31 protein-coding genes and 1 pseudogene are annotated in these 57,671 nt (G+C 40.9%); 17 read left to right on the top strand and 15 right to left on the bottom strand.

What is annotated here, in order from left to right:
* Positions 1-296: 296 nt before the first annotated feature.
* From HG267_RS22705 to HG267_RS22695, 3 genes are all read left to right on the top strand, one after another.
* Positions 297-1,634, top strand: coding sequence for a glycosyltransferase family 4 protein (locus HG267_RS22705; protein ID WP_071989341.1), 1,338 nt, complete (start codon positions 297-299; stop codon positions 1,632-1,634).
* A gap of 162 nt (positions 1,635-1,796) precedes the next feature.
* Complete coding sequence (locus HG267_RS22700; protein WP_045868098.1) at positions 1,797-3,533, top strand: NFACT family protein; 1,737 nt, start codon at positions 1,797-1,799, stop codon at positions 3,531-3,533.
* An 884-nt stretch (positions 3,534-4,417) separates the two neighbouring features.
* Positions 4,418-5,212: a PEP-CTERM sorting domain-containing protein gene (locus HG267_RS22695; RefSeq protein ID WP_045868097.1), complete on the top strand. Its 795-nt coding sequence runs from the start codon at positions 4,418-4,420 to the stop codon at positions 5,210-5,212.
* 323 nt (positions 5,213-5,535) lie between these two features.
* Here HG267_RS22695 and HG267_RS22690 read toward each other — a convergent pair whose 3' ends face one another.
* Both HG267_RS22690 and HG267_RS22685 read right to left on the bottom strand, forming a co-directional pair.
* Entirely contained in the window at positions 5,536-7,698 is a 2,163-nt protein-coding gene (locus HG267_RS22690) for a PhoX family protein (RefSeq protein WP_045868096.1), read from the bottom strand.
* Positions 7,699-8,322: 624 nt separating this feature from the next.
* Entirely contained in the window at positions 8,323-8,934 is a 612-nt protein-coding gene (locus tag HG267_RS22685; protein ID WP_081583889.1) for a class I SAM-dependent methyltransferase, read from the bottom strand.
* Between the two features lie 273 nt (positions 8,935-9,207).
* Between HG267_RS22685 and HG267_RS22680 the strand changes: the two genes are divergently transcribed.
* The 6 genes and pseudogenes from HG267_RS22680 to HG267_RS22655 all read left to right on the top strand — a co-directional run bounded on the left by HG267_RS22680 (position 9,208) and on the right by HG267_RS22655 (position 14,311).
* Positions 9,208-10,062, top strand: coding sequence for an ATP-binding cassette domain-containing protein (locus HG267_RS22680; RefSeq protein WP_045868095.1), 855 nt, complete (start codon positions 9,208-9,210; stop codon positions 10,060-10,062).
* Positions 10,019-10,873 carry an ABC transporter permease gene (locus tag HG267_RS22675; protein ID WP_235623006.1) on the top strand — a complete coding sequence of 285 codons (855 nt, stop codon included), beginning with the start codon at positions 10,019-10,021 and terminating at the stop codon, positions 10,871-10,873. The genes HG267_RS22680 and HG267_RS22675 overlap by 44 nt, the downstream gene beginning before the upstream one ends.
* A 13-nt stretch (positions 10,874-10,886) precedes the next feature.
* Entirely contained in the window at positions 10,887-11,351 is a 465-nt protein-coding gene (locus HG267_RS22670; protein WP_045868093.1) for a MarR family winged helix-turn-helix transcriptional regulator, read from the top strand.
* A pseudogene (locus HG267_RS22665) lies at positions 11,314-12,581 on the top strand (MFS transporter). Before HG267_RS22670 ends, HG267_RS22665 begins: the two are co-directional and overlap by 38 nt.
* Before the next feature lie 85 nt (positions 12,582-12,666).
* A complete protein-coding gene (locus HG267_RS22660; RefSeq protein ID WP_045868092.1) occupies positions 12,667-13,605 on the top strand; it encodes a Dam family site-specific DNA-(adenine-N6)-methyltransferase in 939 nt (312 codons plus the stop codon).
* Complete coding sequence (locus HG267_RS22655) at positions 13,577-14,311, top strand: hypothetical protein (protein ID WP_045868091.1); 735 nt, start codon at positions 13,577-13,579, stop codon at positions 14,309-14,311. The genes HG267_RS22660 and HG267_RS22655 overlap by 29 nt, the downstream gene beginning before the upstream one ends.
* Positions 14,312-14,444: 133 nt before the next feature.
* On the opposite strand, the gene HG267_RS22650 is transcribed toward HG267_RS22655, so the two are convergent.
* Positions 14,445-15,155 carry a helix-turn-helix transcriptional regulator gene (locus HG267_RS22650; RefSeq protein ID WP_045868090.1) on the bottom strand — a complete coding sequence of 237 codons (711 nt, stop codon included), beginning with the start codon at positions 15,153-15,155 and terminating at the stop codon, positions 14,445-14,447.
* Between the two features lie 96 nt (positions 15,156-15,251).
* Here HG267_RS22650 and HG267_RS22645 point away from each other — a divergent pair, with 96 nt between their 5' ends.
* Positions 15,252-16,100: a sulfurtransferase gene (locus HG267_RS22645; RefSeq protein ID WP_045868089.1), complete on the top strand. Its 849-nt coding sequence runs from the start codon at positions 15,252-15,254 to the stop codon at positions 16,098-16,100.
* A 35-nt stretch (positions 16,101-16,135) separates the two neighbouring features.
* Positions 16,136-16,348 carry a hypothetical protein gene (locus HG267_RS22640; protein WP_155538970.1) on the top strand — a complete coding sequence of 71 codons (213 nt, stop codon included), beginning with the start codon at positions 16,136-16,138 and terminating at the stop codon, positions 16,346-16,348.
* A gap of 4 nt (positions 16,349-16,352) precedes the next feature.
* On the opposite strand, the gene HG267_RS22635 is transcribed toward HG267_RS22640, so the two are convergent.
* A complete protein-coding gene (locus HG267_RS22635; RefSeq protein WP_045868087.1) occupies positions 16,353-17,705 on the bottom strand; it encodes a hypothetical protein in 1,353 nt (450 codons plus the stop codon).
* Positions 17,706-18,137: 432 nt separating this feature from the next.
* Here HG267_RS22635 and HG267_RS22630 point away from each other — a divergent pair, with 432 nt between their 5' ends.
* Entirely contained in the window at positions 18,138-20,348 is a 2,211-nt protein-coding gene (locus tag HG267_RS22630) for a glycoside hydrolase family 10 protein (RefSeq protein WP_045868086.1), read from the top strand.
* Between the two features lie 161 nt (positions 20,349-20,509).
* On the opposite strand, the gene HG267_RS22625 is transcribed toward HG267_RS22630, so the two are convergent.
* The 3 genes from HG267_RS22625 to HG267_RS22615 all read right to left on the bottom strand — a co-directional run bounded on the left by HG267_RS22625 (position 20,510) and on the right by HG267_RS22615 (position 32,996).
* Positions 20,510-26,503 (bottom strand): AAA family ATPase, encoded by a 5,994-nt coding sequence (locus tag HG267_RS22625; protein WP_045868085.1) that lies wholly within the window; start codon positions 26,501-26,503, stop codon positions 20,510-20,512.
* A 683-nt stretch (positions 26,504-27,186) separates the two neighbouring features.
* Positions 27,187-27,324 carry a hypothetical protein gene (locus HG267_RS22620; protein WP_155538968.1) on the bottom strand — a complete coding sequence of 46 codons (138 nt, stop codon included), beginning with the start codon at positions 27,322-27,324 and terminating at the stop codon, positions 27,187-27,189.
* 215 nt (positions 27,325-27,539) lie between these two features.
* On the bottom strand, positions 27,540-32,996 hold the full coding sequence (locus tag HG267_RS22615) for an ATP-binding sensor histidine kinase (RefSeq protein ID WP_045868084.1): 5,457 nt from the start codon (positions 32,994-32,996) through the stop codon (positions 27,540-27,542).
* 196 nt (positions 32,997-33,192) lie between these two features.
* On the opposite strand from HG267_RS22615, the gene fghA reads away from it, so the two are divergent.
* Positions 33,193-34,035 carry an S-formylglutathione hydrolase gene (fghA, locus tag HG267_RS22610; protein ID WP_045868083.1) on the top strand — a complete coding sequence of 281 codons (843 nt, stop codon included), beginning with the start codon at positions 33,193-33,195 and terminating at the stop codon, positions 34,033-34,035.
* 266 nt (positions 34,036-34,301) lie between these two features.
* On the opposite strand, the gene HG267_RS22605 is transcribed toward fghA, so the two are convergent.
* Positions 34,302-34,811 carry a pentapeptide repeat-containing protein gene (locus tag HG267_RS22605; RefSeq protein ID WP_045868082.1) on the bottom strand — a complete coding sequence of 170 codons (510 nt, stop codon included), beginning with the start codon at positions 34,809-34,811 and terminating at the stop codon, positions 34,302-34,304.
* Between the two features lie 14 nt (positions 34,812-34,825).
* On the opposite strand from HG267_RS22605, the gene HG267_RS22600 reads away from it, so the two are divergent.
* Entirely contained in the window at positions 34,826-35,308 is a 483-nt protein-coding gene (locus HG267_RS22600) for a YraN family protein (protein ID WP_045868081.1), read from the top strand.
* A gap of 85 nt (positions 35,309-35,393) precedes the next feature.
* On the opposite strand, the gene HG267_RS22595 is transcribed toward HG267_RS22600, so the two are convergent.
* Positions 35,394-35,783: a hypothetical protein gene (locus HG267_RS22595; protein ID WP_045868874.1), complete on the bottom strand. Its 390-nt coding sequence runs from the start codon at positions 35,781-35,783 to the stop codon at positions 35,394-35,396.
* A gap of 241 nt (positions 35,784-36,024) precedes the next feature.
* Between HG267_RS22595 and queA the strand changes: the two genes are divergently transcribed.
* From queA to HG267_RS22580, 3 genes are all read left to right on the top strand, one after another.
* Positions 36,025-37,179, top strand: a complete 1,155-nt coding sequence (queA, locus tag HG267_RS22590; protein WP_045868080.1) for a tRNA preQ1(34) S-adenosylmethionine ribosyltransferase-isomerase QueA — start codon at positions 36,025-36,027, stop codon at positions 37,177-37,179.
* Positions 37,180-37,235: 56 nt separating this feature from the next.
* Positions 37,236-37,409 (top strand): hypothetical protein, encoded by a 174-nt coding sequence (locus tag HG267_RS22585; RefSeq protein ID WP_168160916.1) that lies wholly within the window; start codon positions 37,236-37,238, stop codon positions 37,407-37,409.
* Positions 37,410-37,475: 66 nt separating this feature from the next.
* Positions 37,476-38,642 (top strand): tetratricopeptide repeat protein, encoded by a 1,167-nt coding sequence (locus tag HG267_RS22580; RefSeq protein WP_071989340.1) that lies wholly within the window; start codon positions 37,476-37,478, stop codon positions 38,640-38,642.
* 670 nt (positions 38,643-39,312) lie between these two features.
* Here the strand turns inward: HG267_RS22580 and HG267_RS22575 are convergent.
* The 6 genes from HG267_RS22575 to HG267_RS22550 all read right to left on the bottom strand — a co-directional run bounded on the left by HG267_RS22575 (position 39,313) and on the right by HG267_RS22550 (position 56,579).
* Positions 39,313-43,395, bottom strand: coding sequence for a beta strand repeat-containing protein (locus HG267_RS22575; protein WP_045868079.1), 4,083 nt, complete (start codon positions 43,393-43,395; stop codon positions 39,313-39,315).
* Positions 43,396-43,600: 205 nt separating this feature from the next.
* Positions 43,601-47,041, bottom strand: coding sequence for a beta strand repeat-containing protein (locus tag HG267_RS22570; protein WP_052335061.1), 3,441 nt, complete (start codon positions 47,039-47,041; stop codon positions 43,601-43,603).
* Positions 47,042-47,194: 153 nt separating this feature from the next.
* Positions 47,195-51,496 carry a TonB-dependent receptor gene (locus HG267_RS22565; protein WP_235623005.1) on the bottom strand — a complete coding sequence of 1,434 codons (4,302 nt, stop codon included), beginning with the start codon at positions 51,494-51,496 and terminating at the stop codon, positions 47,195-47,197.
* Entirely contained in the window at positions 51,493-53,031 is a 1,539-nt protein-coding gene (locus tag HG267_RS22560; protein WP_263419965.1) for an isopeptide-forming domain-containing fimbrial protein, read from the bottom strand. The genes HG267_RS22565 and HG267_RS22560 overlap by 4 nt, the downstream gene beginning before the upstream one ends.
* 191 nt (positions 53,032-53,222) lie before the next feature.
* Positions 53,223-53,792, bottom strand: coding sequence for a DUF11 domain-containing protein (locus HG267_RS22555; protein ID WP_045868078.1), 570 nt, complete (start codon positions 53,790-53,792; stop codon positions 53,223-53,225).
* Positions 53,793-53,951: 159 nt separating this feature from the next.
* Complete coding sequence (locus HG267_RS22550; protein ID WP_045868077.1) at positions 53,952-56,579, bottom strand: beta strand repeat-containing protein; 2,628 nt, start codon at positions 56,577-56,579, stop codon at positions 53,952-53,954.
* Between the last annotated feature and the right edge of the window lie 1,092 nt (positions 56,580-57,671).

The raw sequence follows: 57,671 nt of genomic DNA, 5'->3' as shown, positions 1-57,671 counted from the left end.
GCAGTCAAAAACGTTTAATAACGTATATACATCCTACTGTATGCTCTTGTAGCAAAAATTTTTTAGAAACTCCTCTATCCCCAGGATTAGATATAAATATACCAATGCACAGATAAAAAGATTAAATATAAATACGGTGCCGAAAAGCATATTTCCCGTAGTAGATGCATAAAAAGAATTGACCTATTAAATTAAAATCAAGTTTAATCAAAAGTTATCAAATCTTTTCAGTAAAAGTGCTAGGCGCAATCTTGGAGCTGCCTGCAACTTTTTAACAATCAGCACAACAACAAACTATGAACGCTACCACGGAACAACGCATCGCTTTGATTTCAGTCCACGGAGACCCGGCGATTGAAATAGGAAAGGAAGAAGCCGGCGGTCAGAATGTTTACGTCCGCAACGTAGGTGAAGCACTAGCGCGGCTAGGATGGCAGGTTGATATGTTTACCCGCCAAGTGAGTGCGGAGCAAGAAACAATTGTGCAGCACAGTCCCTTCTGCCGCACCATTCGCTTTCAAGCTGGGCCTTTAGAGTTTGTGCCAAGAGATAATCTTTTTGTTTATTTACCAGAATTTATTGAAAAGTTCCGCCAATTCCAGCAAGAAAACGGTATTACCTATCACTTAGTTCATACCAACTACTGGCTTTCTAGCTGGGTGGGGATGCAATTAAAGAAAATCCAAGGAAGTAAGCAGGTTCATACATACCACTCTTTAGGAGCAGTTAAGTACAACACCATAGACAATATTCCAGCAATTGCTAGTAAACGTTTAGCAGTAGAAAAAGAAGTATTAGAGACAGCAGAAACAATTGTGGCGACGAGTCCCCAAGAAAAGCAGCATATGCGATCGCTCGTTTCCACCAAAGGCAATATTGATATCATTCCCTGTGGTACAGATATTCGGCAATTTGGCTCTATAGATAGAGAAGCAGCGCGAGCTAAGTTAGGAATTGCATCTGATGCAAAAGTAGTATTGTACGTTGGCAGGTTTGACCCTCGTAAAGGTATAGAAACCGTAGTACGTGCCGTTGGAGCCTCAAAATTACGTGGTTCGGAAAATCTACAATTGATTATTGGTGGTGGTAGCACCCCAGGTAACAGCGACGGTATAGAACGCGATCGCATTGAAGGTATTATCGATGAGCTGGGTATGAAAGAGATGACCTCCCTACCCGGTCGCCTCTGTCAAACTGTCCTACCTACTTACTACGCTGCGGCTGATGTTTGCGTTGTTCCTAGCCACTACGAACCTTTTGGACTCGTAGCGATTGAAGCTATGGCTAGCGGTACACCAGTCATCGCCAGTGATGTGGGTGGTCTGCAATTTACTGTAGTTTCCGAAAAAACTGGGATATTAGCGCCACCTCGAGACGTACCAGCCTTTACAGATGCCATTGACCGCATTCTGATGAATCCCGAATGGCGAGAACAGTTAGGGAAAGCTGCGAGGGAACGTGTGATCAGTAAGTTTAGTTGGGATGGTGTGGCATCTCAGTTGAGTGAACTTTACACCCAACTGTTAGAACAGCCTGTAGTTCCAGATTTAGTACCAGCTTTGGTGTCTAGTTTGGAAAAATCTGTCGCGCAACCTGCGGCGCAAGTTAGTAAAGAACCAGCTTTGCAAAGATAAACAGCAACAGCAGAGACGCGATGAATCGCGTCTGTACAAGGGTCAAGGGTAATTGGTTTTGAGATATTCTATTAGATATCTTGGACTATTGACTCTTGACTCTTGGCATTTAGGACTATACTTAGCATCGATAGTATGAACGCCAATGGCTAACTAATTGTTGTGCAACCAGTTGATTTTACTACCCTCACCGCTGCTTGTAGCGAACTTCGCACTTACTGGTTACCATCCAGAACAGAGCAGGTTTTCCAGCGCGATCGCTATACTATTTCTATCGCCTTACGTACCCTCAAACAGCGGGGTTGGCTAGAGATTTCTTGGCATCCCCAAGCTGCACGCATCTGCATTGGTAATCCGCCGCCACGGGTACCAGATACTTTTACTTTTAGTCAACAACTTATACACCAATTGGGTGGTTTGGCATTAGTAGGTATTGAAGCGATCGCACCTTGGGAGCGTGTTATCGATTTCCAATTTGCTCGTCGTCCCCAAGAAAGCGCATTATATCACGTTTACGTGGAAATTATGGGGAAATACAGCAATGTCATCCTCACCGATGCTAACAATCTAATTATCACTGCCGCCCATCAAGTTAGTCAGCAACAATCTAGCGTCCGTCCCATCCAAACCGGACAAACTTATGAAACTCCACCGAAACTCACTGGCCCAGTTCCTAGTGTGAGTGAATCTGTACAACGCTGGCAAGAACGAGTGAGTTTAGTACCAGGAGCGATTAAGCGTCAGTTGCTCAAAAGTTATAGTGGTTTAAGTGCATCGCTGGTAGAATCAATGGTGCGATCAGCAAATATACCACCAGAAACAACCACCGATAGCCTGACACCGGAAGATTGGCAAAGATTGTTTCAACAATGGCAAGTATGGCTAGAAGCATTACAAGTAGAAAAGTTTTACCCTGCTTGGATGGATGATGGATACACCGTCATGGGTTGGGGTGGAGTAACACCAGCAAAGGATACACAAGAACTACTCAACCGCTACTATACCGACCAACTCAACGAACAAGTATTTGCTCAACTCCGCCATCAGCTGAACCAAAAACTAAATAATATCTTGGCAAAATTACGGCTAAAGGCAAACACCTTTGCAGAACGCTTGCAACAATCAGATAGAGCCGATGAATATCGCCACAAAGCCGATTTATTGATGGCTAACTTGCATAACTGGGAAGCAGGGATGAAAGAAATTACCCTTCCTGATTTTGAAACTAACTTACCAGTAGCGATCGCTCTGCAACCAGATAAAAATGCGGTGCAAAATGCTCAAAGCCTTTATAAACAGCACCAAAAGCTGAAACGCGCACGTGCTGCGGTCGAACCACTACTTGCAGAAGTGAACACAGAAATAGAATACTTAGAGCAAGTAGAAGCTGCGATCGCTCAGATAGAAAAATATCAAACACCTGAAGATTTACAAGCGCTCGAAGAAATCCGCGATGAGCTAATTGGACAACGGTATCTAGAAGACCCAGAATACCGCAACCGTACTACTAACGAAGATAGTAGCAGCAACTTTCATCGTTATCGTACTCCCAGCGGCTTTGAAGTATTAATTGGTCGCAACAATCGCCAGAATGACCAATTAACTTTTCGGGTAGCTGGAGATTATGACTTGTGGTTCCACGCACAAGAAATTCCTGGTAGTCATGTCTTACTGCGGTTAGAACCAGGCGCAGTCCCTGAAGAAGCCGATTTGCAATTTACTGCCAACCTTACTTCCTACTATAGTCGCGCTCGTCAAAGTGACCAAGTGCCAGTAGTATACACTCAGCCAAAGTACGTCTACAAACCTAAAGGTGCGAAACCTGGAATTGCCATTTACAAGCAAGAGCGTATCCTGTGGGGACAACCACAATCAATAGTAAAAGGTCAAACTTTGTAACTTTTGATTATTAAGTCATCTGTCTTTTGATAGACATATCGAATTATTCTCAAAGATAGAGGTCATCAAACCTTAACAGTATCTTTTTTTGGTAAATTTTTCTGAAAAAACTGTGTTGACTGCTACAATATTGTTAAGAAACGTTGCCCGTTGCATTTTGGGAACGCGCAACAGGGTTTTAACTCTAATGAGAAGACAACGCGGAAAATATTTTTTAGACCAGCTGTGGGAGGCTGGTCATTTTTTTTGAGATTTATCTTAAGAACCTTAATGCTGACTATTTTATCTTTCTCTGCAATTGCCAAATAGGAACAAGTTTATATCTATAAACTAAATTTACGTATTAACACGGTTGGAGTTTGTCAATTTAAACTCGAATTTATTATATGTGTATAAAAGCTTTTCCTCAAACTATTTCATTACAAGCCATCAGCTAAACTATAAAAATTGCTAGTACAACAAGGCAAACGTAAAAAGTAAAAAGAAAGAATACTTATACCACAAGCCTTTTAGCAATTACAGATAGTCTGTTTATTTACGCCAACTTGTACTAGCAGGGTAAGCGCATGATACTTTGCAGTATTTTCCACATATTTTATATTTTCATCTAAGTTAAATCCACTAAAGATTGGATGATTATTGTTGCTGACATATTTTAGATATAGTAGATATCACATAAATATTATCTATTCAGCATTATTTTAATATTAAACATTAGATTTATTTAAGTAAATACTATTAAATAGCAAAAATAAAAAATACTATAACAATATTTTAATAAGAGATATTTTATAAGCTTTAATTTGTAGAAAAAACATTATTTTTATCTAGACAATTAACTATTTTGTATGCCAAGGTATTGGTAACAAAAGCACTAAAAAACCATGTCGAAACTCTTAAAAAGCTTTTTAACAGGAACAGTCCTGACTTTTGGTTTAGCAATTGCTGGTGCAGGACAAGCTTCTGCGGTTGATATGAAAACAACTATTACCGCAGACAATCACTATGGATTGTTCTATGGAAATGCAAGTGGCAACTCTTTAAGTTTTGTAGGTCGTAACGAGCTGGGAAGCCAGGGGAGTTCAGGAGCGTATAACTGGTCTAATGCAGAAACTTGGAATACTAATGTCAATGCATCTGATTATTTATATTTAGTTGTTTGGGACGATCAAAGTGTTGACGAATCTTGGATTGGTCAATTTGAATTTTCTACGGGTCAGACTCTATTGAGTAAAGCAACTGATTGGGAATACATGATCAGCAAAGGAGCTAACCCATACACCCTCAGAAATTCCGTGACTCAACAAGATCAGGGTTTCTTAGGAACAGGTGATACTTTTGAAGGAAATGTTCCTCTGGTAACAGACTTAGTCGGAGAAATTCAAGGAGGAAATTGGCGTAGTGCGGAAAGACGAGGCGCTAATGGCACTACACCTTGGGGTACAATTGCAGGAATTTCCCAAAATGCAGATTTTCTGAATGTGACTACTGCCGATAAGCAACAACGAGGAACCTCTGCAAATACTAATTACACAATATTCCGCACTAAGGGTTCTATTGGACAGTTAGCTGGATTACCTTCTCAGTCTGTTCCCGAACCTAGTTCCATGTTAGGCTTGCTTGCTTTTGGTGCTTTAAGTGCTGGATCTTTAGTTAAACGCAAATCAAAGATAGCTTAAAAGCCTTTGTACAAATAGTTCTCAAGGCTTCAAATTAATATCGAGATATTATTTTCCTGCATTGAGTGCAATCAGTAAAAAAAGACGTTTGGTGAGACGATTCGCTCGGGTAGAAGACAAACAACGGTGTAGATAAACGCTCCAATCCGGCAGAAATGCTGGATTTTTTACTTTATCTGGGTGTCCTCACATCCCCGTGTTATTGATGTGTCGCAGACATTATTTGAGTATTATGCACATAGAGGAGCGTTATGCGATCGCGTAACGCTCCTCTTGTAACTATCTATTTCTACAGCTACGATGAGGAATTTGGTTGATTTTTGTTATTCACCGATAATGCCACCATCATCGCGGGTAATCACGACAGTTGAAGAACGTGGACGACCAGATGGGCCATAACCTTGACTGTGAGGCCAGTTGCTAGTTTGGGTGGGATTTGAAGCAGGTGCGCCTTCACCTGGATGCTGAATATTGATGAACAGGGCTTTACCATCTGGGGTTGTAGTTACGCCTGTTACCTCACAATTCATAGGACTAGTCAAGAAGCGTCTAACTTCTTTGGTGTTGGGGTCAGCACACAACATATTATTACTACCAATATTTGCCAAGTCACCGCTACCATTTCCTGCATGGTCAGTCTGAATCCAGAGACGACCGAAGTCATCGAACCACAGGCCATCTGGTGAACTGAAATCATCACCATTGATATTACCTTGCAGGTTTGATTCTGCTCTAGTTTTGTCACCAGCCAGAACAAAAATATCCCATTTGAAGGTTGTAGCGGTCACACTGCGCCCATCTTCACGCCAACGGATGATGTGACCGTAACGGTTGTCAGGACGTGGGTTAGAGGCATCAACAGGAGGACGCGCAGTGGCTGCTCCTGTCGAGCCATCTTGATTATTTACGGAGGGTGGAGTTGTACCACGAAGGCTATTGTTAGTTAGCGTGCAATAGACTTCAATATCTTTAAAACCACGAATCTGAGGACGTACTGCTGTCCACTCTGGCCTATCCATCATCGTTGCACCAACTCGATCCGCCGCCTGACGTGTTTTGATCAGTACTTCAGCTTGACTTCTGAAACCATTTTCAGGTGTGAGACCACGTTGACCATAAACCAACGGAATCCACTCACCAGTACCGTTATCATTAAACTTGGCAACGTATAAAACGCCATCGTCAAGTAAATTGCGGTTAGCACTACGTTGTCTAGAATTGAAGCGCCGAGCGCACACGAACTTGTAGATATACTCGTTGCGTTCGTCATCACCCATATAGAAAGCAACACGGTTATTGTCATCGACAACAACCTGAGCGCTCTCGTGTTTGAATCTACCAAGAGCTGTACGTTTAACTGGTTTGCTATAGGGATCGAAAGGGTCAATCTCGACTACCCAACCGAATAAGTGAGGTTCGAGTGGGTTTGTACGACTGTTGAAGCGTGGATCGACCTCGTACCAACGATAGCCGGCTCCTGTACGTGACAGACCGTAGCGATTTTGTCCTGCGAGAATCTCGGAGTCTACTATACCTGGAGTTGAAACTAGAGTCTCACCAAGATTGCCAAAGTAGCCATTCCAGTTCTCTTCACAAGTTAGGTATGTACCCCAAGGTGTATAGCCGTTAGAGCAGTTGTTGATTGTACCGTATGCGGTGTAGCCATCGTTGAGCCTACCTGTGTCAATAGAGCCATTTGGTGTGATCTCAAACTTCTTAGACTTCAATAGAGCATCACCAGCCGCAGGCCCAGAAATTTGCATCTCGGTGTTAGCAGTAATGCGGCGACCATAGTGGGAATTGGGATTATATTTCCAGTTATTGCCCTTGTTGAAAATTTCCACAACAGACACACCATGAGCAGCCTGAGACTTTCGCACCTTGGCAATGGTGACTTGATCTAGACCATCAGTATGCAAAAGAGATTCTTGAGTATACTCATGGTTGACGCACAACAAACCATTATTTGTTGACTTGTTGAAAAAGCTCTTAAAGAATTCAATTTGTGAACTTACTCTTCTACCAAAAGAATTTCCTGGTGAAAAAGGGAAGTAATGCATACCATCGGCGTGCATCCCAAATTGCTTTTCCTGTGCGCTTGCATCTTGGGAAGCATTTACCAACCAAGTAGGGCCACCAGAGACAACCGGATCTCCCCAAGCAACCAGTACTTTGGCTGTATAACCTTGAGGAACACTCACAAGATCCTTTTCTAGAAGTCCTGTAGTTTTATTGAGTAGATTTGGCGGTACACTCTTAAAGCCAATACCACCAAAACCTTTACTTTTGGGTGCTGGTGTAGCTTCAACAGTTTGGAGCAAACCACTTACAGAGACATCTCCTAGAACAGTTAGCGCTGACGCACCTACCGCCGTCATAATAAAGCGCCGACGCTTCATACTGACGCGATTGATTACGTCATAAATTGACTCGTTACTAGATGGGTTGAGAGTAATATTATTTTTAGGATGCAATGAACCTTTCATTCTTGAAATTCTCCATTTAAAGTCAACAAATCTACTATTCAATTCATCTTTTAATGACACGATGCATTGAATAAATTGAAATTATTCTGTAGTTGCAAAAAATGCAGAATTACCTATTTATTTTTGTATTTAACATAAATATTTACCAATCAATAAGAATTGTTTTGAGACTTTTTTGTATCTGTCATAGCGAGAAATATGACATTTCTATTACTTTTATGTAACAATGATTAAGAAAAGATTATTAAATGTTTAATTTAAGGTCTGAATTAGAATCTCAGAAATTTATCACAAAGATTCCATACAAATAACGAACCTAACCCCGAGTAACGAATCTTCGATAACACAAAACAAGGAATAATCCAAATTGATGCCCTTGGTGTTCAAGTAATATTTCATTCTTTCTAGGAAGAATTATTTTGATTGATTCTTGAAATTATCTTGATGATTTCAACAGTAAAAACTAAGATATCTAAATAAATAAGAGGTCACTTATAAGATATATAGAAATCCTATTTTATTTCTGAAAAATCTCAGCACTGATGCGTTACGCGATCGCTAACGCATCCTACGTGAACGGTCAACGGTTAACAGTCAACAAACCTATATGTAAGATTTCACAAATCATTTAAGATTGCTATAGTGGATTTCGTCATCACGTCTGTAGTGTTCTCCCACTGTGCGAAAGGTGATAATCCGGCGGGTTAAAATGTTTTGCTGTTGATTTTCTTGCTTCTCAACCAGTACTATCCAATCTTCACCTTCACTAAATCCCTTAGTGATTCCTTGGGTAATTTGTCCTGGTTCTGCAATGTCGAAAATGAAGACACCCCCAGGATTTAAGGCGTGATATATGCGATAGAAAAGATGAGAGAGGGTTTGGCGATCGCTTTTTGCGTCAAACTGGTAGTTAAGGCATTCACCTATTGATGTCACAGCATTGCAAGGCGGAATCTCAGCCTCAAACAATGAACCAATCCTAAACTCAGCATTTGGGACTCTGGCGCGTGCGAGTGCAATCATCGACTTAGAAATATCAATTCCCAAAACATCATACCCAGCTTTGGTAAACTCTTGCGTCGATAAACCGCTACCACAACCTAAGTCTACGAGCAGCCCTTCTCGGATATTGTGTTGTGCCAGAATTTCCAATATCCCAGGAGCAGACTTGAGAGCATAATCATTAAAACCGACATCATGAATAAATGCGAGGTCTTCTTTGTAATACTCTTCCATAGCTAATATTACTGCCAACTAAATTAACTTCAAAACTCCTCCGCGCCACTCCGCGCTACCGTTGCAATACTTTGCGTTTAAAAACTCTCTTGCCGATCATAACGAAACATCGGTAATTCAATTCCTTTACCCTTTCCCCCGTGTTTCTTCAAAGACTTACCTAGTCAATTATTGATAACTTTTTCTACAACCAGACTCTTGACTTCCAGTAAATATATGAGAAGCTAATAGTTAGGTTGTCTAAATTAATTCTCAAGGAAGTGCATCTGACTTGTGACAAAACTGACAGGAAGAGCAGACCGAATGGAAACTGCTACTAACTTTCCACAATCGGTCATATTGCAAACTCACGAACTCACACGCCGTTTTGACAGCTTTACTGCTGTTGATGGCTTGAATTTATCTGTAGCAGCAGGTGAAGTATTCGGCTTGCTTGGCCCCAATGGAGCAGGGAAAAGCACAGTAATTAAGATGTTGACAACGCTACTACCGCCCAGTGCTGGTAGAGGAACCATAGCTGGTTATGATGTCACTCATCAATCTCAGGCTGTAAGAAAAGCTATTGGTTATGTACCACAAGCGCTTTCTGCTGATGGGAGTCTTACAGGCTATGAAAATCTCTTAATCTTTGCCAAGCTGTATGACATTCCATCTCAGCGTCGCCAACAGCGCATCCGTGATGTGCTGGAATTCATGGGTTTAGAGGAAGTCGCCCATCGCTTAGTGAGAAATTATTCTGGGGGGATGATTCGCAAACTGGAAATTGCCCAATCCATCTTGCATCGGCCGCAAATTATGTTCCTCGATGAGCCAACTGTGGGACTCGATCCGGTGGCGCGCAACCAAGTCTGGAATTTGGTTAAGGAACTCCATACAAATTACGGCACAACTATCTTTTTAACTACTCACTTTTTGGAAGAAGCGGACAGCTTGTGTAATCGAGTAGCGATTATGAATCGGGGTAAGGTGATTACAACTGGCTCACCCACAGATTTAAAAGCTGCTTTAGATACACCAAACGCCACTTTGGATGATGTGTTTATTCACTATACAGGGGCCGAATTAGCATCAGGAGTTAGTTATCGTGACACAGCAAGAACCAGACGTAATGCTCAACGGTTGGGTTGATCCTCAGCCTCGAAATAGAGGTAATTTTATTTCTGCGATCGCAGAATTATTTAGCAAAACTCTTGTCATCGCTGAACTAGAAATACGTAAACTGCGCCACGATCCCTATGATTTATTAATTCGGGGCGTACAACCTGCATTGTGGCTGTTAGTTTTTGGGCAAGTTTTCACCCGCACTCGCGCTATCCCTACAGGAGACTTATCTTATTTAGAATTTATGGCTCCGGGGATTCTCGCTCAAAGCGTACTTTTTGTAGCCATTTTCACTGGTGGGATGACGCTGATTTGGGAGCGAGATTTAGGAATTGTACATAAATTTCTCGCTAGTCCTGTACCCCGCGCTGCAATGGTGTTGGGTAAAGCTGTAGCCTGTGGAATCAGGAGCTTATCACAAATAGTAATTATCTATGGATTAGCCCTGCTGTTAGGTGTCAAGCTCAATTTGCATCCTTGGGCTATTCTCGAAGTCGTGATAATTGTGCTGTTAGGTGCAGCCTGTTTTTGTGTTTTTTCATTAATTATTGGCTGTTTGGTAAGAAGTAGAGAAAGGTTTACAGGTATAGGGCAATTAATTACCATGCCCTTATTTTTTGCGAGTAATGCCATCTATCCCTTATCACTCATGCCAGGTTGGTTGCATCTAATTTCTAGTATCAATCCCTTAACTTATGAAGTTGACGCCTTACGCGGTGCAATGATCGCTCATGGCTCCAGTATCTATGGGTTTGGTCTGGACTGTACAATTCTCTTGCTAACATTAATAGGCTTGACTATCATCTGTGGACGATTGTACCCACGGGTGGCTATGTAATTAGGAGAAAAAGATGCCCAAGCTCGGAAAACCCACGGAAGAATGTGCTGCGAGAGTAATGGAAACAGTTCCCTTGCTGATGCGGTTTATCCGAGCAGATATGCGTAGTCACAATGCTGAATCTCTATCCATACCTCAGTTGCGATCGCTAGCTTTTCTCAATCGCAATCCTGGTGCATCATTATCTGAGGTAGCAGAGCATTTAGGAGTTACCTGCGCTACAGCATCAACAACAATTGAACGCTTAGTACAACGCGATTTAGTACAGCGTACAGATCATCCTCAAGAACGGCGGCGAATAGTTTTGAATTTAACAGAATCAGGAAAATTTCTGTTGCTGCAATCCCAAGCAACTACTCGCGCTCATATTGCCGATATTCTTGATGGTCTGACACCAGAACAAATATCACAAATTGAAGCAGGGTTGACTCTACTAAAAAATGTCTTTGAGCAAACAGAAGTTAAAAAAGCTCCTTAATCTAGAGGGAAAACAACACGACTCCTTTGCAGCTTTAAGGTTTCGCGATTATCGATTATTTACTATTGGGCGAGTAGTACTGTTTACCGGCTCACAAATGCAAACAGTAGCTATCGGTTGGGAACTCTATGAACGCACCAACTCAGCGATGGTATTAGGTGGGGTAGGACTGGCGCAAGTGCTACCAATGATCGCCTTGACATTAATTGCTGGACATGTAGCAGATAGACGCGATCGCAAACTTACAACCCTACTATCTATTCTGCTACTAGCTCTTTCCTCATTAGCTTTGGCAGTAGTTTCCTATACTCAAGGTACAATTAGTCTTTTTTATACCTGCTTAGTCTTCTCAGGTGTAGCTAGAGCGTTCTTAAAGCCTGCCAGCGATGCCATGATGTGGCAATTAATACCAACAAGCGCCTTTACCAATGCCGCTACTTGGAATAGTACCAGCTTTCAGCTAGCAACAGTCATCGGCCCAGCTTTGGGAGGATTTGCGATCGCAGCTTTCGGAAATGCTACAAGCGTATATATATTAGCGGCTGTGGCAGCATTTTTATGTTTCGCCTTAACATTGCCAATTAAACAGCAAAACACCACTCTTTCTAAAGAACCAATCTCACTCAAAGCCTTAGCTGGGGGTGCTGAGTTTGTCTGGAAAAATCAGATAATCTTAGCAGCAATTACCCTAGGTTTGCAGTCTTACTAGGGGGTGCAGTAGCCTTATTACCCATCTTTGCTAAGGATATTTTGCACGTTGGCCCTGTAGAGTTGGGGTATTTGCAAGCTGCTCCTTCCATAGGTGCGCTGATTATGGCGGTAACTTTAGCCCATCTGCCACCTATGCGTAAAGCTGGGCCAGCCTTACTCTGGTCTGTGGTAGGTTTTGGTGTAGTCACAATTATATTTGGCTTGTCGCGCTGGTTTTGGCTGTCGTTGCTGATGCTGGCGCTCAGTGGCGCATTAGATAGTATCAGCGTTGTGATTCGCCATACCTTAGTTCAAATTCGCACACCCAACCATTTACGCGGTCGAGTTGCAGCAATTAACAGCGTGTTTATTAGTGCTTCTAATGAATTAGGGGGCTTTGAGTCAGGTTTAGCGGCGGCTTTGTTCGGCCCCATAGTTTCCGTAGTTGGCGGTGGAATTGGCACAATTCTGGTGGTGGTTGCAACCGCGATGATTTGGCCAGAGATGCGAAAGCTAGGGGCGTTGCATGAGTATGAGTAAAAAGGAATTCAGTTGAGGGACTCTCATCTATTAGCTGTCTTAACACCTATGATAAGCTGAATTAGATCATTTGTTCTTGGCTAAGATGGCAAGTCTTCCGCATTTGGTTCAATACCAAGGCAGTAAAAGAAACCTAGCTTCAGATATTCTCAAATTTCTCCCTATAAATGTGGAGAGATTGGTAGAACCATTTGCGGGAACTGCTGCAATTAGTATTGCTGCATCTGCTCAAAAAATATCCCAAAATTTTTGGCTCAATGATTTAAACAAGCCATTAATTGATTTATTAGAATTAATCGTAGAGCAACCTGAAATAATAGCAAACGCTTATGCAAATATCTGGAATGAGCAGCATAGTAATTCCTTAAAACATTACTATCAAGCTAGAGATCAGTTTAATAGAAATAATGACCCTGAAATTTTTCTCTATTTATTGGCTAGATGTGTTAAAGGCTCTGTTAGATATAACTCTGAAGGTCTTTTCAATCAAAGCCCTGATAAAAGGCGCAAGGGAACTCAGCCTAACAAAATGAGAAAAAATATAGAAGGGATTTCTCATCTGTTGAAAAATAAGTGTAAGTTCACCTGCTTAGATTATAGAGAAGTTTTATCTACAGTTAGACCAAGCGATTTTTTATATCTAGATCCGCCTTATCAAGGTGTATGTGGTAATAGAGATAAAAGATATTTTTCGGGAATAAATTTTGATGATTTTGTTCTAGCTCTTGAGGATTTAAATCGCAAGGAAGTTGCGTTTGCAGTTAGTTATGATGGCAAAAGAGGAAATAAAACTTTCGGCCAGTCCTTACCAGAAGCATTAGGGCTGAAAAAAATAGAAATCGAAGTTGGGCGCTCATCCCAAGCAACACTCTTGGGTAAAGATGAAGTAACAATAGAGTTTTTGTACTTATCACCATCTTTACTTCGTCATCAAACTTCAGAGATAGAGCGCTATATTAGCCAATCACAAAAACAGCTTATTCTGTTGGAGAAGCATGGACAGTTCTCAGCAACTCCCCGATGATTTCATCAAACTTTGTCAGTCCGTTACTGCCAAAAGACCAAAAGCTGTTATCGATCACATTTTGCAACATGGTTTCGTAACGACAGAAGAACTCAAGAACACATATGGCTATAATCATCCTCCCAGAGCAGCCAGAGATGTTAGAGAACATGGAATTCCTTTAGAAACTTTCCGTGTTACAGGTAGCGATAGTAGAAGGATAGCTGCTTATAGATTTGGTGATATTAGTAAGGCTAGATTTTCTAAATTCTCTGGTAGAACTGGTTTATCAAAACAATTGAAGCATGAGTTAATTAAAAGATATGGCTGTAAATGCTTCATTTATTTGGAGGAATTAGATGAACGTGAATTGCAGATAGATCACCGTATTCCTTTTGAAGTTGATGGGGAACCTGAACTTTTAGCTGATAACTTTATGCTGCTTTGTGGCTCTGCCAACCGAGCAAAATCTTGGTCTTGTGAGCATTGCCAAAACTGGAATCATCTCAAGGATAAGTCTATCTGTTTATCCTGTTACTGGGCTTATCCAGAAAACTATACACATATTGCTATGCGACAAATCAGAAGAATAGATTTAATGTGGCAGGGAGAAGATATTGGTATATATGAAAGATTACAACAACAGGCTATTGCACAGAATAAAGGTATTCCCGAATTCATCAAGGAAATTATAGAAAGAGAAATTGGTTGGCATGATGAGGGCTAACATAGCACTACTACTCGGTTAAGCGTTTTGAACTCAAAATTAGTTAAGGGGGAAAGGTGAAAGGTTAAGGGTTAAAGGTTTTTTCTTTCCCTTTTCCCATTCCCCTTTTTTCCCTTAACCGATAAGTATTGCCTCATGTACCTGCAATCTGCTGTATTTTATTTGTTATTGGTGAAGAATGCTGTGCAACTGCCGCAAGTTGAGCAACCATCTCAGCGCGAGAGGAAACCTCAAGCTTACGAAACATTCTCTTCAGTGCTTGTTTCACAGAATTTTCAGTAATCCAAAGTTGCTGACCAATTTCGGCGTTGGTGTAACCTAAAGCCACTAATTCAGCAATTTGCAATTCCCGAGGTGTTAGGCGATCGCACTTGAAATTATGAGATTGCGATCGCATTGTCGCATTCCAAATCGAGAGGTGCAGGCACAGCGCACTTAAATCGGCTAAATTTTGGGCATCAAATGCAGCCATTTTCTGTTCGCGGGTAAAGCCAATTGCACCTACTAATTTTCCCTCACTGACAATCGGCCCTGCCATGACGTGCCAATGATCGCTTCGGGGACAAATCATTCTCCAGACATGGGGTGATGTTACTAAGGCTTCATGAACTGGAGTATGACGTTCCACCAAGTAACGTGCAACTGGATTATGTTCGATTGATAGTGCAATTTCTAGTATTTTCTGCAGTTTGCGATCTAAAAGGCGTAGTTGATCAAAGAAAAAAACGCCACATTTTTTAGTCGTAAAATACTCACCGAGTTTCGGCACAACTTGCGATCGCAATTCCTGTTCATTCTGGGCCTGGTTGATGGCTTCAAAGAGCATCTGCAAGGAATTTCTCATAATTATTGTGTCGAAAACTGTACACGATCGAGGACTGGGCGAGCTAAGTCTCTTCTCCTAATCTTAGTTTTAGTGTAAATCACAGGAGAACCGCCGATGTCTCAGTATGCTCATCCTGAAGTTCTGATCGATACGCAATGGCTGATGGATCGTCTCAACGATTCTAGTGTGCGGGTGGTTGAGGTGGATATGAGTCCAGAACCATACAAAAATGCTCACATCCCTGGTGCAGTCTTTTGGAATATCTTCACGGATATCTTAACTCCCGATTTGCGGATCAATTTAGATCCCACATCTATAGAAAAGCTGCTTTCGCGATCGGGTATTTCCCCTGACACAACAGTCGTCGCCTATGGTAGCTATCCTGGAACCGGAGGTTGGATTTTCTGGCTGTTGCAACTCTTTGGGCATAACCGCGTATATATTCTCAATGGCGGTTATCAGAAATGGGTCGCAGAAGGTCGGCCACTAGCAACAGAGTTGTCTACTTTTACACCCACACACTACCAAGCCAAAGCACCCGATGCTAACTTGCGGGTTTTGCTGGCGGAAGTTCAAGCCTCTTTGCAGCAAACAGAGCGTGTATTATTAGATGTGCGTACTCCTCAAGAGTACAATGGCGAACTATTCATGATGCAGCCGCCACAAGGAACAGAACGCGCCGGACATATTCCGGGTGCAGTCCATATTGAACATACCTTGACTTTGAATGCAGATGGAACATTCAAGTCAGCCGAACAGTTGCATCAGATCTACAGTAGTAAAGGGATTACGCCTGATAAGGAAGTATTTCCTTACTGTGCCATTGGTGGGCGATCGGCATATACTTGGTTTGTTTTGAAATATTTGTTGGGTTATCCCAAAGTCAGAAATTATGATGGTTCGTGGAATGAATGGGGACGCTTACCTGATGCACTGATTGAGCAATCATCAATCATTGTATGAAAAACTCCACCCACAAGGGGATGGAGTTTTTGGGCATGGGGAATGGGGCATCGGGGAGGCAGTGCGTTGCGGGGGTTCCCCCCGTTGTAGCAACTGCCGTCATGGGGAAGAAATTACCAATGCCCAATGCCCAATGCCCAATGCCCCAAGCGGCGGGGCAGCTGTCCCTCTCCACCCACAAGGGGATGGAGTTTCCCGCCGCTTTCAATCAATCATTCCTCGTTCTCCTCATCTTGCCTAACGCCTGATTTTTCATTTCTTCACTAATATATATGCATTAGCATAGTCAGGCATTTGTGCAATCTTCTTTCCAAATTCTTGGTGATTATTAAAAATACCTGCTAAAAAATCAAGCTGATGCAGGTTAGGTAAAAAAGCTCCGCCTGTGTCAGCAATCACGCCCATTTGCAGTTGCTTGCGTCCACTTATAGTATGCTCAAGTACAATGATTTTCCCTAAGCCAATATTGAGCACATCACCAGCAAAGGTGACTCCTGGTTTAATGGAAATTTTGGCATCAATTTTATAGCCATAACCTTTAATAGCATTGACTTTTCTAAAGTACCAGTAACGCTTTTGGGCAGTAGCTTTTAATCCCCGGATATAGGGCATTCCGTTGTTTCTATCAACATTGAAATATTCTTCTGTGCCATCGGTAAATTTAATTAATATTGTTCCCTCCATCAGGGCTTCTTCTAAACCTTGGCGGGTTAAATATGCAATGGGTTCAACTTTGCCATATTCTTTACCACCAGGTTCATAAATTCCTGAGAGCACATCTTGTTTGGTATATCTGGTATAGAATTTGTCAGCAGCTAAATTATCTTTTAGGCTATAAATTGGAATATTATATGTAGCTGTTTTTTTATGGGAGCCTGGGTGATTAAAAACAGCATATTTTGTAATTCGTAATTTTGGTTGATTGGTCTGCTTGGGGTTATAAGGAGTCCATTTGATGACTTTAAAATTGCTGTTAATAAAATTAGCATTTTGTAACCGCGTAGTGCGATTGTTAGCAATGTCCTCTTGTAAGACAGCAACCATGAAATCTAAGGTTTTGAGAACATCATCTATAGTTACTCCCTGAGTACCTAGCAGCCCTGTACGTAAAACATCAGGGTCTGCATTAGCATGGTCTTGATAATATTTTCTGGTATTGGTAAGAACAGTTAACAAATCTTTTTGGTTGAAGCTTATCTTTGTCGCTGGCAATTTACCAGCCGAGAAAACTTGACTATTATTAACACTAAATTTAAATTTCTTAAATTCATCAATTACATTATATTTTGTAGAGACTGATACTACACTCTGAGCCAATGTATTATTATCTGTATTGCTAGGTGTCCCAGCAGTTATTTGTTGAAGGGGCGCAAAATTTTGCCCACTTGCGGCAAGTATTTGAGCAGATTTAATTAAAGGAAGAAGGAAAGAGGATAAAGTTAGGGGTTTTTCCGACTCAGTAACAATATTCTGTGTAGTCTGATGTGCTGAAGCGATTTGTTTATCTTGTGACTGAGCCAAGAGATGACTATTGGCAAAACCAAAAAGTAATAAAGTAACAAAACCAACTGTAAAGCGATTTTTTTTGCTGAATATCATAAACATACTATTGAAAAAATTTCTATTGCTAGATAATAATTACACTTAGTTGATATCTGAACTAGTCAGCCTCAAAAAGGTTCCCTTTAACTGCAATCAGAAACTTTGTGGTTACAAATTTTGGCAAATATACCACAATTTAAACAATTTTAAAATAAATCAATACAAATTGTAAGGTAGGCATAATCATATTAGAAGTAAAGCAGATGAAAGGAATGAGGAGAAGTAAGCTAATGCGCGCCTAAATTGCATAACTACTCAAGAAGGCTGTTAACTGTTAACGGTTGACTGTCAACGGTCAACGGTCAACAGCCCTCATGAGGGATTGTGCAACTTAAAAGCAGAATAGCTTAACAAGAAAAATGTAGAAATGCAGCTATGGGGCTGATGTTGCTAAATTAACAAGAGATAATCACAATACGCTAGCTGCAATCAACAATGGTATCTACTTCTACAGCGTTCTCAGATATTAAAGGCCATTGGGCAAGGTCATTTATTGAAGCTTTATCAGGGCGGCGCTTGATCAATGGGTATCCTAACGGTACTTTTCGCCCAGATAACTCAGTAACTCGTGCTGAATTTGCTGCCCTTATTGCAAAAGTCTTTACAGTTACTTCTAAGCGGAAATATTCCCCGTTTACTGATGTACCAACTAATCATTGGGCAGCCACTGTTATTAAAAATGCTTATGAAGCAGGGTTTATTTCTGGATACCCTGATAAAACTTTCCGCCCCAATAATAGAATTTCTCGGGGTGATGTTTTAGTGGCAATAGTTAATGGCTTGGAAATTGCTACTAAGATAAAACCTGACTTAGTTAATAAATTGTCACAATATTATACAGATGCGACTGCGATCGCCAGCTATGCCAAAAATCAAGTAGCTATTGCTACGAGTGCAGGGTTAGTAGTTAACTACCCAAATCTCAAATTACTCAACCCTAATCTAGCCGCAACCCGTGCTGATTTAGCGGTCATAGCCTATCAAGCTTTGGTATATCTGGGGCAAGCAGAAAAAATTACCTCTACGTACTTAGTGCCATCGCCAAACCCACCTGTGGTAGTGGTACCTCCAAAGCCACCTGTAGTAGTAGATCCTCAGCCACCTGTGGTAGTAGTAGATCCTCAGCCACCTGTAGTAGTAGTAGATCCTCAGCCACCTGTAGTAGTAGATCCTCAGCCACCTGTAGTAGTAGTAGATCCTCAGCCACCTGTGGTAGTAGTACCTCCAGTTGAGCCGCCTAAGGTAGAAGTACCACAGAATACTGTGAGGCTAAGTCATCAAAGGGAGTTTCGTGGAGCATGGGTAGCAACTGTTTGGAATGGTGATTGGCCTTCTAAACCTGGACTACCTGTTGCACAACAGAAATCGGAACTAGTTGCGATTATTACTCGATTACAACAACTCAACTTTAATGCCTTAATTTTACAGGTGCGTCCAGAAGGGGATGCTGTGTATGCTTCGACTTTAGAACCTTGGAGTGCTTGGATTACCGGAACTCAGGGAAAAGCACCAGATCCATATTATGATCCCTTAGAATTTGCGATCGCAGAATGCCACAAGCGCAACATTGAAGTTCATGCTTGGTTTAACCCTTACCGCGCTAAGACTAGTATCAATAGCGGAATTAATGTTAGTCCCCATATAGCTGTCACGAATCCAGACGTGGTTTATAAATGGGGCAATCAATTGTGGATGGATCCAGGGATTAAAATTGTTCAGGACAGGGCTTATAACGTTATTCTTGATGTTGTGCGTCGGTATGATATCGATGGCGTTCACTTAGACGACTATTTTTATCCTTATCCCATATCTGGGCAAACTTTCCCCGACAACAAAACCTATGACACTTACAAAAACGCTGGCGGTGGACTTAGCTTAGGCGATTGGCGACGAGAAAATGTCAATCTGATGGTGCTGCGGTTATCGGAAGGAATCAAAGCCACAAAGCCGCACGTTAAATTTGGCATTAGTCCCTTTGGAATTTATCGCCCTGGACAACCAGCAGGTATTACGGGCTTAGATGCCTATAATGTCCTGTATGCTGACTCCAAGAAATGGTTAGAACTGGGCTGGGTTGATTATATTGCGCCTCAACTTTATTGGCGTACCGACCAAACACAACAAAGTTATCCTGCTTTACTCAATTGGTGGACACAGGTAAACACCAAGCAAAAACACGTTTACGCTGGTAACAATTTGACCGAACCCAGCAACAAGAGTCGGGAAAGTGAAGAGATTGAAAAGCAGGTAATATTTAGTCGTAGCCAAGCTGGAAGGTATTCCCTGGGTAATATCTTCTTTAATTTGGGTGTTTTGATGGAAAATAGCCAAGGTATTGCTGATAAATTCCAAACTCAAATTTATAGCAAACCTGCCATTTCTCCTACTTGGTCTTCCCAAATTACCACAGCACCAGCAGCACCCACGGGGCTAGTTTATGTGAACGGTAAACTCAATTGGAAACCTGGAGACGATCAGCAAGTTCGTTCTTGGACACTTTATCGCCAAACTACTGATGGCTGGGTAATTCAGCGCATTTTATCTGCTGGTACAAACTTTGCTACTGTCGGCCCAGGAACATACGCTGTGTGCGCCGTCGATAGGCTAGCGAATGAAAGCCAGGGAGTGATGATTACAGTCAATTAAATGGGAAAGGGGAAAAGGGGAAGGGGGAAAGGGAAAGGGAAAGAAACAACCTTTCACCCTTTCTCCAAAAAATTACTTTTCGGTTAAGGAGAAAAAGGGGAATGGGAAAAGAGAAAGAAACAACCTTTCACCCTTACCCTTTAACCTTTTCCCCCAAAAATTTACATAGGTATTTGAATCAGGAATTCTGTACCTTCACCTAAAATAGAGTTACAAATCAAACGCCCGTTGTGAGTTTCTTCCACAATTTGACGTGCGATCGCTAATCCTAAACCAGTGCCTTTACCAACTCCTTTGGTGGTAAATAGATGATCGAATATCTTGTGTTTGACTTCCTCAGACATTCCTGTACCGTTATCTTGAATGCTAATTACTGCTTGTTTACCATCTCCACTTTTAGTCGTGCGAATTGTAATTTGATTGGGGTTGGCTTGAATTTCGGCAAAGCTGCGTCCAGTATTTGACTCTTCTAAAGCATCGATCGCATTCGCCAACAAGTTCATAAATACTTGGTTTAATTGTCCGGCAAAGCATTCTACCATTGGTAGCTCCCCATATTCTTTGACAATCTCTATAGCTGGATGATGTTCGTTAGCTTTTAAGCGATGCTTGAGAATTAAAATTGTGCTGTCGATACCTTCGTGAATATTAAACGGGACTTTGTAGGCTTTATCGGCTCTGGAGAAAGTGCGTAAACTGGTGCTAATATTACCAATGCGTTCAATGCCCAATGACATCGAATCTAGCAATTTAGGTAAATCTTCGCGCAGATATTCTAAGTCAATAGAGGCAATTTTATCTTCTATTGCCGCATTGTCATAGGGCAATGTTTCATATAACTCTATTAAATCAAACAAGTCTTGCACATAGTCTTTTGCTGGTTCCAAGTTACCAGCAATAAAGCCCACGGGATTGTTAATTTCATGAGCTACACCAGCTACTAAATTACCTAAAGCTGACATCTTCTCATTCTGCACTAGTTGCAGTTGAGTTTGCTGGAGATGCTGAAGCGCTTGTTCGAGTTGAGTTGCTTGTTGACGAGTTTGCAGCAACAAGTCTGCTTGCTGGAGTGCTACCCCTAATTGAGCAGCTATTTGCTGGGCAAATTGAATTTCCGAACCTCGCCACTCACGGGGGCGATCGCATTGGTGAACGCACAGCAAACCCCACAGTTCACCATTTTGAATAATTGCGACAACTAGGGAGGCTTTGACATGAAATTGTTCTAAAATCGCACGATGGCAATCTAGTACCTGGGCTGAATCTAAGTCAGCCATAGCGCAGATCCGCCCTTGTTTATAAAGGTTGGCGTAGTCTTCGCCAAAGCAATGATCTTTAACGTTAACAGCTAGAGCAGAAGGAAATTCGGGGATGACATCTTCGGCAATAAAGTGGCCATATTCATACTTGGATTTTGCCTCAAATTGATAAATGCCAACGCGATCGGCATTTAAAATTCGTCGCATATTTTGGGTAACTGCACAAAATATGGCATCCAAGTCTAAAGACTCTCGCATCTGCGTTACCACATCAAACAAGGTTTTCTGTTTTTTGAGGGATTGTGCTAGTTTTTGGGCATTAGCTTGCGATTCTTGATAAAGGCGGGCATTTTCTAGAGAAATTGCTCCTTGAGTACATAATAAATTGAGTAAAGTGAGGCGATCGCTGGTAAAAGCTCCAACTGTCAGGTGATTTTCTAAATAAAGAATGCCTAGCAGCTTACCTTGGTGGATAATTGGCGTACACAACAAACTTTTGGGCTGTTGGGAAATAATGTAAGCATCAACCATCAAAATGGGATCTATGGTTGCATTGTCAATGGTTGCGGCTTGCAGAGTGCGTTTAACACTGTTAATCAAAGAAATTGGGACATCTAGAGATTCTTCTAAAGGCAGCGATCGCATCAGTGTAGGTGATTCCCCTAATGTAGCAATGGCTTCTAGTACTAACTTTTCTTGTTTCTGTAGCAGTAATACACCTTTATCTGCACCAGCATTTTCCATGACTACAGACAGCAAAGTTGAAAGTAGCTTTTCTAAATGAATTTCGCTAGAGAGAGCGTGAGAAGCTTTGATAATAGTTGCCAAATCGAGAAATTCTGAAACTGTATGATCGCTTAATGTCGTGCTGCTGCTTTCAGAGACAGTACTAGCAATGGTTGTGGTTGCATTCAAAGAATATTGTTGTCTTTGCAACATACTCTTGAGCAATTGGGGATAGCGCTGTTCTAAATCTTCGATTTTGGCTTTGGCTCCCCAACGAGCATAGCCGTAATAAGCTTCTTGTAGATAAGCTTGAGCTACTTTCTCTTTACCACAATCTAAATAGAAGCTAGCAGCAAGTTCATTAGCCAGTGCTTCGTCACGCAGATAACCATTTTCTTTAGCCCCTGCAATGGCGCGATCGTACATTTCCATTGCTTGCCATTTTTCCCCAAATAGCCGTTGATATTCTGCCTCGACTAAATCAAATTTGTATTGGCAATTCATGGGCGCATAATGCGCCCAATTTTTCATTTTCTCTTGATTTGTTGTGATTTTTGCAACTAACTTCTCTTTGTCTACAACCAGATTTTCTCTATAGGCTGCCAACTGTGTCAGAGAATCATAAAAGTAAAATATGGGAACATAAGCAAAGCCTGCAGCACCATCTACATATTGTTCTGTAAGTGCAGCATCTGCAACCGCTTGTTGATAGTTGCCCAGCAAATAGTTCAACAGCAATTTATGAGAGTATAGATAAAAAACACCTAGTCTATCATTAGCTTGTAAATGCTGAGTTAGCATTTTTTCTTCGTCGTAATATTCTCCCTGTAAATATTCAATAACACTTCTGCCTGTGCGTAAATCATGTATTGATTGTTGCAACATTTGGAAATATTGTAAACAAGCTATCTGCTTAATTTGATTGATAGAATCGCTCAAAGCAAATACTTCTCGTTGCAACTCAGATAATTCTTTTTCTATGCCTGCAAAATAGGTAAATCCGCAGTACATTACGGCTGAGTAGCCAGCAAATTGTAAATCCCCAGTTTCTAGACCAATATAATAAGCTGAACGCAAAGGTATTAAAGTTTCTTTGACAGCAATTTTCCAATGCTTGACAAACCCATAAACCATAGATTGAACTTTACATTCCAGTTCTTTGGCTTTGAGTTGGGGTAATAAATCTAAAGCGAGTTTACCAAATTGATAACCTGTTTCAAAATCTCCTACTATGGCGCTAAGAATGAGAGCATAACAGGCATAACTATGGGTAGAAATGGCAGTATTGCCATATTTAATTGATAAACTTACCTGTTTAAAATAAATTAACGGATAAAGTGCCGGCACTGCTAAATAGCTAGCTGCTGAGATGCTAGATAATATTTGCATCGCTGCTAACTGAATGCGATCGCTCATTACAGGTAAGTTAATTAATTCGGCAATTCCTTTGTCTTGCCAAAGGCTTTGAGTTGCTTGTAATCCGGCTATAATATCAGCTTGGCTGGGTTCTGTAGGAAATTCTATGCCCAATAATTTGAGAAATTGTAGCCCATTATTTACTGCTTCTACAGATTTATTTTGTGCTACCAAAGCCTGATTTTTAACGTCATATACTTTAACTTGATCCAATAGGCTTTTTGCTTCTTTAAGCAAAATTTCCGCTAATTTTTCCATCTCAGCAAAGTTACCACTGAGATAAGCAACTTCTACTGATGCTTCGTATAAACTTAACGTCAAATTATATTGACTTTGCCAATAATCATCAGCTAATAACTGCCGCCCTATCGTCAAATATTCCCAAGCAGCACTGTAAGCCGTAGCATTCTTGGCTTTGTATCCTGCTTGGAAATTTAATTGAGCTAATTCATGTTTCTCATCCTGTGAAGTGAGTAATTCAACTCCTTGATTTAACTGATTGACAATCTGAAATATTTGCTCTTCTATTTGCGCTTTGGGAGTATTCTTTAACATTAATCTCCCGATATTTAAATGGGTAAATTTTTTCTGCGCTTCTGGAATGAGAAAATAAGCTGCTTGTTGTACACGATCATGTAAAAACTTATAGGTAGGAGTTTGAGAATTTTGATATTTGAATGATTTGGTATCGGGATGATTCTCAACTTCTTGAAAGAACTTATAAACCTCACTTTGCGGTAAAATTAACCCAGATTCCAAAGCAGACCATAATTCTGCAGCAGCTGCTACTAGAGATTTTTGTCTTACAGTTGCTAGTGTCGTTAAATCAAAAGTGTTACCAATGCAAGCAGCTAATTTTAAAACATCTTGAGTGGCTGGAGGCAATTTCTGTAATTGCATAGACATAAACTCAACCACATCATCTGTGAGTGCTAAGGCATTAACTTTAGCAATATCGCATTCCCAATAGCCTTGCTCGACATTAAAAGTAATTAATCCTTCTTCATATAAAACCTTGAGAAATTGATTGTTGAAAAAGGGATTACCTTGAGTTTTCTGATATACCAATTTTGTTAAAGGTAATGCCAGTTCCAGGGAACAACTCAGTGTATCAGCAATTAGTTGGTTAATCTGAGATAATTTTAGAGGAGGTAATGTCAGGGTATTGATATTAGCCCCAGCTACTTGGATTTCATTTAAAGTTACTATTAAAGGATGAGCTGGAGAAACTTCATTATCTCGATAGGCTCCCATCAATAAGAGATAGCCAATATCGCTTTCGCTCATCAATAATTCCATCAACTTTAAAGAAGCCAAATCTGCCCATTGCAAATCATCAAGGAAGATGACAAGGGGGTGTTTTTTGGTAGTAAAAATAGCAATAAATTTTTGGAATAGTAAATTAAAACGATTTTGAGATGCATTTCCTCCTAATTCAGGTACAGGTGGTTGCACACCAATAATTTGTTCTAATTCGGGAATTACTTCCACAATTACCTGTGCATTCTCACCCAAGGCTGTGAGAACTTGACTTTTCCATTTTTGCAATTGTGCATCACTTTCTGACAGTAATTGCAGCATCAAATTACGTAAAGCTTGCACAAAAGCAGAGAAGGGAATATTGCGATTAAATTGGTCAAATTTACCTTTAATGAAGTAGCCTCGCTTCTGCACAATTGGCTTGTGAACTTCATTGACAACAGCAGTTTTCCCAATCCCAGAAAAGCCTGCTACTAATACCATTTCCTTAGCACCTATACTGACTCGCTTAAATGCTGTCAGCAGCTTTTCAACTTCTGCCGTTCTGCCATAAAGTTTATCAGGGATAAGAAAGCGATCGCACACATCCCGCCTTCCAATCGGGAAACTTTCAATCTTAGCTGTTGTCTGTAGTTGTTCTAAGCAATTTTCTAAATCATATTTCAACCCTAAAGCACTCTGATAGCGGTCTTCCGCATTTTTCGCCAGCAGTTTCATCACAATATCGTAAAGTACCTGCGGTATTCCTTCCCTATTTCCTGTTCCCTGTTCCCTATTCCCTAATGCCGTAGGCATTTTAGCAATATGACAATGTACCAACTCCATCGGATCGTTTGATTGAAATGGTAATTCTCCGGTGAGTATTTCGTAAAAAGTCACACCCAAAGAATAAAAGTCTGTACGGTAATCAATCCCGCGATTCATCCTCCCTGTCTGTTCTGGCGATAAATAAGCGAGTGTGCCTTCCAATACATTAGGACTAATAAGTGTTTGAGTTTCTCGTGGTAGTAAAGATGCAATACTAAAGTCAATTAATTTAATTTGCTTGGTTTCGGGATTAATTAAAATATTCGCAGGTTTTATATCCTTATGAATAATGCGATGGCGGTAAAGAATATCTAATGTATTGCACAGTGCGATCGCAATTTGGAAAAACTCCATTAAGCTCAATACATTTGTTCTAATTTTATACCATTGGCTCAGAGCGATTCCGCCAAAATCCTCCATAACTAACACATAGCCATTCTGATATGCTTCCAGGCTGTATGTCCCAATAATTAGTGGTGATTGCAGATTTTTAGCAATAGTGTACTGATTGCGAAACTGTACCAATTCGTTGAAACTAGGATAAGAATTTTTTAATAGTTTCAATACCACAGGTTTATTGTCAGCCTCTCGAAATCCTCGATAAACCAGCGTTCTGGAACCGTTGTAGATTTCTTCACTAACGCGATAACCAGGAATATGAGGAATACTAACTTCGATGCTAACCATAATAATTGGATTATTAAATCTGTGTTCCCAGAAATTTAGTATTCCCAACTATTTTCAGCATTTTATAAATGAGTAAATAAACTTTACCTCGCCCAGGTTAGATGTAAACAGCACTTACGCAACTGGCACAGTGATTCTCTGACATAAGAGTCAAGAGTCAAAAGTCAAGGGTCAAAAATTTAGGTTTTTTGGACTCTTGACTTTTGACCCTGGACAAACCTAAACGAAAAAAATATGACACTTGCGTAAGTTTTAGTAAAGAGTAGATAAATTGCATATCTCTAACAATCCAGTTTGAATTCTAGAACTATTTTTTACGTAGACAAGTAACAGAAAATAACGAATAAATTTATAGAGATTCTTTTCAAGCTCCTAATATTAGGAGCAGATTTGGCGAGATATATTGTTATTTATGCAAGTTAGCGCTCAAATACAGTTATAAATGCCTAAATTTGTCTCAAAAGCACTTGGCACCCCCAAAGTCAAAAACAGTGAGAGTGCCAAGTAGCTTTATGTTTAGGGTCTTTATAATGGCTGACCCCATTTAAAATGAGAGGTTTTATTGTTTATTTACAATCTCACGCAATCAGCAATAATTTCTAATACTTAACAATTTCTTTAGATTCTCAGGTAGAGAAATGTTTTCTAGTAACTGTTTTGCTATCTGATATCACCAATCACTCTCACAAAAAGGATTTGCGCTTGTGGATAATTCCTCGGGTATGTTCTTCAGTCTGCTGACAAGGCTGTACATTAACTGTCAAAGCACCAGCATAGATTAAAAATTCTTCATAATCTGTAATAATAAAATGATTAGACATCAATCTCATCTGGAAAAGATTGTTGCAACACATCAAACATCTGCAGGGGCGCAAAGCTTTGCGCCCCTCTTCATAGATTCATGGCTAGTCAATACTGCTCGGTTAAGGATTGTCAACTCGGAATTTGGTTTGGGGAAAAGGTTAAAGGTTTTTTCTTGCCCTTTTCCCCTTCCCCTTTTGCCCTTAACCGACAAGTATTGCATGGCTAGTAGAGTTTACACGGGAATTTCGATGACAAATTCCGTCCCTTCACCCAGAACAGAGTTACAGCTTAAACGCCCATTGTGGGTTTGTTCAACAATTTGACGCGCGATCGCTAATCCTAATCCGGTTCCTTTACCAACTTCTTTGGTGGTAAACAGATGATCAAAAATGCGATCGCGAATTGACTCGGGCATTCCTGGGCCGTTATCTTTGATGCCAATAATTGCTATGCGTCCATCATCAGAGATATCTGTACGAATAGTAATTTGCTGAGGATAAGCTTCTAAATCAGCAAAAGAAAGCCCCTCGCTGGCTGTATCTAAGGCATCAATCGCATTACCCAAGATATTCATAAATACTTGATTGAGCTGCCCTAAAAAGCATTTAACCTGGGGTAAATCACCATAATCTTTGATTACCTGAATAGCTGGGCGTTTTTCTGAAGCTTTCAAGCGATATTTCAAAATCAACAGAGTACTTTCAATCCCCTCATGGAGATTGCAAGCAACTTTTTCCGATGTGTCCGCCCGTGAGAAGGTACGCAAACTGGTGCTAATATCTTTGATGCGTTCAGATGCAACTTTCATTGAATCCACCAGCTTGGGTAAATCGGCTGTTAGGAATTCTAAATCAATTTCTTCGGCATGATCGATAACTGCAGGAGCGAGAATCGGGTTGTTTTCTTGCCACAATTGCAGATGGGTAAGTAAGTCTTGAATATACTGTTCAGTATTATTCAAGCTACCTTTAAGAAAGCCTACAGGATTGTTAATTTCGTGGGCTACCCCTGCAACTAAATTACCTAAGGAAGCCATTTTCTCATTTTGTACCATTTGCAGCTGTGTGTGCTTCAGTTGCTTCAGCATCTGTTCCAACTTTTGGGCATAATCTTGAGCTTGTTGGTAAAGATGGGCATTTTCTAGGGAGATGGCAGCTTGAGTACATAATAGTTGGATAACTTCTGTGCGATCGCGAGTAAAGGCTGCGATCGTTAATTGATTTTCTAAATACAATAAACCTATTAATTTGCCCTGATGCCAAATTGGTGTACACATCACACTTTTTGGTTGTTGCTGCATCAAATAAGGGTCAGCGATAAAATCAGTTTGGGAAGTTGCATCATCCAAAACCACAGTTTTACCGCTACGTTTGACATAATTTACCAATGTTTCCGGAATCGCTTGACTAACTTCTAATGGTACAGTTTGCTGATTTGTACCTTCGTTTGTCGTAGCAATTGCTTCAATTAACCAATTGCCATCTCTAACTACTAATAAAACTGCCTTTTTTGCACCCGCATTTGTCATCAATACCTCCATGAGGGTATTGAGCAATTTTGCTAATTCAATTTCACTAGATAAAGCTTGTGAGGCTTTAAAAATAGTGCCAAAATCAAGATTTTTAGAAATACTACTACTGCTACTAGATCTAGTAGTTTGGATAGTTTGATTGAGATAGGAGGACGCGTCAATAGTAGAAATATAAGTTTCGCTCAGTTGGAAGCGATGATTTTGAGCTTGAAATATCGGCAATAACAGTTCAGAATAGCGTTTTTCTAAATCTTGAATTTTGGCTTTGGCACCCCAATGAGCATAGCAGTAGTAAGCTTCTTGCATATAAAATTGAGCTACCTTATCTTTACCCCATGCCAAATAAAACTTAGCTGTCAGTTCATTAGCAAGTGCTGCTTCTTGCAAGTACTGATTTTCTTTAGCCAGGATAATAGCGCGGTCGTAATATTCAATAGCTTCCGCTTTTTGCCCTAATACTCGATGTTTTTCTGCTGCAATTAAACAGAATTTATGCTCATAATTTGCAGGAGCGTAATTAGCCCATTTTCTCAGTTTTTCTAGATTGTTGGTGACATATTCAATCATAGATTCTTGCTGTGAAGATGGTGAATCTGGATACAAAGCCAATTGTGTCAACAATTCATAGAAATAAAAAGTTGGAATCACAGCCAAGCTAGTAATGCTGCTGAAATACTGCTTCACTACATTGGCGTTTTCTACAGCTTGGTCATATTCGCCAAATAAATAGCAAAGAATCAACTTACAAAAATGAGCCTGACAAATAATGCTGAATTGATTAGCAGCATAATGTAATGGTAACATTTCTGCTTCGTTGTAGCTTTCACCAATCAACAAACAAGGATTATCTGCCATTCCTAGTAAGTTAAAAACCGATTGTTGGTAAATACTATTAAAGTTCAAGTATGTGGTTTGCTTTAATTGCTTCATAACATTGGCATAATTGCTCATAGCTTGCGCTAATTCGCCCAATTCTTGACCACTTAAGTAAGCGTATCTACCAAACACATAAGCAGACATCATCGCATATTCAATATCTCCTGTTTCTAAACCGCAAGTGTATGCTTCTAATAAAGAATTTAAGGTTTCTTTGAGATGAACTTTCCAATGTCTAATAAAACAATTGACAGCAAAAATAGTTTTTGATTTTAGCTTCACTGCATGAAGTTGATTGACTAACTCTAATGCTAGTTGTCCCAACTCATAGCCTGCATCAATTTCGCCTAATACGCCGCATAACATCAAGCCATAGGTAGCATAAGCATAGGTAGATTCTGGCGCATTACCGTAGCTGAGAGATAGTTGAACTTGCTTGAGTACAATTAGCCTAAATAACTCAGGAGCAGCTTGATAAGCAACAGAAATAATATTAGAAAGAATTTGCATCCCAGCTTTAATAGTGACATCTGTCATTACTGGTAGTGCGAGCAAATCTGCCGAAGTTCTATTTGCTAATAGACGCTTGGTCACATCCAACTCATGCTCTATATTGCTTTTATCAGGGTGTTTCGGTAATTCTATACCTAACATTGCCAACACATTCAGCGCGACTTGTAAAGCGTCAAGATGCTTACTCTGTGCCATATGAGCTTGAATCTTAATGTTATAAATAGGCACTTGTTCAAGTAGCAATTTGGCTTTTTGCAACGCGACATCAGCGTAGGTTTCCATTGCCGCAAAATCGCCACTGAGACACAATACCTCTGTAATTACTTCATGCAGCGCTAGGGTCAGATTATAATAAGTTTCCCAGCTATTTGCAGGCAAAGATTCTACGCCTATTTTTAAATATTCAGATGCGACAGCATAGGCATTTGCTGCTTTAGCTTTTGTTCCAGCTCTTAAATTTAAATTAATAAATTCTAAAGATGCTTGTGGTTCAGAAATTAATATTTTTCCAAGATTCAAATGATTAACTATTTCAAATAGTTTATCTTCTTGTTTAACTTTAGGCGTATTATTTAATAATAAATTGCCGATTTGCCAATGAGTTAGGGGCTTTCTGTCTTCAGCAATTAAAGAATAAGCAGCCTGTTGAACGCGGTCATGTAAAAATTTATAACTAGCAACCTGGTTATGAGAATCGTGAGCAAATTTGCCTTCAGAATTATTACTCGTTCCCTGAAAAAACTTATAAACTTCGCTCGTGGGGATAATTAAACCCACTTGTAAAGCGCGCCATAAATTCGCCGCAGTTTCAACTTGGGACTTTTGATGGACAATCGAGAGAGTTTCTAAATCAAATAAATTACCAATGCAAGCTGCTAATTGTAAAACTTCTTGTGTAGCTGGTGGCAATTTCTGTAGCTGCATTGCCATAAATTCTACTACATTATCTGTCAGCGCTAAGGTATTAACTTGAGCAATATCACATTGCCAATAACCGACATCAATATTAAAGATAATCAACTCTTCTTCATACAAGACTTTCAGAAATTGGTTATTAAAAAAGGGATTACCTTGAGTTTTCTGATAAACTAACTTAGTTAAAGATAAAGCTATATCCAGAGAACAATTGAGCGTATCAGCTATTAGTTGATTAATCTGTGATATTTTGAGTGGGCTTAAGGTAATGGTAGAAAAATTGCTTTGCTTTTTGCTAATTTCATTTAAAGTCACCATTAAAGGATGGGCTGGAAATACTTCATTATCCCGGTAAGCGCCAATTAACAATAGATAGCCATGATGATTTTCTCCCATCAATAGTTCTATTAACTTTAACGAAGCACTATCCGCCCATTGTAAATCATCAATAAATATGACTAGAGGATGGTCTTTTGTCGTAAAAGTAGCAATGAACTTTTGAAATAGTAAATTGAAGCGATTTTGTTCTGCATTTCCTCCTAGTAGAGCTACAGGTGGTTGCACACCAATAATCTGTTCTAGTTCCGGAATTACATCCACAATGACCTGAGCATTATCACCCAAAGCTTGGAGAATTTGATTTTTCCAGATTTGTAGTTGTGCGTCACTTTCAGACAGCAATTGTCCCATCAAATCGCGTAAAGCTTGCACAAAAGCCGAGAAAGGAATATTACGATTAAATTGGTCAAATTTACCTTTAATAAAATAACCACGTTGACGGACAATCGGCTTATGGATTTCATTGACAACAGCAGTTTTACCAATTCCCGAAAAGCCAGCAACTAATATCATTTCTGTATTACCTTTGCTCACTCGCTCAAAGGCATTTAACAGCGCTTCTACTTCAGTTTGCCGACCATAAAGTTTATCAGGAATAATAAAGCGATCGCTCACATCCCTTTGTGCAATTGGGAAGCTATCAATTTTCCCCGTTGTCTGTAGTTGCTCAAGGCATGTTTCTAAATCATATTTCAGTCCTAATGCACTCTGATAGCGCTCTTCCGCATTTTTCGCCATCAGTTTCATGACTATCTCACACAGAACTGGCGGAATCAATTCCCCATTTTTGAATTTTGAATTTTGAATTTTGAATTGATCTGGTTGTTTGGCAATATGACAATGTACCATCTCCATCATGTCATTTGATTGAAATGGTAATTCTCCAGTCAGCAATTCGTAAAAAGTTACACCTAAAGAGTAAAAATCAGTGCGGTAATCAATTCCGCGATTCATTCTCCCCGTTTGTTCTGGAGATAAATATCCCAGCGTTCCTTCCAAAATATTAGGACTGACAACAGTTTGACTTTCTCTTGGCAATAAAGATGCAATACTAAAGTCAATTAAGCGAATTTCATGAGTTTCGGGATTAACTAAAATATTGGCAGGTTTGATATCTTTATGAATGATGCGCTGGCGATAGAGAACATCTAGAATATTGCATAGAGCGATCGCAATCTTCAAAAACTCCAGCAAACAACCTACAGCTTCCCCCCTATCCCACCACAAGTTCAGCGCAATTCCCCCAAAGTCCTCCATCACTAATGCATAGCCATTCTGATAGGGTTCCAGGCTATAGGTTTGCACGACCAGAGGCGATGGAAGATTTTTGGCAATGGTATACTGATTGCGAAACTGCACCAATTCACTAAAACTAGGATAAAAATTTTTTAGCAGCTTAATTGCCACAGGTTGATGGTCAGCCTCTCGATACCCACGATAAACCAGCGTTCTCGAGCCATTGTAGATTTCTTCGCTGATGCGATAACCGGGAATACTAACTTGCGTGCTAACCATAACCGTTGAGTGATGAAATTTACTGGGAGGTGAATTTAGTATTCCCAAAATGAAGCTTGTCATTATTGGGGATTGGGGATTGGGGATTGGGAGATGAGGGAGATGAGGGAGATGAGGGGAAAAGAGTAACAAACACCCAATTACCAATTACCCATTACCAAATGACAAATGACAAATGACAAATGACAAATGACAAATGACAAACCTCAAACTAATTTCCGAATCTAAAAGCTTTGGTGGTAAAGTCGGCTTTTACTCCCACCTCTCCTCGACTTGTAACGGGGAAATGCGCTTTGCAGTCTATCAACCACCACAGGCGAGTCAACAACCTGTACCAATTCTTTATTTCCTAGCTGGTTTAACTTGCACTGAAGAGAATTTTATTGTTAAAGCTGGGGCGCAGCGTTACGCAGCAGAGTATGGGTTAATGCTAGTTGCGCCAGATACCAGTCCGCGCAATACAGGGATTTCCGGTGAGGATGAGGATTGGGATTTTGGCACAGGTGCAGGTTTTTATGTGGATGCGACAACAGAACCTTGGCGATCGCACTATCAAATGTATAGTTATGTTGTCCAAGAATTACCCGCAATCATTACCGCCAACTTTCCCACCATCGCTCAAAAACAAGGTATTTTCGGTCACTCAATGGGGGGACATGGGGCGCTAGTTTGTGCGCTGCGAAACCCCCATCTTTATAAATCAGTTTCCGCTTTTGCACCCATTACTGCACCGATGCGCTGTCCTTGGGGACAAAAAGCCTTCAGCCGTTATTTAGGAACAAATCAAGAAGATTGGCGTAACTATGATGCTAGTGAATTAATCAAGCTAGGAGCGTATCATAGCCCCATTCTCATTGACCAAGGAACTGCTGATAAATTTTTAGCTGAACAATTGCTACCAGAAGTGTTTCAGCAAAGTTGTCAAGCCGTCAACCAACCCCTCAACTTGCGCTATCAAGAAGGCTATGACCACAGCTACTATTTTATAGCCAGCTTTATCGAAGACCACATTCGCCATCATGCGATCGCTTTGAAGTAAATAAACGAATATATTTTGTGTATGGGGCTTGCAGATAATCATGCCGAAGCCTTACGCCGTAGCCTTGAAATCAGTCAATCTAAAGTCTGCGCTTGGTTGCTGTGCCAGTTTCAGCAAAAGTAGGATTGAATTTTGGTAGTTTGGAGCTTGATGATTAGATACAGTATGATCGCCTGCCAAACACCATCATTCAATCTCAAAACTCAAAGTTTTGCTGGCAAGTCTAAAACATTGCCGCAAAAAACTGAAATTTATTTTCTCAATTGCTAAGGACAAAACAAGCTATCTCGCGTATCCCGTCCTGTAGTGGGATTAGTGCCTTTAGCAACCTTGCATAATTTTTTCTGCTCATCTGGACGCAGCAATACATCAGTAAAATCTGCGCCATCAATAATCGCACCATCAAACTTAGCACTAGCAGCAAAAGCACCTTCTAACACTGCATTTGTCAAATTTGCTTTGATAAGACGAGCTGAATCTAAAGTAGCATTGCTAAGATTTGCTCCTGCAAAATTTGCCGATTCTAAATTAGCTGCGAAGAAGCTAACAGCACTCAAGTCTGAACCAGAAAAGTTGCTCTGTCTGAGATTAGCTTTCGCAAAACTAGAATCTGTTAAATCTCTGTTAGAAAAATCAGCTTCTATCAAAATTTCTTTGTTGTATTCTAGTGCCAAAGCTGTAGGTACAAAACCAATAATTGCGGTAATGGCAACTACTCCCCCCAGCAATACACAGAGTATACTTGTGCAAATCCTAATACTTAATTTTTTATTCATCATATTTTTAACCAATGGCGAACCCTCCTCCATCCCATTATCCCGACATTGGTGACGTAGGTGAAGACCTAGTAGCACAATGGCTGCAATCTACAGGTTGGTTAATTTTGCATCGGCGCTTTTTGTGTCGCTGGGGAGAAATCGATATTATTGCTCAATATCATGACAGTCCCACTCAGAACTCCACCTTGGCATTTATAGAAGTCAAAACTCGTAGCCCTGGTAACTGGGATACAGGGGGAAGAAGCGCCATCACAGCAAAAAAGCAAACAAAACTTTGGCGGACTGCAAAGATATTCTTAGCTCAACACCCAGACAAAGCAGATTACCCTTGTCGGTTTGATGTGGCAATTGTTTATTGCCAAAAAATCCCCAAAAACTTTTATGAAGCGATATCTAACCCTCAAGTCTTAGCTACTTCTGTAGTTGCGGGTTATCAGTTCCAGTTACAAGAATACATTCCCGCCGCTTTCGACTCTGTAATTGATAACGCGTAATTGGTCATCAGCAATAGATATAACATCTAAATTACTAATGACCAATTACTCAATTATTTTCTATCAATGTAACCACTAAAGGCGATTATGCTAATGTTTCGGGACAATAGCCCAATCCCCGAACAAACTGTTGTCGAAATGCTTCAATTTCCTCTCTTTCTGGGCTACCATGAGAAACTATTGCTACTTGGTAGCGACGCATCACGTCTACAGGGCACTGTCCTGCTTCCAAACTCCAAAGTGCCATTTGCACCCGCATTGGTGGTTCGTAGCTGATTCCTAATTCGTTCAGAAAAGCTCGAAAATCACCATCAACCTGGGGTGACACTTGACCTTTTAGTTTTATCCTCACCACCCAACCATCTATTTGATGGATGACGGTAACGAACGAAACAGGCATCTGGGGTCTGCCGTGCAGGTATTGAACGACCCTCAGAGTTAGACTGGCATTTGCCAGGTAATACAAGTATTCCATGTTGGTGCTTGGGATCAAAGCCAATCCTACATTTCTATCTTCGTAATAATTACCAATTCCCGGTAGGGTAGAAGCCCCCGTTTTTGGATAGGGAGGTTTACCCAATTTTCAATTAAGTGTGTCCGTATTACCTAATAGTATCAATCAAAAATTCAGGGAGTAAAATCGAGCCGCGATCGCCTAGAGTTGTGATGAGCAAGGAAAGCTCAAACAGGCTGAATTAAAGGCAGAATAAAATTCAATGGAGCAACAATTAACACCAGCAGCTTTGACCCCAAACTCAAATAATGATGTAGTAAATACGGAATTAGACCGTTCATTATCTGCGTATGATTACGAACTACCACCAGAACTTATCGCCCAGAATCCTGCCATTCCCAGAGATAGCTCGCGGCTACTGGTAGTTAATTCCCGAAGTATACATCATATATTTCGCGACCTGCCACATTTATTAAAAGCAGGTGATTTGTTAGTGATGAATAATACTAGTGTGATTCCAGCACGACTGTATGGACGGAAGGCTACTGGTGCGGAAATTGAGGTGTTATTGTTGGAAGAACGCCAGTATAACTGTTGGTTAGCCTTAGTCAAGCCAGGTAAGCGCTTCAAAGTAGGCTCAAAAATCATTTTTGAACCAAGGGGAGCTTTGAAGCAAGGAAGCAAGGGAGCAGGGGGAGATGAGGAAGTGAATTCCTCTTTATCTCTCACAGCTACAGTTTTAGAAACCGATCCCGCAACTGGGGGACGGCTATTGCAATTTGATGTGCCAGGGGAAGTGCCTTTGGTGCAAATATTAGAAGTATTTGGAGAAGTTCCTTTACCACCCTACATCACAGCCTCCGAAGCGACTGACGAACAGTATCAAACTGTGTATGCCCAACATCCAGGCGCGATCGCAGCGCCAACAGCAGGACTACACTTTACCCCCGAATTACTAGAAAATTTGCGCGATCGCGGCATTAATCAAGCTTTCATCACATTACATGTGGGTGTAGGTACATTTCGCCCTGTAGAAGTAGAAGATGTCACCACCCACCAGATGCATGAAGAATGGATAGAAGTGCCCGCCGCTACAGTAGAGCAAATTCGCGCCACAAAAGCAGCAGGCGGTAGAGTAATTGCGGTAGGTACAACAGCAGTCAGATCCTTAGAAGGAGCGGCTCAATCTGGAGAATTACAACCATTCTGTGGCAAAACAAATCTTTTTATCTATCCCGGCTACCAATGGCGGGTAGTAGATGGTCTAATTACTAATTTTCACCTGCCACGCTCCAGTTTATTAATGCTAGTGAGTGCTTTAATTGGTAGAGAAAGATTGCTCAATCTCTACCAAGAAGCGATCGCTGCTCGATATCGTTTCTATTCCTTCGGTGATGCCATGTTAATTTTGCCATAAGCGAAGAGGCAGGGGAGTAGGGAGATGAGGGGGAGTAGGGAGATGAGGGGGATGAGGTGGATGAGGTGGATGAGGTGGATGAGGTGGATGAGGTGGATGAGGGAGATGAGGGAGGGGAAACACCAAATACTCTATTACCCATTACCCATTACCCATTCCCCATTCCCCATTCCCTATTCCCCATTCCCCAAATACATCACTACCGTAAAATCTTTATTTTTGACTTTTAATTTTTCATGTTGTGGTGGGTACTCTGACTAATAAGGATCTAAGGAACAAGTAGAGGCCTGCCACTCATGTCAGAGAAATATCAACTTCGCCAGTGGTTTCGTAGTTTTTCTCAGTTAGCGCTGCACCGAAGTGCTTATCGGCAGCTGCTCTCAACTTCTGTTGCAATGTTGGTATTGGCTGTACCAACATTGACTAATTTACCAGGAAGCAAGGTTTTAGCCCAGAATGTCGTCAGCCAGAATCTAGAAGCCGCCAGTTTCTTTCAGCAGGGAGTGATGCGTTATCACCGTCAAGACTGGCAAGGTGCCGAATATGCCTTCAGAGAAGCATTGCGCCTAGATTCTAAAATAGGAATGGCTAGGAATTACCTAGGCACCATTTTCCTACAACAAAACCGCTTGGATGTAGCTGTACAAGAGTTTGCAGAGGCAATTAAGATTAATCCTAATTCCAGCCAAGCTTACTACAACTTAGGTCTAGCCTTGCAACGTCAAGGTCAAAGAGAAGCTGCAATTACTGCTTATCGTCAAAGCCTGTTGATAGATCCGACAATCGCAGCAGCAGAATATAATTTAGGCGTAGTATTGTACGAACAAGGGCAAATACCAGAAGCGATCGCAGCTTATCAGCAAGCAATTAATCTGGATACTCACAATAGTAATGCTTACTTTAATTTAGCGATCGCCCAACAACAGCAAGGTCAAATTCAAGAAGCGATCGCTACATACAAACAACTCATAGAACAAGATCCAGACCATGCCGTAGCTTACAGTAACTTGGGTAGCCTGATGGCATTGCAAGGGCAAACGTCAGAGGCGATCGCTGTTTACCAGCAAGCTATTCAACATAATCCTAAAAACGCCTCAGCTTACTATAATTTGGGTGTAGCTTTATACAATCAAGGTAATTTTAAAACTGCTAATAGTGCCTTTAAACGCGCCCACCATGAGTACAATGCTCAAGGGAACATCGCGCAAGCTGAGAAAATGCAAACGTTAATGCAACAAATGGCTCAAATATTAGCGCCTAAACCACCTCAAGTTGCTCAGACAGAGACTCCTGCTGCGCCAGCCGCCGCCATTAATCTATTTCCAGACAATAATTTACAACAAACAAATCAACCTGAAGTTCCTCAAGAAAATTCTCAAGAAAATCCTCAAGAAATTCAAGGTGAACCTGGCTATGTACCAATTTTGGTGCCACCACAACCAACATCAATGAATTCTCATTAATGCGGTTTTTATTTGAGATAAATCCAAATTTTTACCTTAACAAAAGAATAGGTAATACCAATTTTTCACAAACATGATTGTAATTGGTATTACCTGTTAAAAAATAGCTGCCCCATTTTACGTTAAACATTAGAGACTGTTATCCAAATTCAAACAATATCTGCAACTCATTTATATTCAAATACAGTTCAGTTAAGAAAATTAATTGATAACGAAACCAAAAAACTAGTACAACACGGCGTAAATAAAGCTACCGTTTCAAACAGTCAAAAGCCCAGATATATAAATCTTTTGACTTTTGACTTCCGCCTTGCGGTACTAGTTACTCAACAAAAAACAGAACAATAATTTTGGAGGGGGTTTGGGGGACGCAACCGTCACCCAATCGGGGGTTTGGGGGAGAATCCCCCAATTCTTCTGGCTTCTTTAATAAGTGATAAATTAATCGCTAATGAGCTTAACCCAAGCGTATTAATTTATATTCTGTAGGGACACAAACTTTGTGCCCTTATTTTATATATTTATCCTATTACCTCAAAACTTACGTTGATACGTGCTTAAATCAAATATTCTGGTGTTAGGTCTGTCAAAAGTCAAGAGTCCAAAGTCAAAGACTCTTGACCCTTGACCAATGAGCGCGAGATATACAATTTAAATGAGTAACAGCTGATCAATTCACCTTAACTTTGAACCTTATATATCCATAAGAATTAGTCGGACTCCCAGATCCAGTCGCTTTGGGTAAGGTTGTAGGACTTGTCACTACATTAACCATTACTAAACCATTAGTGTTATCTGCGGCTGTCATCGTAGTAAAACTAACGGGTTTTTTACAAATGCTTGGAGGTGTAGTCCCTGGCGCATAAAAGAAACCGCGATCGCCATCAGCAACATTAGTCATGTAAACTGTTGGCACAGTAGGTAAACTAGTGTTGCTATTGGCAAATGCTATCCCCATATCTGCTTGTGGTAAACCACCTGTATCAGCAGTCAGTCCATTAAATGCTGTTCCCAAAAAGGTAGTATTACTAGGAATTAAATCGCAAATTGTGACATTTGTCGCATCTTGAGTACCAGTAGAAAGATAATAAATTGTATACTCTAGCTGATCGCCTGGTTTAATATTGCTGAGATTGATTGCTCCCGGTAAGTAGGTATTCTTGGGAGTAGGCCAGTTAGCATTATCATCATCACTAGCTTGAGAACTAGTTGTATCGTCTACAAACCCTGTGATATTCAAACCATTAATCGCGGTAATTCTTTTCACCAACAGTAAATTCGGAACACCACTTACAGGGGGAACAACTGTAGTTACAGTAGTTGGGTCAATTGTTCCGCCATTTTCTGTTTGATCAATACTATCGCTGGGTATAGTGACATCTGCTGGTAAAGTAGTGCTAGGGTTACTATCAACGTTATCTGTTTTGATACCAATACTAGGCAAGTTACTAGCAGTGGCTATACTTTGATTACTTAAAACTGTATTTGCCGGAGTAGCACTGATAATTTTTACAGGAACATTGATAGTAATAACAGCATTAGCAGGTAATGTATAGGGAGTAGAGGCATCAATTAAATTCGCATTAGGATTGGAACCTGTGTAAGCAGAATTAATAGTAGGTGCTGTTTGACTAACTCCAGCAATTTTCACGTTTACAGAAATCGGATTTGCCCCAGTTCTAGTCACATTAGTATCTAAAAAATCTGTAATTTGGAAATTACTAATTGGTACGTTACTAGTATTTTTATAAACAATTGTCCAGGTTAATTCATCATTAGCAGTAACTACATTATTAGTATCTACATCATTAGTTAATTTGACAGATTTAAATCCTTGAACTTCGGGAATACTGATTTTAGTAGCGTCAACAGATGCTAGCTGAGTTTGTGCTATACTGCCTGTTTCAATTTGAGCGGATACATCACTAGGTAATGTGGAGGTACTATCTACATTATCTGTATTAACTGCGGTGATGCCTGTGCCTGTACCTACAGCTTGGTTAACTTTATCTCCTACTTGATTAGCATTAACTGTCACAGGAATTTTAACAGCTATTACACCCCCAGCGACTAAAGGCACTGTAGTACTGAAAAGATTATTATTGCCGTTACCATTGTAGTTAGTATCAACGGTGGGCGTTGTTTGCCCTACACCACTGACGCTGACAGTTGGTGTTCCGGTTTTTGTAACTCCAGTTGGTAAAGCATCTGCTATTTGAAAATTGGAAGCACTCGCTGTTCCCGAGTTTTTATAAATAATTGTCCATGTGACTGTATCTCCAGGCGTAACACTATTACTTGTATCTGCATCTGTGGTTAATTTCACAGATTTGGAACCTGATACTTGAGGCGCAATAATTGTAAATGTAGTTGGATCAATGCTAGGATTTTGTGTTTGCGTAACGCTACCACTAGGTATGGTTACACCTGTAGGTAATCCGGTAGTAGTGCTATCAACATTATCTGTATTGGTGGCTGAGATATTCCCACCATTAGCTGTTGCTTGATTCGATTTTGTACCAGATGCTCCAGCGTTAATAGTTACAGGAATTGTAACTGTAATAATACCCCCAGCTTTGAAAGTAATTGGGGTTTGTAAAAGACCATTATTGCCAGTGCCATCATAACTACTATTGGCAGTTGGTGCTGTACCTTGAGTATTATTAGTCGTAATATTAATGCTGCCTGATTTTGTTAATCCTGATGGCAATATATCAGTAATTTGGAAGTTACTTACATCAACTGTACCTGTATTGATGTAAGTAACCGTCCATGTAACTGTATCTCCTGTAGTAATGCTACTACTACTATCTAAATCATTTGTCAGTTTTACAGATTTATAACCTGATAAATTTGGCGTTGGTGTAGTAGCAGGAATATTAATAACAGTGGGGTCAATTGTTCCTGTTTGAGTTTGCTTAATACTAGCTGCAGGAACTTCTGTTATTCCTGTGTCGCTATCAACGTTATCTGTATTGATGCCTGCGGTTGTTAAGTTATTACCTTTGCCTGTAGCTTGGTTGGATTTTGTACCTGATACTCCGCTATTAATCGTTACAGGAATATTAACAACTATTGTTCCTCCTGCTTTTAATGTAATTCCAGAAGTAAAGAGGTTAGTATTACTAACACCGTCATAACTACTATTAATTGTCGGAGAAGTTTGCCCCCCACCACTTGCAGTTACAACAGTAGGTGTTCCTGATTTAGTTACCCCTGATGGTAATGTATCAGTAATTTGAAAATTAGGAACATCAACTGTTCCGGTATTTTTATAAATTACTGTCCATGTTACAGTGTCTCCAGGGTCAAGACCTGTTGCACCTTGATCGGTTGTTAATTTAACTGATTTATAACCAACTACAGTAGGAGTTCCCACAATTACAGTTGTGGGATCAATACTAGAATTTTGAGTTTGCAGAATACTGTTAGTTAACGGCGTAACTCCTGTAGGTAACCCTGTCGTAGTATTGTCAATATTGTCTGTTTTTACGCCCACTGTCGGTAAATTTGAGCCATTACCAGTAGGTTGATTGCTGAGAATTGTGCCATTAGGTAATGCTGCATTCACATTCACAGGAATATCAATTGTAATCACTCCACCTGCTTTGAATGTTACGCCAGCAGCAAAGAGATTATTATTACCTGTACCGTTATAACTAGTATTAGCAGATGGTGCTGTTGCTTGTGTAGCATTGACAGTAATATTCGCAGCAGCTAATGCTGTGGATAGTGTTACTCCTGCTGGTAAAGCATCTGTAATTTGGAAGTTGCTAATATCTACCGAACCAGTATTAGCATAGGTAACTCTCCAGGTAAGTTTGTCACCAGAAGTAACGCTATTGGTACTATCATTGTCGGTGGTTAATTGTACTGATTTATAACCAGAAGTATTTGGTGTAGCTGCTAATGCAATAGATTGATTTGCGCTTGCTTCTTGGCGATGATTGGTAGAATCGCCATTAGCAGGATTACCGCTAGCTTCTGCAACTTGACTAACTGTAGGAATGCTGGCATAGCTACTAGGAATCGTTGTCCCATTGGGCAAATCTACTGTATAAACATCAAGATTGCCATTGGCTGTATAAGGTTGGTTTTGGCTGCTGGGATTGGGAGGAACAGGTGTATTTCCTAAAGTTACAGTAATAGAATTATTCACCACTGTTTCTGTAACTTTGACAGCTACTCGCACTTTGACTGTGCCATTTACAGGGATATAACCATTAGTCGTACCTAACAAATTGATTGTATTATCCCCGGTACTGGGAACATTGACGGCAACTGTTGCCTGTGAAGCCGCACCTGTACCATCAGGATCAACAGCAATAATCTGAATACCTTCTAATGTCCCACCTGCAATTGTTGCTGTACCAGGAATAAAAAATTGCGTCGGATCATTACCAGTATTAGTAATGGTGAAGTCAAAATAGACCACATCACCTGTATTAATTCCCGCAATTCCTTGATATGTGCCCGCATTAGTCACATTACTAGGGGCTTCTGTTGGCACACTACTTGAATTAATCGTAATTCCTGCCACTTCTAAAACAGTGACGCTGACAGTGTTAGAAGTCACGGTATTAGTAGTGCCTGATGTCTCTCCTTCAAAACTGCCCGTGGCGCTATTGTCGATAGTAGTCCCCGGAGGAGTCGAATCAGCCAAAACCGTTTTGAGTAAAGGTAAGAAACTGCCACAAATTATGGCAGTGGTTAAAAATAAGCGAGTCGATGCTCGAAGAAAGGAGGTTGACATAGCGATTATCTAGTTTTGGCTGTAAAGTAACTCCCCCTAATGGGCAGAAGGGTTAACTCATATCTGGTATTTCTCCGTATAAACCCTGAGTATGAGAAAAAGAGTGCAATAATAACACGTTATTTATATCGCACTTAGAGGCAAAAGCAAGGATTTTGGGCTTATTACTGAGTAAGTAAATAACATAAGTTTGATTGGCAGTGGATTAATTGACTTTCACGTTAAAGCGGACGAAACCGTAGGAAGCAAAAGGTGTCCCAGCTGCTGTGGCTTTGGGAACGATAGTGCTGGCACCCAAATCTACTACAACTCCACCATTCGTATTGGTAGCTGCACCACAAGGAGGATTGGGTAATGATGTGCCCGCACTATAGAATTGACCGCGATCGCTATCTGCAGTGTTGGTGAGTTGTACTTTACCTGTTCCTGTTGAAGTACTAGGATCAGCCAGTGCTGTATTATCCCAACCAAAAAGAATGCCATTGCCAGAGGCGTAAGTATTTGCTTGGAAAGTGGTATTAGTAGGAATGCGATCGCAGATTTTCACATTCTTGAGGTTATCTGTACCACTGGAAAGAAAGTAAATTGTGTATTCTAGGTTATCTCCTGGTAATACTCCAGAGACTGAGTTACAAGCATTACCAGTATTGCAGGCGATCGCTCCACGCAAATATTTATCTTTATTAGTTGGCCAGCCAGTTGCGTCATCATTGACGGTGGAATCATTAACAAAGGCAGTGGTAATATTTGTGCCATTAATCGCCGTAATTCGTTTAACTAGGCTAAGATTTGGCACAGCACCAATGCTAATTTTATAGTCCTCAACTTCACCATTGGCGATCGCAGTATTGGGAGTAGAGGTTGTGAGAGTGGCGCTATCACTCAAGCGGAAACGAGCATAAGTATCACCCACAGTTAATCCCGTAATCCCTGTCCACTGAATATTGATGTTTTGGGCTGTAGCACTAACTGCGATCGGTTGGATACCTGCTAAACCTGTATTGGAATCATAAGCCACACCTTCACTAGCTGCAAACACACCATCTTTGTTAAAGTCAATCCAACCAACTAAATAAGCCGCCGCCGCCGTATTAGTAACGTTGACTGTAGCAGTGTAAGATGTGGTGCTGGTGTTAATAGCAGGTAAAGTCACACCATCTTCATCATCAGGTGTACCCGTTGTATCATCAGCATTGGCATTAGCATTTTGCAATGTGCCATCATCAGCATCAATATTTGCCCCCATTTTGAGAGTACTAACAATGTTATGACTGGCTCCTCCATTCGCTAAAGTTGTTTGATAGTCGCCTGCACCTGTACCACTAGTAGTATCCGGTGCATCGCCATAATCTATCCCAATAATCGTTACATCTTCTCCCGTACTCGAGGCAGAATTATAACTAGCAGTTGTAGTTCCACCTGCTGTAGTCCGAGTTGGATCGTCATAGGTGGCTGTTGCTGGGTTTTGATAAGTTCCTAAGGCAGTAGCGTTAGGAATATCAACTTTAAAAACAATGGTGACAGACTCAGCTTCCGGAATCTTAAACGTCCCCCAACTGGGATTGGTTGCTGCTGCAGTTGGATTAGTGCTTGTAGGCCGAGTTGCACCACTGCTCATAGTCACTGAAGTAGTCGAAGCATAGGTGAAACCTGTAGGCAGCAAATCGGAAATCACCACATTAGTAGCTGAGGATGTGAGAGCAGCGTTAGATACTGTGATGGTATAAGTCGCTGTCATTGCACCCGTTCCCGGTTTAGTGATTGTGGGAGTGCTGGTGGTTTTAGTTACGGTTAATTTCGGTAAGCACTGAGCACCACTTTTAATTCCTGGGCTATCGTTCGCAGAAATTGGGGCTACTAAACCAGTGCCGCCTTCTGCATAAAAGTTACGCGGATTGGCATTACCTAATAATCCAGTTTGACCACCTGCTCCTCCCGCAAGGCTAGTGACAGTTGCTGCGGCACTCGTACTAATGACAACGCCACCACCACCACCGCCACCAGGGCCATGAGCTTCTCTAAAAGTTGACCAACCGCCATCACCACCAGCAGCATTAACGCTGAGATTACTAATACCTGTTGTACCTGTACTTTTGACATCATAGGCAACAGCATAGACAGTTCCTCCCGCACCGCCACCGCCAGCTCCGTCATTTCCGATGCTTAAACCTTGTACACCTCGAACATCAAAGGTACCACTGCCAGCAATAGTATCAGCCCGAACTAAGGCAACGCCCCCTCCTGCACCACCACTGCTGTAGATACCAGTACCTGATGTTGTATTACTACCATTAAAATCTGCACCATTCGCATAGGTTGGGTCACCAGTATAGGTCGTACCAAGGGTTCTACTAACAGAAGTTGTGGCATTATTGGTTGTACCTGCGCCACCACCTCCGCCCATAAATAGGCGTTCACCATTATTAATTAGTGCTGTGGTAAATGCCTTACCTCCAAAACCGCCCGATGGTACTTGACTATTCCAAGCTCGTCCCCCACGACCGCCATCTCCACCATTGGCACCACCACCCCCACCACTGTTTTCGTCGTTATTTGAGGGTCTGCCATCTGTGCTACCTCCGCCTGCATTGCCAGGCGCACCTCGTCCATAGCTACCATTGGGATATCCTTCGTCAGTATTGGTGATTGTTGTTGGTGCCGTCGGTGGGTTACCATTGGTTGCACTAATGGTACTGGGGTTCAAGTAGTCAAGTACGAATTTAGGTGTACCAGCGATACCTTCTCCCTTGGAACCATTAAAACCATTTGTACTGATAGAGCGATAGTCTGTATTCGCACCACCGCTTCCTCCTGTTAATTGACGACCTGCTCCGGGACGAAACCCTTTACCCCGCAGATCGACAATAGTACCACCACCCAAAGTCATTTTGCCTGCTACATCTATAGCAAAAACTCCACCAACAGTTCCATCCCAAGGTAAAGCAGTCACGCCCGTATTCAAGGTAACGCTAGAGTATTGAGGTACTCGAATAATCTGGTAACTACGTCTACCTGCTGTACTCGTGGCTGAAGCGGAGCGATATGTATAGTTCAGTCCTTTACTAGCTCCAGTCCCCTTAATCCCAATTGTTGACCCCGACACACTAGTAACTGTAATAAATTCATAATGTCCGGCATTATTAATTACTGTAAAGCCACTGGCTCCTGTAGAAGGGGGAGTATCAGTAGCCACTGTAGGCGGTGTTGGCTCAGGACTACTATAGGCTGGCACATCTCCGCTAGTACCATTTCCGTAGCTAGCTGTGTTGCTGGAGTCAATGTCAGCATCTTGCATCTGAATAATCATCAGCAAATCCCCAACTGCAATATTGGGGGCTGAAGTAGGCAATTTGGTTCCTACGGTAATCGAAGTTGCGCCACTATTGACGGTTCCAGAATTAGCAGCGAAATAGGAATTGACAATACCGTTGATGGTGCCAAAACCATCTTTTCCGGGTGTGGCACAAGGGTCATTTCCCGCAGCGAGAACGATGTCGTTGTGATAATTGAGCGGACTGATAAATAGGATGAGGCTTAGAAAGCCAATTATAAAATTTCGGTATAATTTAGTACTTATTTGATTGTGTAAAATCATCACTACGGTGACTATAATAATTGCTGCTGCAAGTAAGATTATATTTAACATTTCTTGCCCTCATCAATGTAAAATTTGATATCTAGAGCAATTTGGTGCGTAACTTGTTTCACCCTCCTAATTTTCTTTTTTTATTTGCTTTTATGGTGTGTGAGTTGTTTGATTTTAAGGTTAAATTACTTAAAAAAATACGTATATATTTCGTCATATTCTTAACTTTCCTGGTACTTGAGATTCTTTTTCTTGGAATGGGGTAACTTTTTGCTGCCCAAAACCATCAAATAATTCGTTGAGCTTCAGTGTGATACCTAAATATGGCCCTCCTGCAGAGCGAGTACCAGAAAAATCTCGATCATCAACTCGGCCAAAAACATATCCAGCAGCAAGCCGCAAATTAGGGCTGAGATAATAGCCAGCTTCGATGACAAAGCCTGTTTCTGTATAGGTAGATTGATTAATCACACGGGCTTCACCAACCAAATCCATGCTGTACCCTAAGCGATAAGTAGCGCGGAATTGGGCCAGGTTGACTGTAGTAGTACCAACTAAATCACTGGCTAGGTAAGAGGTACTATTACGTAAAGCATATTTGCCATAAAATTCCCATTGCCAATTGGGAGCATAGATAGCCTCTAAAGCAAAAGTATGATCTTCGGAACCTGTACCACTACCTAACAAAATAGTGTCCGGGATAGTTGCGGGATTTTGACGGTATTCATAACGCAACAAAGCGTTAAATTTATCGCTACGGGGGTCACGGTAGGCTAAACCCACCTTCAGGTTGACTGTATCTCCTAATCCTGTAAGTTTTTGATTAGAAGAGTTTGCCTGTTGATAACGTACTAAAGCTGTCAGCGACGGAGAAATCTTACCAGTTGCAGCCGCTGAAATTACAGTATTGGAACCACCGGCGGAACTACGATACTCATAACGGGCGCTGGCTTGAAATTGAGGATTATCAGAGTATTCCAGCCCAACACTGTAGCTATCACCACCATTAAACCCAATAGCAGAAGCACTTTGACCAGAAGCAAAAGGTTGGCTAAATTGCTGACCCGCCCCAGTCTTTTGGAAGAAGCTGCCAAATACATGTTCGTAAGCCAGATTTAACCGCAAACCAGGCGCAATAGACCAACGGTTATTCAAACCTATGGCTCCTTGGGTAGTGATTTCATTAGCACCACCCAAAATTGAGTAACGACCAGTCAAGGTGGTATCAGTACCAAGCTTGTGTTCGCCATTCACACTGAGGCTAGTAATAGAATTACCGGACAATTGACCGCTACTGTAAAACTGTTGGGCAAGACTGATATTAATACCAGGGATGACAGCCCAGTTGAGTCCAAAAATAGTCCGGTCTGGGTAAACAGTATCCTTGGTTGAAGATAAAGTCAGTTCATTTTGTGCTTGGAAAGTCAGGTTACTCGCTAAGGGAACTGTCAAACGCGATCGCAATTGATCGGAATTACTACTGAGCGCATTTGCAGGAATCCGATCTTCCCGGTTGCGATGAATCCAATCTAAATCAACAGTGGTGCTACCAAAACGTTGTTGAATTCCAGCGGAAATTGTCGTTAGGGAATTATTTACTTGACTACCAGGAACAGCTTGAGAACGTGGTGAAAACAGTTCTTCAAATGTATCTAGGGGTTGAGGTGCAATGCCAAAATTATCTTCGTGGTCATATTGCAGTCGGATATTGGTAGTTGCAGAAACTTGACCTGTTAATTGTGCGCCATAACGAGTTTGACCCGGGACAAAGCTGATGGTGGCATTATTGGCAAAACCCGTCCCAGCATAACGATAATAGGCACGACCTTGGATACCTTTAAAAATTTGTCCTTCAGCTTCTAAGCGGTAAGCTTCACCACTAACCTTACCCATAACATCAGAATTATTGGTGGAATGAGCATATTCTGCTATTAACTTGCTGTTACCACCTAAAGCAATCATGGCATCAGCGCCATATAATTCAAAGCCGCGCACCCCTTGGTTTTCTCTGACGTAGGTTGCAGCTAACCAACTTTCCTGATTGACAGCGCGAGAGAAGTTGTATTGTAAGCGACCTGCATAAATATCACTATTAGAATCTTGAGTGTCATATTGATAGCTGACAATAATCCGCCGGACTAAAACTTGTCCATCTTGATCAACATCAGTGCGGAGAATTGGTTCGCGGAATAATAGAGTTCCGCGATCGTAATCAATTTCGTAGTCTGAACCTCGGTCTAGTTGTTTACGTTGTAGTACTGTCCCCGGACGGTTGAGTTCTTCTAACTCCAAAAATACATTTTCACTACCAGGAACTAAGATGCGGCGAGACAGAAAATAATAACCACTAGTCCCATCAGGAGCGATCGCATCTCGTTGGAAACCTTGGAGGTTATTGCCATAGAATGCTGTAAATTGAAGATTTCCTAGGTTGTAGTTGGCTTTAAAACCGTGTAGTTGACGGGTAGTGGCGGTATACTGCTGCGATGCTCGAGCAAATTCCTCTGTATTGTAGTCACCCCACATAAAATAATCGGGAGTAGTCCCTGGGATACCAGATGAATGCTCGAAACGTACATACACGCTGTCAATGGAAGGCGTGACAACGGTAGATGTGGAACTATCCCCATAGACAGGATAGTTTTGCTCGCTGAATTGGTTACTACGAAATAGACGGTTATCACAGTTGCAGTCCTCGTTGAGGTTGCGAGAACTGTTGTAAGCACCAGTAAATAACCAATCACCAATCGCACCAGTGGCAAATATTGCGGAGTGGAAATCTAATTGAGTTCTGTTATCTCTGTCTGGACGGAGAAAATCACGAAAACTGCCATAATAATCTGTACCTCTAGCACCTAAACGCAAATCGACTACACCAGTAAGCAGACTAGGACGTAACGCTGTTTCAAATTGCAGTTGGGTAAAGGCTTCTAGATCATTCACCTTGGCCAGAATTCTGACAGTTTGGGCTTTCAGATTAGAACGCAGCGTAGCTGTAAATTGTCCTCCCTTCGCCTCCACTTGAAATCCAGGTTGGTCAGGCTTGAAATCTTGACCAACAAAATCCCCAGCCGTAGGTATTAAAGTGATGACAGCATCTTGATTAGAGCGATTGCCATTTTCATCGATTAATTGACCCTTTACTGTGGCTGTTGTACGTCCATCAGCAGGAATCCGAGATTCTACTGTTTCTAATGTGAGTTGTTTTGGCGTGCCTCTAATTACTACTTGCACTGTCGCTGGCGGTTCTGTACTACCTAAGATTTGTGCAGAAATAGTGTTTTTTCCTGATTGTAACGAGACTCCATACCATGTCTGCGTTACTAGGTTAGTAGTACTATCACTTTCTGTTCGTCCAACTAAAGAAGAATCTACCAGCGTTCCATTTACCCGCAGTTCCACTTGACTCCCAGCCGGAAATTGTACACTCACCGTAGTTGCTGGAGCATCTAAAACACTGTCAGCTGTTGGGGTTAGGATTTTCACTCCTGTGGAAATGGGGGAAGTATTAGGAGATGGCGAATTAGAATCTATACTCTCTTTGATTCCCTCTGCAATTTTAGATAAGCCTCTAGGTAATGTGGTCTCAACTGTTGGTTGAAAGGTTGGGATTTCTGTTGTTGCTACCGTACTATCACTAAAAGCATCAGCAGTAATTTTAGATAAACCTCTAGGTAATGTGGTCTCAACTGCTGGTTGAAAGGTTGGGATTTCTGTTGTTGCTACCGTACTATCACTAGAAGCATCAGCCGCAATTTTAGATAAGCCTCTAGGTAATGTGGTCTCAACTGCTGGTTGAAAGGTTGGGATTTCTGTTATTGCTGCCGTAGTACTACTAGAAACATCAGCAGCAATTTTAGATAAGCCTCTGGGTAATGTGGTCTCAACTGTTGGTTGAAAGGTTGGGATTTCTGTTGTTGCTGACGTAGTACTACTAGAAACATCAGCAGCAATTTTAGATAAGCCTCTGGGTAATGTGGTCTCAACTGTTGGTTGAAAGGTTGGGATTTCTGTTGTTGCTGACGTAGTACTACTAGAAACATCAGCAGCAATTTTAGATAAGCCTCTGGGTAATGTGGTCTCAACTGTTGGTTGAAAGGGTTGTATTAGTGAAGAAGGCTGTATTTCTTTCTCAATTTCAGTTGTAGCTATTGTGTCGTATTGATCGCTAAATTCGGTATCAAATGTTGAAGAATCAAAATTGATAGATGAACTCTCAATCAAGCTAGCTGTTGTAAGTTGCTGTTGATTTTTCGCAAAAATATCAGCTGAATTTACATCGATTATTGTATCAGGAACCTTGCTCTCTGGTTCTTCTGAACTGACTGTAATTTGTTCAACCTTCTCCGCCTGTAAAGCAGAATTGAAGTTGTCATTAACCTCAACCGCAAGCTGTGAATTATCAGTAGTTTCCCCATGAGCAACAACTGGGTACAAAATTATACTCAAGGCTCCTGCCATAGCCCCGATCAAGCTGAGGTTGAAAGTAGTTGTATGGTGGAGTCTGGGTTTCATTTCTTAATTTGCTCCGGGAAGGCTGGGGTGACGGCGAAATTCATACGTACTAGCCCACCAGGTTCTAAACGCACTAAGCGAGATTGACTATTACGTTCGCGGAATTTCTCATTAGGAGCTAGAGTGTAACCATTGACGCTGCTAAGGTCTAATACACCTGTATGGTTTCCTGGTAAAACATTAGCTACGGAGAACAGTCCATTGGGGTCTGTAGTGATACGGTTACCATCCTCCAAGAAAATCACAGCATTAGGGATTCCTCGCTCACCAGGTTGTTGTTCACCGTCAAAGTTTTTGTCAACAAACACACGACCGATGATTGTCCCACAATCCGAAACAATTCCGGGACGAATTTTTAATTGGTAAGTGGCTGGCCCATCCTTAGTACTGAAACCGTTATCAGTTCTTTGTGCATTCACAATTGCACTGTTGCGACCCGTCCCGCGCACTGCATCAGTGGTAAGTTGCACCGCATAAACAATATTCAGTGTTTTTCCGACGCTAGCAGTAACATCTGCGCTTAATGTAATAATGTTGCCATTGGTTTTTGAAGTGATGGCGACTGGTTGAGAGTCTATTTCACCACGGATTGATTGTGGTAAAAATTTAAATCCTAGCGGTAAGTTATCGGTAATTACCAGATTATTTAAACCAGCATCTGATAAATTCTTGATTGTCAGGCGGTAAATAACTGTATCCCCAGGTTCAGCAGTAGCGCGATCGCTTGTTTTGATAATCTGTACTTGATTGGGTTGACACATCCCTGTGGTGAATCGAAATGCTAATAAATCAAGTCCTACGGTTTCTGCATTTGGGACAAGGGCTACTGTGTCTGTAAAATTAGTACCACCTGTAGTGGTAATTGGTTGACCATCCAGGGAAGTAGCAACATATTTAATGATGCTGTTATTGTCATCCCCATTGTTTTCCACAATTTGAATCTTGATACGTCGTTGTTGGTAAATTGAATTTGCAGGTGGATTGATGACTAAAATATAAGTGCTACCTGTATTTGTTTGTCCTTGATTTGGATCTAATAAAAAGTTATAAGTACCTCTTGGTTCGCTATTAGTCAGAAAGTAGGGATTACTATTTTCAGTATTTGGTTTTAATCCACCAGGTATCTGATTGTCAGCAATATCAGGAAATTCTGTTCGCGTTAGTGGTAATAATTGCCCTAATTCTGTTCCTGTTGGATCGTTGGGATTGAGTTCATAGACAGCAATAGAAAATCCAGTGTAATCAGGTAATAATTCCCCACTACAGCCTAAAATTCTGCCTAATGGGTCAACTAATTTATCAGAGCCAAGGTTGATCTGAGAAGAAGTTGCTTCATATTTGTCATTAGTAGCTGTATCTGTATAAGTATATTGAGCTTGATTAATAAATGCTGGACGCACAGTTTGGTTTTCAGCTTCTTGTGCTCTTACTGGTAAAGAACCATGCAAGATATTGCTAACAAGAAGTGTTGCAGTTAATTTCTGCAACAATCTACTATTAGGAGTGAAATGCTTTTGGATTTGGGGAAATAGCACTTAACATTTCTCCTATGAAATACCAAGACTGTGAATTTAATTGAGGAATGGGGACTATGGGCTGGGGACTAGGGAATGGGAATTGGGGACTGGGGATGAGGGATGAGGGATGAGGGATGAGGAAGATGAGGAAGAAATAATTAATGACTTTTGACTTCCAAGGTAGCGGTACTAGTCCCTCATCCTTTTTGTCAACGTACTTGCACTTGATAAGATGCTTTGACTATTGACTTTGCACCTACGGATGGTAGTTTTAAACGGATATGAGTATAAGCAGTGGCTGGTGCAGCTTGAGTTTCTACTTTGCCATTGGGTAGAGTAACTTTAACAGTGGGATTTTCTACAAAGCTGCGTCCATCATCAATGCTGTAAGTAATTTTGGCTTCTTTATTAGCATCCACAGTTGCAGATTTCAGCACATAAACCATTCCTTTGGGAATGGGTTGATTGAGAGTGAGGTTCTTAATTGGATTAGCGTTTTTATTTTCGCTACTCAAGGTGTAGCGCAGTACATCTCCTGGTTGAACTACAGCTTGCCCTTTTAAAGGTTGCCATTTTTTGGTTTGTTTACCCTGCTGATCCTTTTCGATTACTTGCTTTTCTGCATCCAGGCGCAACTGCACTTGACCTTGATATTTGCTATTTTGTGCGATCGCACTTCCCGATTGCCAAATGCTTGCTACTCCTGGTATTTGGTTCACAAAGGGAATTGTCGCAATTAAAGCGATCGCTCCCATACCTGCAATAGAAACATGCTTCATGTCAATAAACCTCAGAATATTTTCAGATGTTGATAAGTGATTTATTTTTCCCTACTGGTGCTAGAAAATTGTTCTAGTGGTCTATGTCATTAATTTTTTAAGTCCGTAGTCATGACTACGGACTTGTTAACCCCTCTTCTCTAAAGGGGGTGAGGGGTTCTAGTTAACCCGACGTTGGAAGGTAAATGTTCTTTGCTCTTGCGGGATAACATTACCGTTAGCGGTGTCTACATACTTAGTAACATCTGTGGCTTGAGTACTTCCAGTTTGGTTACCAGATGGGAAAAATTGGATTGTTCCACTCGTAGAATCTGCAGCCTGTGGATTAGTTATGTTACTAGTATCAATGATACCGTTGCCATCATTGTCTACTGCCCAATTATTGGGAGATGCTGTACCATCTTCAGTAATTACGACATTGCCTGCATTCAAGACCACATTACCAGCACCAGCTTGGACATTGGAAATATTTGTGTATCGAATCTGATATTCAATAATATTTCCAGGTGCAGGATTTCTGGGTACATCAGTAACGGTGGGATTAGGATCGATATCTACGTTTGTGTTGGGATTTGTGTACTTCGGTGTACTTTCAAAGTCATCCTGACCTGTACCTACTGCTGGCCCGTTTCCTTGTAAGATTCGTGAAACTTTAACTAATTTGAGGAAGCCAGTATATACCCGGTCAATAGTAACGTTAGTGGATGTATTTGCACCAACAGTAATAGTGGCTTGAATTGGTACAGGGTAACCAAATTCTACATCATTTGCATAATCTGTCAAAGTATCAGTTGACAGCTTGGTACCGGTTGGTAAATTAACTTCTAAACCATAGCTAGTAGGTGTACCTGGTGCAACGTTGGAGATTGTAATCGCTGTACCACTAGTCAGGGCGAAACCAGAACCTTGAGTATAGGTATAAACAGCAGAATTACTACCAAAGGTAATAGTTGCTGTTGTACCACTAGGTAAGTCTAAAGGATTGGTTGGTGTGATCGGTGTAAGCGTGATGTTACCTGTTCCTGTACCAGTGTTCTGTAATGTGTTAGTGAAACCTACTGGTGACGGGTCAATTTTACTACCTGGTAATGTATTGGCAGGAATTAAAGAAGATTTGTTGGTAAAGTCAGTTGCAGTTGTACCATCTGGCCCGGTTGCGCCAGGTGCATTTAAAGGCCCATTCAGTACAGATGCAGCTGTAGCAGCTTGAATTTGGAAGGTATTAACTTCACCGCCAGGGCCAGCACCAGTGTTGTCATTACTTGCGTCAACACCTTGTGTAGTCGGGTCAGCAACACCATTAGTAACGGTATTATTCACTGCTGTTGGGCTATCAGGTAGACCATCATTATTGAGATCTGTACCAGCAGGAGGTGTCATACCACCTACAGGCCCATCGTAGTTACTGGGATTTTGGTCACCAGATTCATCATAAACAGGTAAACCACCATTAGGCGTTTGACCAAATACTTGCGCGATGTTGTTGATAGATAAAGTTGCTGGTGTACCAACAACACCTAATTTAATTGAGAAGCCTGTCAAAGTTGTATTTACAGGAATATTATCAGCAGCGACTAAAGTCTCTTTGACAAAACCCACACGTGTTACAGATGCTAAAGTATCAGCACCTTGTAAAGTACCGCCTGCTTGGAAGGTTTTCCATAGTACTGAAGTACCATCGTTAGCTTTAGTTGAACCAATAGCTGTAGTGCTGTAAACTGCTGTCCAACCTGCAGGCGCTGTTGGCGCTGCTTTTAAGACTGTACCTGTAGGAATATCATCAGAAATTAAGATGTAATTTTTGCTGGTATTGCCATCTACACTAATACCTGTAGTACCTGCTAACGGATTTGGAGTAATACCTAAACCGGTAACATCATTGCCTTCTACCCTGACACTCAAATTGTAGGTAACACTATCATCTGAGAGATCGGCAGGTGTTGGTGTTCCAGGGGTTGCATCATTATCTACGTAAGCACCACGAGTTTTCAATAATGTTGCTAAGGCTAGATTCTTCTGAACAGCACCAACTTGAATTTCTTGGATGTCGCTAGCTTCACGAGTACCATTGACTGGTGCGCCATTGATTTCAGGAGCGCCAGTACCATCTGGGTTATCTACGGTGTAAACGTCACCACCGTTAATATTAGGTCCTATGCGTTCTACGTTCTGAGCATTACCAGGTGTGTTACCTAAGGTAACTGTAATCAGGTCACCTGTATTTGCACCAGCTTGGACGGTAACTGGTACACGTACTAATACAGTACCGTTAACTGGAACTGAAGGTGTGACGACTTCAGCAGCATTGAAGTTGAGCCAGGTTGTACCACCATCAGTACTGTATTGCAATTCGCCACTAGTGGTACTACCAGGTAGTGTGCCGGAAACTGTACCAGGCCCAGTTGTGGTTGCTAAGTTAGGAATCCGGAATCTGGTGGGGTCGTTACCTACGTTCTTGACTTCGTATGTGTAGATAATTAAATCACCGACCTTAACAGGATCAGCAGGAGTCTGATCTTCTGGTACGCCCTTAGGTGCTAAGGTAATACCTGCAACTTCTGCAACTGTCACAGTTACAGTGTTAGAGGTTGCATTAATAGTCGTCCCTGGATTGTTGGGATCTTCGTAAGTTGCGGTTGCTGTGTTGCTGATTGATTGACCAGCAGTTGTCCCTTCAGCTAATACAGGTGTAACAAACTGGAAAATGCCGTTAGCCAATAATACTGTTGCTACCAAAGAACGGTAGAACTTTGAAGGCTGTTTGATAAATCTCTTAGTTTTTGGCATGATAGAGGTGTATATATTCAATCGAAATCTGTCCTGCTAAAACAAGCAGGATTTTTTTTAGCCATTCATCTGGCAATTGCCAAGTTAAATTAGCCTAAAACTTTACAGTCTTAGGAAGCTCATTTGCTCAGTTCAATGAATAATTGAACTCAAAAACTTTTCCAGTAGAGGTTTAAAGACATCTTTTCTAACTTTAGCAGTATTAATTCTTGATAACCAAGACTTATTTGCATCAGAAAGACTTCTTCTTTGTTCGTGCTGTTTAACTCATTGGGTAAATAAAAATCTAGCTTGTTTTATTGAAAAAAAACTTCCGTATAAATAAGGAATTATTACTTTTAATCTGTAAAATTCTTGATAGATTCTTATTTTTATTTATTCAAAGAAAAATAAGATATTTAAATTAATTTATTGACGTGTATAAGCGTATATAAAATCTAATTATTGGCAATTTAATGATGCATACACTGTTAGTTTATATATCTGTAATGCCAATAAATGGGTGGTTATTCAGCAATTGTAACAATAATGTGAAAAACATCTAAATATTTTAAATTTATCTGATCTTTATGGTATAAATCAAAATTTTATCTACAAAAACATTAGCTTCTATCATTTAGTTTAAGAACGAAAAAGTAAGTTTTATGGCATTAACAACTGACTATTAAGCTTGAAAGTAGGGATTTTGAGAAATAAATTAGGTAAAGTAAAGATTAATTCAGCTAAATAGCTCTAATTCGGGTTTATTTCTCATTAAATCTGTATTCAATACTAAAAAATTCATATCTAATACATATTTGTGTAACCGATTTAAGGAATTAGCGTGTATAGGTTTACAGGTTATTTTGCTATCTATTAACTTAGACCTGAAAAATGAGGAAAATCTGAGGCTGATGGAAATCAGCTATAGGAACGGCTTTGATTGCTGAAATTACTCATGTAGAAAGGGAACAGGTGGAGCAATGACTGGTAAGCAGATGGTTTCCAGTCCACTTGCTACAACGAGAGCAACCCCAATCGACTGTTTGCTCAATTTGGGGAAACCACTTGGCGCTAGTGCATCAGGGTGTAAATAAAGCAAATATACTCATA

This window comes from Tolypothrix sp. PCC 7601 (assembly GCF_025677855.1).
GTDB classification, from domain to species: domain Bacteria; phylum Cyanobacteriota; class Cyanobacteriia; order Cyanobacteriales; family Nostocaceae; genus Aulosira; species Aulosira diplosiphon.
Note: the sequence above shows the minus strand (reverse complement) of the source record. Positions and strands in the feature narration are given on the sequence as shown.

Excerpts from the sequence above, each read along its gene's own strand:
- HG267_RS22630 (WP_045868086.1), top strand. The coding sequence starts at position 18,138 with ATGGTATCTACTTCTACAGCGTTCTCAGATATTAAAGGCCATTGGGCA.
- HG267_RS22655 (WP_045868091.1), top strand. The coding sequence starts at position 13,577 with ATGGACAGTTCTCAGCAACTCCCCGATGATTTCATCAAACTTTGTCAG.
- HG267_RS22690 (WP_045868096.1), bottom strand. The coding sequence starts at position 7,698 with ATGAAAGGTTCATTGCATCCTAAAAATAATATTACTCTCAACCCATCT.
- HG267_RS22595 (WP_045868874.1), bottom strand. The coding sequence starts at position 35,783 with ATGGAATACTTGTATTACCTGGCAAATGCCAGTCTAACTCTGAGGGTC.
- HG267_RS22695 (WP_045868097.1), top strand. The coding sequence starts at position 4,418 with ATGTCGAAACTCTTAAAAAGCTTTTTAACAGGAACAGTCCTGACTTTT.
- HG267_RS22660 (WP_045868092.1), top strand. The coding sequence starts at position 12,667 with ATGGCAAGTCTTCCGCATTTGGTTCAATACCAAGGCAGTAAAAGAAAC.
- HG267_RS22685 (WP_081583889.1), bottom strand. The coding sequence starts at position 8,934 with ATGGAAGAGTATTACAAAGAAGACCTCGCATTTATTCATGATGTCGGT.
- HG267_RS22605 (WP_045868082.1), bottom strand. The coding sequence starts at position 34,811 with ATGAATAAAAAATTAAGTATTAGGATTTGCACAAGTATACTCTGTGTA.
- fghA (WP_045868083.1), top strand. The coding sequence starts at position 33,193 with ATGACAAACCTCAAACTAATTTCCGAATCTAAAAGCTTTGGTGGTAAA.
- HG267_RS22620 (WP_155538968.1), bottom strand. The coding sequence starts at position 27,324 with ATGTCTAATCATTTTATTATTACAGATTATGAAGAATTTTTAATCTAT.
- HG267_RS22550 (WP_045868077.1), bottom strand. The coding sequence starts at position 56,579 with ATGCCAAAAACTAAGAGATTTATCAAACAGCCTTCAAAGTTCTACCGT.
- HG267_RS22555 (WP_045868078.1), bottom strand. The coding sequence starts at position 53,792 with ATGAAGCATGTTTCTATTGCAGGTATGGGAGCGATCGCTTTAATTGCG.
- queA (WP_045868080.1), top strand. The coding sequence starts at position 36,025 with ATGGAGCAACAATTAACACCAGCAGCTTTGACCCCAAACTCAAATAAT.
- HG267_RS22575 (WP_045868079.1), bottom strand. The coding sequence starts at position 43,395 with ATGTCAACCTCCTTTCTTCGAGCATCGACTCGCTTATTTTTAACCACT.
- HG267_RS22650 (WP_045868090.1), bottom strand. The coding sequence starts at position 15,155 with ATGAGAAATTCCTTGCAGATGCTCTTTGAAGCCATCAACCAGGCCCAG.
- HG267_RS22580 (WP_071989340.1), top strand. The coding sequence starts at position 37,476 with ATGTCAGAGAAATATCAACTTCGCCAGTGGTTTCGTAGTTTTTCTCAG.
- HG267_RS22565 (WP_235623005.1), bottom strand. The coding sequence starts at position 51,496 with ATGAAACCCAGACTCCACCATACAACTACTTTCAACCTCAGCTTGATC.
- HG267_RS22670 (WP_045868093.1), top strand. The coding sequence starts at position 10,887 with ATGCCCAAGCTCGGAAAACCCACGGAAGAATGTGCTGCGAGAGTAATG.
- HG267_RS22635 (WP_045868087.1), bottom strand. The coding sequence starts at position 17,705 with ATGTTTATGATATTCAGCAAAAAAAATCGCTTTACAGTTGGTTTTGTT.
- HG267_RS22625 (WP_045868085.1), bottom strand. The coding sequence starts at position 26,503 with ATGGTTAGCATCGAAGTTAGTATTCCTCATATTCCTGGTTATCGCGTT.
- HG267_RS22615 (WP_045868084.1), bottom strand. The coding sequence starts at position 32,996 with ATGGTTAGCACGCAAGTTAGTATTCCCGGTTATCGCATCAGCGAAGAA.
- HG267_RS22645 (WP_045868089.1), top strand. The coding sequence starts at position 15,252 with ATGTCTCAGTATGCTCATCCTGAAGTTCTGATCGATACGCAATGGCTG.
- HG267_RS22570 (WP_052335061.1), bottom strand. The coding sequence starts at position 47,041 with ATGTTAAATATAATCTTACTTGCAGCAGCAATTATTATAGTCACCGTA.
- HG267_RS22600 (WP_045868081.1), top strand. The coding sequence starts at position 34,826 with ATGGCGAACCCTCCTCCATCCCATTATCCCGACATTGGTGACGTAGGT.
- HG267_RS22640 (WP_155538970.1), top strand. The coding sequence starts at position 16,136 with ATGGGGAATGGGGCATCGGGGAGGCAGTGCGTTGCGGGGGTTCCCCCC.
- HG267_RS22705 (WP_071989341.1), top strand. The coding sequence starts at position 297 with ATGAACGCTACCACGGAACAACGCATCGCTTTGATTTCAGTCCACGGA.